Annotated in this window: 40 protein-coding genes and 1 pseudogene (1 of these 41 running past the window's edge); 20 read left to right on the top strand and 21 right to left on the bottom strand. The window is 65.3% G+C overall.

What is annotated here, in order from left to right; translation table 11 throughout:
* Positions 1-111: 111 nt before the first annotated feature.
* Complete coding sequence (locus BFL43_RS10745) at positions 112-1,308, bottom strand: cysteine desulfurase-like protein (protein WP_084892547.1); 1,197 nt, start codon at positions 1,306-1,308, stop codon at positions 112-114.
* 89 nt (positions 1,309-1,397) lie between these two features.
* Here BFL43_RS10745 and BFL43_RS10750 point away from each other — a divergent pair, with 89 nt between their 5' ends.
* The 6 genes from BFL43_RS10750 (at position 1,398) to BFL43_RS10775 (ending at position 6,814) form a co-directional block, all read left to right on the top strand.
* Entirely contained in the window at positions 1,398-1,934 is a 537-nt protein-coding gene (locus tag BFL43_RS10750; protein WP_084892548.1) for a bacterial proteasome activator family protein, read from the top strand.
* A 31-nt stretch (positions 1,935-1,965) separates the two neighbouring features.
* A complete protein-coding gene (locus BFL43_RS10755; protein WP_084892549.1) occupies positions 1,966-2,829 on the top strand; it encodes an ABC transporter permease in 864 nt (287 codons plus the stop codon).
* A 4-nt stretch (positions 2,830-2,833) separates the two neighbouring features.
* Entirely contained in the window at positions 2,834-3,631 is a 798-nt protein-coding gene (locus BFL43_RS10760; RefSeq protein ID WP_084836451.1) for an ABC transporter ATP-binding protein, read from the top strand.
* 16 nt (positions 3,632-3,647) lie between these two features.
* Positions 3,648-4,550, top strand: coding sequence for a glycosyltransferase family 2 protein (locus BFL43_RS10765; RefSeq protein ID WP_084892595.1), 903 nt, complete (start codon positions 3,648-3,650; stop codon positions 4,548-4,550).
* A gap of 44 nt (positions 4,551-4,594) precedes the next feature.
* Positions 4,595-5,830 (top strand): M23 family metallopeptidase, encoded by a 1,236-nt coding sequence (locus BFL43_RS10770; RefSeq protein WP_084892550.1) that lies wholly within the window; start codon positions 4,595-4,597, stop codon positions 5,828-5,830.
* A gap of 105 nt (positions 5,831-5,935) precedes the next feature.
* Positions 5,936-6,814, top strand: a complete 879-nt coding sequence (locus tag BFL43_RS10775) for an LLM class flavin-dependent oxidoreductase (protein ID WP_084892551.1) — start codon at positions 5,936-5,938, stop codon at positions 6,812-6,814.
* A gap of 69 nt (positions 6,815-6,883) precedes the next feature.
* Here the strand turns inward: BFL43_RS10775 and BFL43_RS10780 are convergent, their stop codons facing one another.
* Together BFL43_RS10780 and BFL43_RS10785 are read right to left on the bottom strand one after the other, a co-directional pair.
* Entirely contained in the window at positions 6,884-7,537 is a 654-nt protein-coding gene (locus tag BFL43_RS10780) for a response regulator transcription factor (RefSeq protein WP_084892552.1), read from the bottom strand.
* Positions 7,538-7,582: 45 nt separating this feature from the next.
* Positions 7,583-8,794 (bottom strand): histidine kinase, encoded by a 1,212-nt coding sequence (locus BFL43_RS10785; RefSeq protein WP_240498193.1) that lies wholly within the window; start codon positions 8,792-8,794, stop codon positions 7,583-7,585.
* A 174-nt stretch (positions 8,795-8,968) separates the two neighbouring features.
* Between BFL43_RS10785 and BFL43_RS10790 the strand changes: the two genes are divergently transcribed.
* Entirely contained in the window at positions 8,969-9,619 is a 651-nt protein-coding gene (locus BFL43_RS10790) for a DUF4352 domain-containing protein (RefSeq protein WP_084892597.1), read from the top strand.
* A 103-nt stretch (positions 9,620-9,722) separates the two neighbouring features.
* On the opposite strand, the gene BFL43_RS10795 is transcribed toward BFL43_RS10790, so the two are convergent.
* Positions 9,723-10,154 carry a GtrA family protein gene (locus BFL43_RS10795; protein WP_084836412.1) on the bottom strand — a complete coding sequence of 144 codons (432 nt, stop codon included), beginning with the start codon at positions 10,152-10,154 and terminating at the stop codon, positions 9,723-9,725.
* Between the two features lie 129 nt (positions 10,155-10,283).
* Here BFL43_RS10795 and BFL43_RS10800 point away from each other — a divergent pair, with 129 nt between their 5' ends.
* The 4 genes from BFL43_RS10800 to BFL43_RS10815 all read left to right on the top strand — a co-directional run bounded on the left by BFL43_RS10800 (position 10,284) and on the right by BFL43_RS10815 (position 15,570).
* The gene (locus BFL43_RS10800) at positions 10,284-11,477 is read left to right on the top strand and encodes a lipase family protein (protein WP_240498194.1); all 1,194 of its coding nucleotides are present in this window, start codon (positions 10,284-10,286) and stop codon (positions 11,475-11,477) included.
* Between the two features lie 408 nt (positions 11,478-11,885).
* Positions 11,886-13,466: an MFS transporter gene (locus BFL43_RS10805; protein ID WP_346425960.1), complete on the top strand. Its 1,581-nt coding sequence runs from the start codon at positions 11,886-11,888 to the stop codon at positions 13,464-13,466.
* Positions 13,432-14,241 (top strand): GNAT family N-acyltransferase, encoded by an 810-nt coding sequence (locus tag BFL43_RS10810; RefSeq protein ID WP_084892553.1) that lies wholly within the window; start codon positions 13,432-13,434, stop codon positions 14,239-14,241. Before BFL43_RS10805 ends, BFL43_RS10810 begins: the two co-directional genes overlap by 35 nt.
* Positions 14,242-14,292: 51 nt before the next feature.
* Positions 14,293-15,570 carry a SidA/IucD/PvdA family monooxygenase gene (locus BFL43_RS10815; protein ID WP_084892554.1) on the top strand — a complete coding sequence of 426 codons (1,278 nt, stop codon included), beginning with the start codon at positions 14,293-14,295 and terminating at the stop codon, positions 15,568-15,570.
* On the opposite strand, the gene BFL43_RS10820 is transcribed toward BFL43_RS10815, so the two are convergent.
* From BFL43_RS10820 to BFL43_RS10830, 3 genes are read right to left on the bottom strand one after another with little or no spacing between them, the layout of a single operon-like run.
* A complete protein-coding gene (locus tag BFL43_RS10820) occupies positions 15,560-16,333 on the bottom strand; it encodes a class I SAM-dependent methyltransferase (RefSeq protein WP_084892555.1) in 774 nt (257 codons plus the stop codon). The genes BFL43_RS10815 and BFL43_RS10820 overlap by 11 nt on opposite strands.
* Positions 16,330-17,379 (bottom strand): methylenetetrahydrofolate reductase, encoded by a 1,050-nt coding sequence (locus BFL43_RS10825; protein ID WP_084892556.1) that lies wholly within the window; start codon positions 17,377-17,379, stop codon positions 16,330-16,332. The genes BFL43_RS10820 and BFL43_RS10825 overlap by 4 nt, the downstream gene beginning before the upstream one ends.
* A gap of 3 nt (positions 17,380-17,382) precedes the next feature.
* Entirely contained in the window at positions 17,383-18,765 is a 1,383-nt protein-coding gene (locus BFL43_RS10830; protein WP_084892557.1) for a wax ester/triacylglycerol synthase family O-acyltransferase, read from the bottom strand.
* 145 nt (positions 18,766-18,910) lie between these two features.
* Between BFL43_RS10830 and BFL43_RS10835 the strand changes: the two genes are divergently transcribed.
* Entirely contained in the window at positions 18,911-19,873 is a 963-nt protein-coding gene (locus tag BFL43_RS10835) for an LLM class F420-dependent oxidoreductase (RefSeq protein WP_084892558.1), read from the top strand.
* A gap of 99 nt (positions 19,874-19,972) precedes the next feature.
* Here the strand turns inward: BFL43_RS10835 and BFL43_RS10840 are convergent, their stop codons facing one another.
* Complete coding sequence (locus BFL43_RS10840) at positions 19,973-20,410, bottom strand: DUF4259 domain-containing protein (protein WP_168176603.1); 438 nt, start codon at positions 20,408-20,410, stop codon at positions 19,973-19,975.
* Between the two features lie 159 nt (positions 20,411-20,569).
* Between BFL43_RS10840 and BFL43_RS10845 the strand changes: the two genes are divergently transcribed.
* The gene (locus BFL43_RS10845; RefSeq protein ID WP_084892600.1) at positions 20,570-22,105 is read left to right on the top strand and encodes an NAD(P)/FAD-dependent oxidoreductase; all 1,536 of its coding nucleotides are present in this window, start codon (positions 20,570-20,572) and stop codon (positions 22,103-22,105) included.
* On the opposite strand, the pseudogene BFL43_RS10850 reads toward BFL43_RS10845, so the two are convergent.
* Positions 22,056-22,897, bottom strand: a pseudogene (locus tag BFL43_RS10850) (SDR family oxidoreductase). The gene BFL43_RS10845 and the pseudogene BFL43_RS10850 overlap by 50 nt on opposite strands.
* Positions 22,898-23,021: 124 nt before the next feature.
* On the opposite strand from BFL43_RS10850, the gene BFL43_RS10855 reads away from it, so the two are divergent.
* From BFL43_RS10855 to BFL43_RS10865, 3 genes are read left to right on the top strand one after another with little or no spacing between them, the layout of a single operon-like run.
* Positions 23,022-24,443, top strand: a complete 1,422-nt coding sequence (locus BFL43_RS10855) for an FAD-binding oxidoreductase (RefSeq protein WP_084892560.1) — start codon at positions 23,022-23,024, stop codon at positions 24,441-24,443.
* A gap of 49 nt (positions 24,444-24,492) precedes the next feature.
* Complete coding sequence (locus tag BFL43_RS10860) at positions 24,493-25,254, top strand: decaprenylphospho-beta-D-erythro-pentofuranosid-2-ulose 2-reductase (RefSeq protein ID WP_084892561.1); 762 nt, start codon at positions 24,493-24,495, stop codon at positions 25,252-25,254.
* A 3-nt stretch (positions 25,255-25,257) separates the two neighbouring features.
* Positions 25,258-27,144, top strand: a complete 1,887-nt coding sequence (locus tag BFL43_RS10865) for a galactan 5-O-arabinofuranosyltransferase (RefSeq protein ID WP_084892562.1) — start codon at positions 25,258-25,260, stop codon at positions 27,142-27,144.
* Between the two features lie 83 nt (positions 27,145-27,227).
* Here the strand turns inward: BFL43_RS10865 and BFL43_RS10870 are convergent, their stop codons facing one another.
* The 3 genes from BFL43_RS10870 to aroQ form a co-directional block, all read right to left on the bottom strand.
* The gene (locus tag BFL43_RS10870) at positions 27,228-28,811 is read right to left on the bottom strand and encodes a hypothetical protein (protein ID WP_084892563.1); all 1,584 of its coding nucleotides are present in this window, start codon (positions 28,809-28,811) and stop codon (positions 27,228-27,230) included.
* Entirely contained in the window at positions 28,808-29,749 is a 942-nt protein-coding gene (locus tag BFL43_RS10875; RefSeq protein ID WP_084892564.1) for a phosphatase PAP2 family protein, read from the bottom strand. The genes BFL43_RS10870 and BFL43_RS10875 overlap by 4 nt, the downstream gene beginning before the upstream one ends.
* Positions 29,750-30,055: 306 nt before the next feature.
* Positions 30,056-30,514, bottom strand: a complete 459-nt coding sequence (gene aroQ, locus BFL43_RS10880; protein ID WP_084892565.1) for a type II 3-dehydroquinate dehydratase — start codon at positions 30,512-30,514, stop codon at positions 30,056-30,058.
* Between the two features lie 149 nt (positions 30,515-30,663).
* Between aroQ and BFL43_RS10885 the strand changes: the two genes are divergently transcribed.
* The 4 genes from BFL43_RS10885 (at position 30,664) to BFL43_RS10900 (ending at position 41,270) form a co-directional block, all read left to right on the top strand.
* A complete protein-coding gene (locus tag BFL43_RS10885) occupies positions 30,664-33,912 on the top strand; it encodes an arabinosyltransferase domain-containing protein (protein WP_240498198.1) in 3,249 nt (1,082 codons plus the stop codon).
* A gap of 109 nt (positions 33,913-34,021) precedes the next feature.
* Positions 34,022-37,411: an arabinosyltransferase domain-containing protein gene (locus BFL43_RS10890; RefSeq protein ID WP_240498197.1), complete on the top strand. Its 3,390-nt coding sequence runs from the start codon at positions 34,022-34,024 to the stop codon at positions 37,409-37,411.
* Positions 37,404-40,700, top strand: a complete 3,297-nt coding sequence (locus BFL43_RS10895; protein ID WP_084892568.1) for an arabinosyltransferase domain-containing protein — start codon at positions 37,404-37,406, stop codon at positions 40,698-40,700. Before BFL43_RS10890 ends, BFL43_RS10895 begins: the two co-directional genes overlap by 8 nt.
* 69 nt (positions 40,701-40,769) lie before the next feature.
* Positions 40,770-41,270, top strand: coding sequence for a hypothetical protein (locus tag BFL43_RS10900; protein ID WP_084892569.1), 501 nt, complete (start codon positions 40,770-40,772; stop codon positions 41,268-41,270).
* A 94-nt stretch (positions 41,271-41,364) separates the two neighbouring features.
* Here BFL43_RS10900 and BFL43_RS10905 read toward each other — a convergent pair whose 3' ends face one another.
* From BFL43_RS10905 to zomB, 9 genes are all read right to left on the bottom strand, one after another.
* Positions 41,365-42,915, bottom strand: a complete 1,551-nt coding sequence (locus BFL43_RS10905) for an acyl-CoA carboxylase subunit beta (RefSeq protein WP_084892570.1) — start codon at positions 42,913-42,915, stop codon at positions 41,365-41,367.
* A complete protein-coding gene (gene pks13, locus BFL43_RS10910) occupies positions 42,912-48,083 on the bottom strand; it encodes a polyketide synthase Pks13 (RefSeq protein ID WP_240498199.1) in 5,172 nt (1,723 codons plus the stop codon). Before pks13 ends, BFL43_RS10905 begins: the two co-directional genes overlap by 4 nt.
* 174 nt (positions 48,084-48,257) lie before the next feature.
* Positions 48,258-50,156: a long-chain-fatty-acid--AMP ligase FadD32 gene (fadD32, locus tag BFL43_RS10915; protein ID WP_084892572.1), complete on the bottom strand. Its 1,899-nt coding sequence runs from the start codon at positions 50,154-50,156 to the stop codon at positions 48,258-48,260.
* Positions 50,157-50,398: 242 nt separating this feature from the next.
* Positions 50,399-51,394, bottom strand: a complete 996-nt coding sequence (locus tag BFL43_RS10920; protein ID WP_084892573.1) for an LLM class F420-dependent oxidoreductase — start codon at positions 51,392-51,394, stop codon at positions 50,399-50,401.
* Positions 51,395-51,527: 133 nt separating this feature from the next.
* On the bottom strand, positions 51,528-52,505 hold the full coding sequence (locus BFL43_RS10925) for a cutinase family protein (RefSeq protein ID WP_084892574.1): 978 nt from the start codon (positions 52,503-52,505) through the stop codon (positions 51,528-51,530).
* A 9-nt stretch (positions 52,506-52,514) separates the two neighbouring features.
* On the bottom strand, positions 52,515-53,045 hold the full coding sequence (locus tag BFL43_RS10930; RefSeq protein ID WP_084892575.1) for a DUF732 domain-containing protein: 531 nt from the start codon (positions 53,043-53,045) through the stop codon (positions 52,515-52,517).
* Positions 53,046-53,154: 109 nt separating this feature from the next.
* On the bottom strand, positions 53,155-55,008 hold the full coding sequence (locus BFL43_RS10935; protein WP_084892576.1) for an alpha/beta hydrolase-fold protein: 1,854 nt from the start codon (positions 55,006-55,008) through the stop codon (positions 53,155-53,157).
* A 158-nt stretch (positions 55,009-55,166) separates the two neighbouring features.
* Positions 55,167-56,135 (bottom strand): alpha/beta hydrolase family protein, encoded by a 969-nt coding sequence (locus BFL43_RS10940; protein ID WP_084892577.1) that lies wholly within the window; start codon positions 56,133-56,135, stop codon positions 55,167-55,169.
* A 417-nt stretch (positions 56,136-56,552) separates the two neighbouring features.
* Positions 56,553-57,671: the 3' portion of a flagellar motor control protein ZomB gene (gene zomB / locus BFL43_RS10945; RefSeq protein WP_084892578.1), read on the bottom strand. 945 nt of this gene lie beyond the right edge of the window; only the last 1,119 of its 2,064 coding nucleotides appear in the window; the start codon falls outside the window, past its right edge — the gene reads right to left on this strand; the stop codon is at positions 56,553-56,555.

Genomic DNA, 57,671 nt, shown 5'->3' on the forward strand with positions numbered 1-57,671 from the left:
CACAAACCGGCTAGACAAGCCGACGCCGAACCGGCCAACTACGTTCAAATTGCAACAGCCCGTTATGCCCTCGGCGGTACCGCGACGGGACGAAAGTGGTGAGAAATCGGTCTAGCCGAGTGAACCCAGGGTCCGGACGAGCTGGTCGACCTCATACGGCGTCGTGTACGGACCGAGGCCGATCGTGACGGCACCACCGACGTCGCCGACCCCGATGCCGGTGAGGACCCGGCTGTTGACGTCGGCGAGAGCACAGATCCCGTTGTCGGCCAGCCGTCGCACCACCTTGTCCGCTGTCACACCCGAAACCGTGAAGCTGACCGCCGGGATCCGGGCCTCGGCTTCACCGACGACGGATACCAGGTTCAGCTGACGAAGCGAGTGCAGCAGGTACTGGAGCAAGCGCTGCGAATAGTCGGCCAGACCCGTCATCGACTGGACCAGGCGCTCACGCCGGGTGCCGGTGGCGGATTCGTCCAGACCTGCCAGATGCTCGATCGAGGCCACCAACCCGGCCAGCAATGCGTGCTGATGTCCGTCGACCTCGAGCTTTTCCGGTCCTTCGGCGTCCGGTTTGAGTGACATCGATCTCACCCGCGTCAGCAGTTCGGGGTTCCGGAACACCAATGCCGCGGTCGACGGGCCGCCCCACCGAGACGCGCTCACCACCAGCACATCGGCGCCGAGTTCCTCGATGTCCAGCGACAGGTAGGCGGCTGCGCTCGTCGCGTCCACCACCAAGAGGCCGTCGACGGCGTGGACCGTCGCTGCCGCGGTCGCGACGTCGACGACGGTGCCGATGGTCGACGACGCCAGCGGCATCGCCACGACGCTGGTCGAGCGGCTCACCAACCCCTCGTACTGCCAGACCGGGAGTTCCCCGTTCTCGATGTCGACCTCGGCCCAGCGAACCTTCGCCCCGAACCGATCGGCGGCACGCAGCCACGGCAGCACGTTCGCCTCGTCGTCGAGTCGACTGACCACCACCTCGGACCCCAGCCACACGCGGGTGTTCAAACACTCCGCGAGCACGTTGAGCAGGTGTCCACGCGATGGTCCGAGCACTACGCCGCGGGGGTCCGCGTTCACCAGGTCCGCGACTGCCTGCCGGGCCGCATCGATGATTCCCGCCGACTGCTTCGCCGCCGGGTAGATGCCGCCGGGCTCGGAGACCAGCCCACGAAAGGCCTTGGACACGGTGGTGGCCACCGAATCCGGGATCTGCATGCCCGCCTGCGGATCGAGGTGGATCCAACCATCGCCGAGGGACGGGAACAGACCCCGAACCCGTGCGACGTCATAAGCCATGGCAGCCACCTTAGACCGTCACTCCGACCTCGCACCCAGGTTGTGGGGCTGCCGCAGATCGGAAACCGCCGCATCTGGACAATGGAGGCATGGTCGACGATATTTTCAGCCAAGGTTCCCTCTCCGCCGGCGACGAGGGCATCGTTGTCGTCCCGTCCGCGGAGGCCGAACAGGCCCGCAGCGACGAACAGCAGGGCGTCGCCGACATGGTCGAGCAGCCCGCGAAGGTCATGCGGATCGGGACCATGATCAAGCAGCTGCTGGAAGAAGTGCGGGCAGCTCCGCTCGACGAGGCGAGCCGCGTCCGACTCAAGGAGATCCACCGCTCCTCGATCCGCGAGCTCGAGGACGGCCTCGCCCCCGAGCTGCGCGAGGAACTCGAACGGCTCGCGCTGCCGTTCACCGACGACGTCACGCCCACCGACGCCGAACTCCGGATCGCCCAGGCCCAGCTCGTCGGCTGGCTCGAAGGCTTGTTCCACGGCATCCAGACCGCACTGTTCGCCCAGCAGATGGCGGCCCGCGCGCAGCTCGAGCAGATGCGTCAGGGACAGCTCCCGACGGGTCAACTCGGCGGTGGTCAGCCCGGGCAGCACGGGGTCCCCGGCACCGGGCAGTATCTCTGACACCTCGGTCGTCGCGGTAGGGTCGTCTCTCGTGTCAACAGCTGTCGATCCCGAGCCGGTGCGTCCGCCACCGGCCGAGTCCGATTCACGGACTTTTCGCAGGGCCTTCGGCGATCTGTCGTCGGGTTTCCGACAGTCGGAACTCTGGCTGCTCCTCGGCTGGCAGGACATCAAGCAGCGCTACCGCCGGTCGCTGCTCGGGCCCCTGTGGATCACCATCGCCACTGCGGTCACGGCCGTCGCGATGGGCTTGCTCTACTCCCAGCTGTTCGGCAACGAGATCAGCAGCTTCCTGCCGTACGTCATGCTCGGCTTCATCTTCTGGGGTTTCATCTCCGGGTCGATCCTCGAAGGTGCCGAGCTGTTCACCACCAACGAGGGTCTGATCAAGCAGATCCCCGCCCCGCTGAGCGTGCATGTGTACCGCCTCACCTGGCGGCAGTTGATCATCTTCGCCCACAACATCCCGCTGTACGCGGTACTGCTGATCATCTTCCCGCAGCCGGTGACCTGGACCGTTGTGCTGGTGCTACCCGGCATCGCGCTTCTGGTCCTGAACGCGGTATGGGTCTCGATCGTGTTCGGCATCCTGTCCACCAGATTCCGCGACATCGGTCAATTGCTGGCCACTGCAGTGCAACTCGTCTTCTTCATGACGCCGATCATCTGGAGTGCCACCGATCTCGAGAAGAACGTCGGGGCCGACTCCAGCCGCGTCAAGTTGGTCCAGATCAACCCGATGTACCACTACCTCGAGATCACCCGTGGTCCGTTGCTCGGCGAATCGGTGGCGCTCTATCACTGGTTGATCGTCATCGCGTGCACCATCGCCGGCTGGGTCCTGGCGTTGATGATTCTGCGTAATTACCGTGCTCGCGTTGCGTATTGGGTGTGAGGTCATGAGTTCAGTTCGAGTCGATACCTGGGATGCCTGCGTCGATTTCCCCATCTTCGACGCCAAAACCCGGTCCATCAAGAAGTCGGTGCTCGGCCGCGCCGGGGGTGTGATCGGCGCCAACGAGTCCAATGTCGTGGTGGTCGAGGCGCTCAAACAGGTCAACCTGCATCTCGAACACGGCGACCGGATCGGCCTGGTGGGCCACAACGGGGCCGGCAAGTCGACGCTGCTGCGCCTGCTCTCGGGCATCTACGAACCGACCCGGGGTTCGTGCTCCATCCGCGGTCGCGTGGCACCCGTGTTCGACCTCGGGGTCGGCATGGACCCGGAGATCTCCGGCTACGAGAACATCGTCATCCGCGGCATGTTCCTCGGTATGAGCCGGCGCGAGATGCTCAAGAAGATGGACGACATCGCCGAGTTCACCGAACTCGGTGACTACCTGGCGATGCCGCTGCGCACCTACTCGACCGGTATGCGGGTCCGTGTGGCACTCGGTGTGGTGACCTCGATCGATCCCGAGATCCTGATTCTCGATGAGGGGATCGGTGCCGTCGACGCCGAGTTCATGAAGAAGGCCCGGGTCCGGCTGGAGGAGCTGGTGAAGCGGTCGGGCATCCTGGTGTTCGCCAGCCACTCGAACGAGTTCCTGGCACAGCTGTGCGACCGGGCCCTGTGGATCGATCACGGCACCATTCGCATGGACGGCGGTATCGAGGAAGTCGTGAACGCGTACGAGGGACCCGACGCCGCACGCCACGTGCGCGAGGTCATGGCCGAGGTCAAACGGGATGGCTGACGCCGGGTCGAAAGGGATGGCTGACGGTCACGTCGTCGCCGTGGTCGTGACCCACAAACGACTCGAACTCCTTCGCCAATCCCTGGCCATCCTCACCTCACAGGGGCGGCCGGTCGATCATCTGGTGGTGGTCGACAACGACAACGACCCTGCGGTTGCCACATTGGTTGCGGAGCAGTCGGTTCCCGTCACGTACATCGGTTCGAAGCACAACCTCGGCGGCGCGGGAGGTTTTGCGCTCGGCATGCTGCACGCGCTCGCGCTGGGCGCGGACTGGGTGTGGTGCGCCGACGACGACGGCAGGCCCGAGGGACCAGAGGTTCTCGGGATCTTGCTCGAATGCGCCGTCTCGCACGGCCTTTCCGAGGTCTCCCCCGTCGTCTGCAACATCAACGATCCCAACACCCTCGCCTTCCCGTTGCGGCGAGGCCTGGTCTGGCGCCGTAAGCGTTCGGAACTCTTCGAAGATGGCGAGGCCTCCGAGCTGCTGCCCGGAATCGCTTCGTTGATGAACGGTGCGCTGTTCTCCGCGGCCGCCATCGATGCGGTCGGCGTCCCGGACCTGCGTCTGTTCGTCCGTGGCGACGAGGTCGAGATGCACCGACGACTGGTCCGTTCCGGGCTGGATTTCGGCACCTGCCTGACGACGGCATACCTGCACCCTGACGGCGCGGACGAATTCCGGCCCATCCTGGGCGGCCGGATGCACACCCAGTACCCGGACAACGAGACCAAACGGTTCTTCACCTACCGCAATCGCGGGTACCTGATGAGTCGTCCCGGCATGCGAAAGTTGCTGCCCCAGGAATACGCCCGGTTCGGCTGGTATTTCCTTGTCCAGCAACGCGATGTGGCCGGATTCCGTGACTGGCTCAGACTGCAATCGCTCGGCAGACGCGAGCGATTCGGAAGACCTTGATCAAAACAGGTCCATGACCTGCAGCGACGCGTTAGATTCGGTCGATGAGACCGACCGTCAAACTCTTGGGTATCGCGTGTGTGGCCACTCTGGCGCTTGCTTCTTGCTCTGATTCCGAGTCCGACAGCACTTCCGCGTCCTCGTCCACCGGCTCCCCGCCGATGACCGAGACGACACCCGCGAAGATCACAGCGGTGGTCGTGTCGACCCTCGCGGACCCGATCCCGGTACTCGGTACCGATAACCGGGTCCATATGGCGTACGAGCTCACGGTGACCAACACCCTGTCCCAACCGACGACGATCACCGGAGTGACCGCGTCGGCCGGGGACGAGGTGCTCGTCGAGCTCCAGGGCGATGAGGTCGGGCAATGGATGCGCCCGTTCGGCGCGACCGAGCTGAGCACCACACTCACGCCGGGCCAGGGCTCTCGCATCTGGATCGACGCCTCCGTCCCCGCGGAGGCGGAAACCCCGACCCAGATCGAGAATGAGATCAGTGTCGAGGTCGCTCAGGAAGATCTGCCGCTGGTGACCAAGACGATGACCGTGTCCTCGCTCACCCCGGTCCAGGACAAGACGCCGGTGACGATCGCCCCACCACTGGACGGAGCGGGCTGGCTGGACGGCAACGGATGCTGCGGTATGACCGCCCACCGGACGGCCGTCAGCCCCCTGAACGGGGAATATCATGCGCCAGAACGCTTTGCGATCGACTTCGTGAAGCTCGATGCCGAGGGTCGGCTCTTCACCGGCGACGTCACCCAGACCTCGAGCTACGCCTATTTCGGAACCGACATCTACGCCGTCGCCGACGGCAAGGTCGTTGCGGTCGTAGACGGTCTGAATGAGCAGGTCCCGAGTGTCACGCCCACTGGATTGTCCGTAGACCAATACGCCGGGAATCACATCGTCCAAGACATCGGCAATGGTCACTATGTCTTGTACGCCCATATGCAACCGGGCAGTATGTCGGCGATCAAGGTGGGTCAGGACCTCAAGACGGGAGACAAGATCGGCCTGCTCGGTAATACCGGCAACACCGACGCGCCTCATCTCCACCTCCACGTCATGGACGGCCCGGACCCGCTGGCGTCCAACGGTTTGCCGTTTCTCATCGACTCCTTCACCCTCGACAACGTGGTCGCGGGCGATGACGCGATCGCGGCGCTGATCACGACCGGCAACCCGCCCGCCTACGGACCACCGGTGTCCGATCCGGAGCGTAAAGACGAGATGCCGATGACCTACGACGTGATGACCTTCTCCGCGGGCAAGTGAACGATATGCTCCCCTCCCGAAACTAGAACGTGTTCTACTGGGTGGAGACGAAGCGCAGCGGAGCTCGACCATGGACGCGCGCGGGACGAATCTAGGAGGATCTGCATGCGGTTCACCTTCGCCGAGGCGATGACCGATCCGAGTTACTACCTGCCGCTGGCCAAGGCGGCAGAAGCGGCCGGGTACGAGGGATTCACGATCCCCGACTCCATCGCGTACCCCGAGGAATCCGACTCGACGTATCCGTACACCGAGGACGGCAACCGAGAGTTCCTCGAGGACAAGGCGTTCATCGAGACGTTCGTGATGGCGGCCGCCATGGGTGCGGTCACCGAGAAGATCCGGTTCAACCCGTTCGTCCTCAAGCTGCCGATCCGCCCGCCGGCCCTCGTCGCCAAACAGGCGATGTCCGTGGCCACGCTGACGAACAACCGTTTCGCCCTCGGGGTCGGCACCAGCCCGTGGGCCGAGGACTACGACATCATGGGCGTCGACTACAAACGGCGCGGCAAGCGGATGAACGAGTGCATGGACATCATCCGTGGATTGAGCACCGGCGAGTATTTCGAGTTCCACGGCGAGTTCTACGACATCCCGAAGATCAAGATGACACCTGCACCGACCAAGCCGATCCCCCTGCTCGTCGGCGGGCACGCCGACCTCGCATTGAAGCGAGCCGTGATCCGCGGCGACGGCTGGATGCACGGCGGTGGGCAGCCCGAAGAGCTCGACGCCCTGCTCGACAAGATCCAGGACATCCGTAAGGGCGAGGGAAAGCTCAACGACCCCTTCGAGATCCACGTCATCTCCTATGACGCTTACACACCCGACGGTTGTAAGCGACTGGAAGACAAAGGGATCACCGATGTCATCGTCGGTTTTCGGATCCCCTACATCATCGGCAACGACACCGAGCCGTTGCAGAAGAAGATCGACAACCTCAACATGTTCGCCGACTCGGTGATCAGCAAGGTCAACGGCTGACACCCGATCTTGGTGGATTCTGGTGAGCATTTCCCCAGGTGGGCCTCGCCAGAACCCACCAAAATCGGGCTAGCTGACCAGGCCTGCGCGGAACGCGATGAGCGCCGCCTGCACGCGATTCTGGGTACCGAGTTTGGTGAAGACCGCAGAGATGTGGGTCTTGACGGTGGTCTCGCTGAGAAAAAGTTCGGCGGCGATGTTCGCGTTGGACATCCCACAGGCCACGGCCCGTAGGACGTCGAGTTCGCGCGGACTGAGCATGGACAGATCTGCCCGCGGGGCAGGCATGTGCGGCGACCCGGTCGCGACGATCCGGCGCAGCGATTCCTGACTGAACAGTGTGTTGCCGGCGGCCACGGCCCGCACCGACTGCTGAAAGGTCTCCGGCGGCTCGTCCTTGCTGAGGAAACTGTACGCGCCGGCCGAGACTGCTTGCACCACAAGATCGTCGACATCCATCGCGGTCATCGCGATCACCCTGGGCGGCGCCGGGAAGGTCATCAGCTGGCGGGTCGCCTCGAGGCCGCCGGTTCGTTTCATCTTCAGATCCATCAGCACCACGTGCGGCCGATGGACGTGGACGGCGCCGACGACTTGATCACCGTCGTCGACGTCAGCGACGACGGTGATGTCATCGGTCGCGGCGAAGATGTCCGAGACCCCGCGCCGGACAAAAGGATCGTCGTCGGCGATCAGCACGGTGATCACGCTGGCTCCGGTCATGGTGGGAACAGACTAGTCCGCCCCTCCGACACCGACTGCGCGGTTTCAGGCGTACCAGGGCAGCCAGCAATCCAGGACGAACTCGTTGCCCAGAACGCCACCCTGGAACGTGCCACCGATGTTGTGGGCCTGCTCCGCGAGGCCGGGCAGGCCGGCGCGCGACCCGCCGGGAACCGAGGGCGGCCGGGAGCTCAGTGTGTTGCGGACGTTGATCCGGATGCCGTGGACGTCGGCGCCGGTGATCGCGATCCGGACGGTCTGATCATTCGCGTATTTCTGTGCGTTGGTGAGCGATTCCTGCACCACCCGATAGGTCACGTGGCCTGCCACGGTGCCCACCGATCCGGGTGCCAGATCGGTGAACAGGGTGGCGTGCAGTCCGGCGGCGCGGGCTGATTGCACCAGCTCCGCGACACCGTCGATCCCCTGGTGTCCACTGCGCCCGGCCGACGACGAACCGCGCAGCACTCCGACGATGTTCTTGAGTTCGTCGAGCGCATCGTGGGCGGTCGATCGGATCATCGACGCGTTGGTGACGATCTTTTCCGGATTGTCCGTACCACCCACCTGAACCGCGCCCGCCAGCAACGAGATACGGCTCAGGCTCGCCGCCAGCGTGTCGTGCATGTCCCGGGCGATGCGGGTCCGCTCTTCGGTCCTGATCATCTCGTCGCGCATCACGTCGGTCTGCTTGGTCGCCCGATCGCGGCTCAATTCGGCGCGGGCGAGCTGTATCTGGGTGTGTCGCAGGAGCGCAACCGTGACGACGATCCCGACCACCACGGCCGCGACGATCCACGGTATCCACAACGGGATGTCCCAACTCGGCTTGGGCATCCCGTCTTCGGCCCGGGGTGATCCGATCGTGAGCAGCGAGTTGTCCCGGGTGCGGTGGGCGTCGTACGTCAGCGAGACCGCCGAGGCGAGGTAGACCGCGATCGTGCCGGCCACCAGGCGCACACCGCGTTCTGACTGGGCAAGTGCGTAGAGCGCGATCAGCGCGGCAGTCGCGTCGGTCGCGAAGAACAACGGCGCACACACGCAGGCCGCCACGACCACCGCCGGCGCGCGGTGCCGCCAGACGAGCGTCGCCGCGGCCCCGAGGTTGAGCAGGAAACCGACCCACGAGTTCCAGTCCGGGATCGTCTCCGACGCCTGGGTCAACGACACCGCCAGGAGCGAGCCGAACACGCTCAAGCTCACCGCTCCGGTGGTCCAGAGGCGGCGGCGGACGATCTCCCCGGAAGTTGCGGTCACGGTTGGAGGCTACGGGGTGACTCCGACGGTCCGTGATCGGTCGAAAGGTCCGACTCGCTGCAACTTCCGGCCCAAAGGATGACCCGGCCCGACCGTTCGGCCGAGGCGCCCGGGTATCGGTCTGCGATGTGCTGTTTCTCGACCCCGAACACCTCGCAAACAGGAGGATCCGCCATGACAAACCCAGGACAGCCCGGAGACCATCAGCCCTACAACCAGCCGTATGGCGCCGGACCCTACCCGCCGCCGCCGAAGAAGAAGCGCAAGGTCTGGCCGTGGATCGTCATCGGAGTCCCGGTACTTCTCATCGGAGCCTGCACCGCGATCGTCGCCCCCAGCGTGGGCGGGGACAGCGACACCAACGTCACCAAGGCATCGCAGACATCGCAGGCCGGAAGCGCTGCCCCCGAGGCCACCGGACCCGAGTTCCCCGGCAAACTCGACGACGACACCGTGGCACTCGGCGGCGACACCATCACCCGCGACGACCTCGAATACACCGTCGCGCCACTGACTCCCGTCAACACCACGTTCGGCAATTACCTCTGCAGCACGGTCACCATCAAGAACGTCGGCGACAAGCAGAACGACTTCAACAGCTACATCGACTGGAGCCTGCAGGACGCGACGGGGACCATCCGCGATGCGACCTTCGCCCCGGAACGGGAGCCGCTGAACTCCGGCGAGATCGCCCCCGGCGGGCAGACCGCAGGCGATGTCTGCTTCGACTCGCGGCAAGGCTCACCGGCGGGGACCTACGTCGTCCTGTTCGAGGACACGTTCTCCCTTTCATCCGACCGACTCGCGTGGGTCAACACCCTCTGACAGCCCAAAAGTGGTGGGTTCTGGCGACCCGACACACTGGTCGAGCTTCGCCTCCGGCTTCGTCTCCGCCAGGTCGCCCTCGCCAGAACCCACCAAAATCGGACTACCGGATCTTGAAGATGACCGCCCGCTGGACCACGAAGTTGATGACCGTCGCGGTTCCCTGGGCGATCACAAAGGCGAGCAGGCTCCAGTGGATCTGCTCGTCCCAGAGCCGAGACAGGCCCGTGTAGATGCCGACCTGCACCGCAAACGTCACCAGGTAGAGCAATGCGACAGCGAAGAAGCGGGCAGCGCTCGGCTCCGCACGGAACGTCCAGCGCCGGTTGATGAGGTAGGCCATCGTGGTTCCGCAGACGAAACCGACCGCCTTGGCGGCCCACTCGGGGGCGCCGAAGACGTACTGCAGCAGCAGCGTGAGACCGAAGTCGAGAATGCCTGAACCGGCGCCGGTGATGACGAACCGGATGAGCTGGGTCTTCAGGTCGACGTCGGTGGAGGCCTCTTGATCGTCGAGCGGCAATTCGATCGGCATCGGCGCATGGGCCGATCCGAACTGCTCATGCGTTCGGCGTTGCTCCACCGGCTCATCTGACACCCCGACACCCTAGCTTCTACACTCGGATGCCTCACGTACGGTGCTTCGATCGCCTACCGTCGAGATGTGGGTGCCCGGCTTCTCGTTCTCGCACTGGCGATGTTGCTGCTGACGGTGCCTGTCACAGCCCTGGCCGCGCCCGCACCCAACGTCGACGATCAGCCGCGGTGGTCCGGGCTCGATGCCCGGCAGTACAACGGACCGATCCCCGATGTGCCCGGCACCTTGATCCGATCGGTGCCACTGGATCCCGAGTTGGTGCAGGCCCCGGTCGGGGACGCTTTCCGGATCCTGTATTCGACGCCGAATCAACACTCCGATCGCGCGACCAGTACCGCTTTCGTCTACGTCCCCCTGGGTCAGGCTCCGCCAGGGGGCTGGCCGGTCATCGCGTGGGCCCACGGCACCGTCGGACTCGGCGACGACTGCACACCATCGGCGAACCGACTCGGATCGCGCGTGTTGACGCTGATCGAGCACTGGCTGACCCAGGGCTATGCGATCGTGGGCACCGACTACTCGGGCCAGGGAACACCCGGGTTGATGAGCTACCTGAACTCACAGGTGCAGGCGAGTTCGGTCATCGACTCGGTCAAGGCCGTCCATCAGATGGGGCTGCCGCTGTCGCCGAAGTACGCGATCACCGGTCAGTCCCAGGGTGCCGGAGCGGCGCTGAACGCGGGCAGGCGTGCCACCGAACTCGATGCCGGATCTGGCCTCGACTACCGCGGCGTCATAGGAACGGGGACCCCCGCGAACATCGAATGGCTCGTGCAGTTCGGCGGACCCGGGTTTCCGCCGGTGATACTCCCCGCCGGTCTGACCACCTACGCGATGTACATCGTGGCCGGCCTGCGGGACGCACGGAGAGATCTCGACGTCGACGGGCTGCTCACCCCGCTCGGCCGCCAACTCGTCGACACCGCAGAGACGATGTGCATGACCCCGTTCAAGAACCTCATGGCCGGCCGCGACCTGCGGGAGGCGTTCGTGAAGCCGGTGTCATCGCTGCCCGATGCCTACGGCGTCCTCCGCCGGCACATGGAGACGCCCGCGACCGGTTACGACCGGCCGGTCTTCCTGGGTCACGGGCTGCTCGACATCGATGTGCCCATCCCGTTCCCCGCATCTTTGATCGCCGAGATGACGGTCAACCGCGAACCGGTGGAAGTCCACGTCTACCCGGAAGACGACCACTTCACGACGATGGCGAGGTCTGTCGTCGACGCCACCCGTTTCATGAACACGATCATGCGTTGAATTCCTGGGAAATACCGAAAGAATCAACTTTTATTGTGTGGGTTTCGATCCTTCCGTATCGGAAGTCGTTTGTCATCGTCCCAGTTCACACGGGTGGGCAGTGAAGTCGTACAAATGACCGGTAAGTAATTAACGCCGACTTCTGCCGGCGACCCATCTGAAATCTCGAGGGTTTCGAATGCCTCGGGACCGGATATTTCTAGCACCACAAAGCACGCACCGTGCGAGAAGATGCCAAATCAAGTGGGGGGTGGCCGAATTGACCGATTTCATCGAGATCTGCGACCGTACGCTTGATGACCGAGCGGCTAATCCCGCGGGAACGAGCGGCCGGTGAGTCACCGCGCCGCAGAACACACCACACCCGTCACCGCGCTGGGCGCCCGAGCTCCACACGCCCGCACCACCTTGATCGTGGTGTGCCTCGGCGTTTTCATGTTGCTCCTCGACATGACGATCGTCTCGGCGGCGCTCGCCGACATCCAGTCCGACTTGTCGGCAGACCTCAGTGGTCTGCAATGGGTGGTGGACGGTTACGCCCTACCCATGGCGGCGTTCCTGCTCACCGCAGCGACTCTCGGAGATCGCCTGGGCCGCAAGCGAATGTACGTCAGTGGTCTGACGCTCTTCGTGGCCGCCTCCATCGGTTGCGCGCTGGCCGGCAACATCACCACCCTGGACGCGGTTCGCGTGGTGCAGGGCCTCGGCGGTGCGATCATGCTGGGTGTCTCGCTGCCGATGATCGCGGCCGTCTACCCCGCAGGAAAGAGACGCTCCACCGCGATCGCCATCTACGGGGCGGTGATGGGCGCGGGCAGCGCCGCCGGACCTCTGCTCGGCGGCGCACTCGTGGACGCGTTCGGCTGGCCGTCGATCTTCTTCGTGAACATCCCGATCGGCGCGATTGCGCTGGTGGTCGCGCTCCTGCGGGTCGAGGAATCACTCGGCGACACGACCCGCCGGGTGGACATCCTGGGCACCGTCACCCTGAGCATCACCTTGGTGACCGCCGTGTACGCAATCATCGAAGGGAACGCCAAAGGCTGGACCTCGCCGCTGATCCTCGGACTGTTTGCCCTCGCCGCGCTCTTCGCCATCGCGTTCGTGCTGTGGGAACTGCGGGTGAGTGATCCGCTGATGGACCTGTCAGTGGTGCGCAGGCCGGGATTCGCGGGGGTCTCACTCGCGGCGTTCATCACGTCCGGCACCCTGATCGCCGCAACCAATTACCTGGCCCTGTATTTCATGAACACGTTGGAGTTCACCCCGTTCGAGGCCGGGGTCCGGGCACTGCCGCTGACGATCGCGTGTGTGGTCGGGGCGCCGGTGGGGATGATCATCACGCGCAAGCTGCCGATGCACCAGGTGGTGCCGCTCTCGACCGCGCTCATCGCGGCGGGACTATGGGCCATGACGGGCATCTCCGCCGAGACCGGGTGGACGCACTTCATCACGGGGATGGTCGTCGCCGGCCTGGGTGTCGGGATGATGAGCGCCATCGCTTCGGACGCAGCCCTGACGTTCGTCCGCGAAGCCGATGCCGGGATGGCGACCGGTGTCGTCAGCACGGCGAGGCAGATCGGCACCGTCATCGGGATCGCGGGGATGGGAGCCTTGTTCACCCACTTCGCAACCGCAAGTGCGCGGGACGATCTGGGGTCACTGACGGTCGGGGGCGTCCCGGTCGACGTCCCGCCCGCAGAGTCGGCCGCCATCACCGACGGTCTGGGTTCCGGCGCCGGCCTACAGATCCTCTCGTTCATCCCGGACCAGTACACCGCCGCACTGCCCGAGATCACCCGACTGGTCCGCGACTCATCCGCGGCAGGACTACAGGCGGCAGTGCTCGCGGCAGCGACCGCCGCGACGGTGTTCACCTTCATCGTCTACGGCCTCATCCGTGCCGATCGCCACCGATCCACAACCGCAGCAGTCCCAGAAGGAGAGGAACTCCATGACGATCACCCCGCTCATTCCCGCAGCCACTGAGAACGGGTACTCCATCAGTCTGACCACCGACCCCTTCGACATCGAACAGGCGGAACGGTTGCGCTACAAGCTGTTCGCCGACGAGATGGGTGCCACCCTGCCCAACGCGGTGCGCGGTGAACACACCGGCGAGATGATCGACATCGATCATCTCGACGTTCACTGCGATCACATGGTGGCCCGCGCGGAGTCCACGGGCGAGGTGGTCGGCACCTTCCGCCTGCTACCCCCGCAGGGCGCCAAGGCAGCAGGCGGCTACTTCACCGACACGATCTTCGAGTTCGGCGAAGGCCTTGATGCGGCGCGTCCGACGCTGTTCGAATTGGGACGCGCTGCAGTGCATTCCGAGCACCGCAGCGGCGCCGTGATGGGCCTGCTCTGGGCCGGCGTCCTCAAATACCAGGAAATCAACGGCTACGAGTACGCCATCGGCTGCGCGTCGGTCCGGATGGAAGACGGCGGTCCCCGCGGATCACTGGTCCGCAGGGTCCGGGACTTCGCGTTCGACCTCAACATGGCCGATCCCGAGCTGCGTGTGATACCGAAAAATCCCGTCGACGTCGACGGTCGGGGCCTCGACGACATCGCCAATCCGGGACGTGGCGTCAAGATCCCGCCGATGGTGCAGGGGTGCATGCGAATCGGCGGCGCCGTGTGTGGTCCGCCCTCCTACGATTCGGACTTCGACATGGCCGACTTCGTCATCCTGATGACCCGGTCGAGACTCAATCACCGCTATCTGCAACGAATGACCGAGGCAGCACTGGCCCGCTGACCGACAGGTATCGCACACCCACCCGCGTTCCTCTCCGAAGGGCTGAACAGCATGTCGCTTGACACTTCACCCGTAGACCTCGTCGGGATCGGTTTCGGCCCCAGCAATCTTGCCCTGGCCATCACCGTCGCCGAGCACAACGAGACCCACCCCGCGGAACCCCTTCGCGCGCACTTCTACGACAACAAGGACTCATTCGCGTGGCATCCTGACATGCTGCTCCCGGGCGCGCAGATGCAGGTCTCTTTCCTCAAAGACCTTGTCACCCTACGAAACCCACAAAGCCGCTTCACCTTCATCAACTACCTGTGCACGCGGGGCCGGCTGGTCGACTTCATCAACCACCAGACGTTCTTCCCATCGCGCGCAGAGTTCTCCGACTACCTGGGCTGGGCGGCCGGGCAGGTCGAGGACAAGGTCACCTACAAAACCTCGGTGACCCGGGTCGAAGCCGTCGGCGACGAGTTCCTCGTGCACACCAGAGACGAGTCAGGATCCGAGCGCACCGTCCGCGCGCGCAACGTGGTGGTGGGTGGCGGGATCAGTGCTGTTCTGCCCGAACAGGTCTCACCGTCGGTTCGGCAGTGGCACAGCCATGGTCTGCTGGGGAAGCTCAAAGAGCTCCCCGAACTGACCCATCAACGATTCGTGGTCGTCGGCGCGGGGCAGAGCGCCGCAGAGATCACCTCGTACCTGCACGACGCCTACCCCGAGGCCGAGGTGCATGCGGTCTTCGGCAAGTACGGGTACACACCCGCTGACGACAGCCCCTACGCGAACCGGGTATTCGACCCCGAGGCGGTCGACGACTTCCACGAGGCCTCCATCGAGGTCCGTGAGCGGTTGCTGGACTATCACCGGAGCACCAATTACTCCGCCGTCGACTCCGAGGTCATCGCCGAGTTGTATGCCCGCGAATACCAGGAGAAGGTGCAGGGTGACCGCCGGTTGTTCATCCACGGTGCCTCGCGGCTGGATTCGGAGAAGACCGAAGAGACCAGCGACGGCGTCCGGGTCACGATCAACCATCTCCCGACCACCACCACCCAGACCATCACTGCGGATGCGGTGGTGTACGCCACGGGATTTCGTTCGATCGACCTGCGTGAGCTGCTGGCCGAACCCGAGCAGGAATACTGCTTCGACGACTCTGGACTACCCCAGGTCGCGCGGGACTATCGCATCCGGCGGCCCACTGACCACGAGGGCAACGTCTATTTGAACGGCGGTGTGGAGCACTCGCACGGACTCACCGCGACGCTGCTGTCGAACCTGGCGATCCGATCTGCCGACATCGTCGAATCGATCGTCGGCGATCTCAGGGTGTGAGCGACAGCAACATCCCGAGGACCAGTCCGTCGCCGATCAGGTGACCCATCGTCGATTGCTGGGTGTCGGCGACCTGCCACCTCCGGTCGTCGCGGTGCTCCCGGGCAACCAGGTCGTCGACCGCCTGTGCCTGCTGCTGCCAGACCTGCGGCGGCCCGTCGAAGTCGGGTAGATCGGCGATCTCGCCGACATGCAGGCCCGCGCGGCGTACCAGGTCGATGAGTTCACCCCGCGTAGGAAACTCGTTGCCATCGGGCTGTTCCGGTAGATCGGCCACCGTCTTGATGTAGACCAACAGACCGACCGCTCCACCGGGCCGGGTCACCCGCCGCATCTCCTCGAGCATCCGGAGTTGATCTGCACTCGAACACAGCACTCCCAGCGACCACACCGCGTCGACCCCGCCGTCGGCCAACGGCAGATCGGTTCCCGAGGCCGCAACCGTCGCCCGACCGAACAACTGCGTCGCCGCGCGGCAGGCGCCGAGCATCGGTTCGACGAGCAGCACACTCGTTCCGCGGGTGAGCGCGGCGTACTCGGCGGCGCCACCCATTCCCGCACCCACGTCGACCAGTTCTGTCGTCTCGCCGAGGTTCATCATGTCGGCCAGCCAGGTCAGCGCCGCCGGATTGCCACTGCCCCGGCAGGCCGCCGGAATGGCGTGTGAGGCACCGAGCGACTCGATGGCCTCCACCGTCCATCGCGGCATGGTGTCGAACTCGTCGTCCATCGCGTCAGGACCCTCGATACCCGAATCGCTCATCGCGCGCTCATCCTCTCTCGAATCCGCTCCGCGACTTCTGCTTTGACGTGCGCCGCCGGTATCTCCCCGCTGCCCGAGGCGAGTCCGGAGAGGTTGACCCCGGCGACGCCCGGAACCGAGAGCAGGTCGGCCGCCTCCTGTACCGCGGTCTCGATACCCATGGAGCGTGGATCGTCGGAAGTGACCACGCGCGCGATTTCCGTGGGGTCCAGATGCAGACCCGGAAACGCTGCCAGCACCCGGGCAGACCGTTCGTCCGTGTACACCGCAACGCCCGCGATGATGGGTATCGTGACGCCCGCCGCCCGCGCAGTCGACACGAACTCCCTCAGTGCGGCAACTGTTCCCACATGATTGAGCACCGCGAGACCGGCCCCGGCGCGCTGCTTCTGCAGCAGTCGTCCCGGCCGGATCGCGGTCGGTTCCGCCTGGGGGGCCTCCGGCACCCCGACGGACAATCCCGCTTGCGCGGCAAGGGCCGTCAGCCTGGTCCCGTCCAAATCGAACACCTGCGTGACATCGGGTCGCACACCCTGGGCGCGTCCGTCGCCTGTCACGCAGAAGACACCATCGGCACCGGCCTGTCGCAGACCCATCAGCTCCTGCTCGAGGACCACCCTGTTGCGGTCTCGGCAGGTCAGGGTGATCCACGGGCGGCCCCCGACGCCTGCGATCATCTGGGCCATGACCGTCGGCGGGAAGTCAGGTCGATTCTGATGCTCACCGACCAGCACGGAATCGCTCGATGCGCCGACGATCTTCGCGACCTCCTCGAGGTTGCCGCGGTCGAACGCGGCCACCGACAGATCGGTGAGGATCACCGGACCGGCCTCGGCGGCCCGCAGCAATTCACCGGCTGAATTCCTGCCGGGTTGCCCGCCTTGCCATTGCACCGGTTGCGTGTTGTGCCCGAATGGACACGGCCGCGCATCGATCTCGCAGGAGCGATCATCGCGGATCCCACCGCACGGCCCGAACACCATCCGTTTCGGACAATCCGGATCGGGTCGAGCTGGATACTCGACGAACAGCCGGGGGCCGGTCATCTACTAAGCGCCGGTGTCGCAGAGCTTCTCGAGCTCCTCCAGAGCCGTGTCGAGGTGGGTCAGCAGTCGCTGCAGGCTCGGTACCTCGGCACGAGCACCGGTGAGCCCGAAGTTCACCTTGTCGCCGTTCGTGGCCACTGTGATGTTCAGCGCCTGACCGTCCAGCGCGATCGACGCGGGGTACACGCCGTCGAGTTTGGCGCCGTTCCAGTACATGTCCTTCTGCGGACCAGGAACATTCGAGATGATGACGTTGAACGGTGGTGGGGTGTAGCGGACAAAACCGGGGACTGTCGACAGTGCCAGCGGTGCTGCGACCATGGCGCCGAAGCCTAGCGCCTGCAACGGGCTGAGTTCACGGATGACCTGTTTGCTCGATCGCGTCGAATCGACGAGAGTTGCGAGTCTGCGTTCGGGGTCGGGCTGATCTGTGGCCAGATTCGCCAGGATCGCGGTCACGGCGTTGCCCTCTGACGAATCGCTGTCCTTGGCGTGCATCGACACCGGCATCATCGCGATCAACGGCTGCTCCGGCAGCGCGTTCTGATCGATGAGGTAAGAGCGCAGCGCACCTGCGCACATCGCCATCACCACGTCGTTCATCGTGATGTCGAGTCCCGCGGCGACCGCCTTCAATCGCGTCGCCGACCACTGCTCGGCAGCAAACCGACGGGCCCCGCCGATCGGCACGTTGAACATGGTGCGCGGCGCCTGCAGCGGCAATTTCAGATTGTGATCACGCACGGCCCGGATCCCGACCCGGGCGGTGGCGGGCGCGAAACCGGCAAGCTCGCCGGCGATCTTCCAGCCCTCCGAGAGGATGCTCCGCGACGCCTCGTCGGTTGCGGACTCCAGCCTGGGTCGCCTGAGGAACAGCTCCGGATCCCAAGGGGCGCGGCCGGATCGAGCCGCAGCGTCCGGAGACAGGGTCTTCTCGAGCAGCTTCAGCGCGGACACCCCGTCGACCAGCGAGTGGTGGATCTTGGTGTACAGCGCGATGCGCCCGTCGGCCAGACCCTCGATCAGATGGAGCTCCCACATCGGCCGATGCCGATCCAGCATCGCGCCGTGGTTCGCGGAGACATAGCGGAGGAGTTCCCTGACCCTGCCGGGACGCGGAAGCACCGTGCGTCGCACGTGATACTCGAAGTCGACGTCGGAGTCGTAGCTCCACCGCACGGTGCCCATCAACCCCACGGGCGAGGCGGGGCGTTTACGGAAGAGCTTGTGCACCTCGGTCTGAGCCTGGAATGCCTCGAACATCTGCTCACCGAGATCATCCGAACCCTCCGCCGGTTCGAACAGCTGTAAACCCCCGACGTGCATCGGATGCTCTCGCGATTCGGCCAGCAAGAACATCGATTCGGTGATCGGCATATACGGCATGCGCACTCCTGTGGGGTTCTCGTCGGTGCAGGGATGCCCGTGTCTCGAAGCAATGTGACACACGTTACAAGCTTTGCCTCGCGGTGGCCGGGTGGCATCGGATTCACATGGTTTGGGTGGGCACCGACGGGGAACTCCTCTCGACATGCGCTTCGGATACACATTGATGACGGAACAGAGCGGACCCAAGGATCTCGTCCGGTATGCCACGGCTGCCGAGAAGTCCGGCTTCGACTTCGAGGTCATGAGTGATCACTACTCGCCGTGGCTGGTCTCCCAGGGTCATGCCCCGTACGCCTGGAGCGTGTTGGGCGCAGTTGCCCACGCCACCGAGCGCGTCGAACTCGCCACATACGTGACCGCGCCGACCATCCGGTATCACCCCGCAGTGGTCGCCCAGAAGGCCGCGACGATACAACTCCTCGCGGACGGTCGCTTCATTCTCGGTCTCGGGTCGGGAGAGAACCTGAACGAGCACACCGTGGGCCAGGGGTGGCCGTCGGTCGATGAACGTCACGACATGTTCGTCGAGGCTGTCGAGGTCATCCGGGCTCTGCATTCCGGGGACCTGGTCACCTACAGCGGCAACCACTTTCGCGTCGACTCATCACGCATCTGGGATCTACCAGACGGAGGGATCCCCATCGGCATCGCGGTGTCGGGCGAAAAGTCCGTCAAGCAACTCGCACCGTTGGGCGATCATCTGATCGCCACCGATCCGAAGGGTTCACTGGTCTCGCAGTGGGATGACCATCACGAGGGTCCCTCGCGCAAGATCGGCCAGATCCCCATCTGCTGGGGCACCGACAAGAAGACGGCGGTCGCCCGCGCGCACGATCAGTTCCGCTGGTTCGCCGGAGGCTGGTCGGTCAACGCCGACCTGCCGACGACCGCGTCATTCGCCGGGGCAACGCAGTTCGTCCGCCCTGAGGACGTGGAGTCTTCGATCGCCTGCGGGCCGGATCTCGACGAACTGGCCGAGAGCGTCAGACCTTTTCTCGATGCGGGCTTCACCGACGTCGCGCTGGTTCAAATCGGCGGCGACAGTCAGGACGAATTCCTGGCCAAAGCCGCCGAACCGCTACTCGAAAAATTGCGCGGTCTGTGATCCGAGATACGCCTTCCGCACTACGAAGGCGTATATCACGAAACTATCTCAGGCTCCGACGTCAGATACCCGGCAGGTCAAACTTTCGAGCTGGCGGGATCAAGCACTGAGCGCGACGTACTCCGGCAGTACCGTCCGCAGCTCGAGTTCGTCGATGATGGCATCGATCACCGCTACCGCGTCGTCGAGTGAACCTGCTCGGTTCCACAGACCCGACCACTCCGACTTCGCACCCTTGATTCGGTTCAATGCGCGAACTGCGAGGTCAGGCAGGTCATCGGACGCCCGGAACTGCTCGATCAGGTGACGGTCCGGACCGTAGTCGGGGGCCAGCAGAGGCCCACCCGGCAGACTCGACGCGACCGTTGTCGCAGCAGCGACAGCCGCGAATTCCTCGGCGGTGTGATCACGGTCCAAAACGACTCGCAGTGCGTTCCGCACCACGTTCACGCGCTCGACAGATGAGGATGCGTCGAACTTCGCCGCCCACTGGGCAGCGTCATCGTTGTCGAAAGCCCCGATTCCCCAGGTACTCATTCGGCAATCCTCCAAATCGGCACAATGCATTCCACAAATACGATACGCCACCGCAATCAATGAACGTGACGTTCGTAAATAAACGCGAATAGAACAAGAATGAACATCGCGGCATTGGTAGCCCAACATTGCCGCAGCGATGACGGCATCATGATCACCATGCAGTCCTATGACGACATCGTGATCGGCGCGGGCCACAACGGGCTCACCGCCGCGGCCTATCTGGCGCGGGCGGGACGCAGGGTGCTGGTGCTGGAGCGGTCCGATCACCTCGGGGGTGCGACGGTGTCGGCGAGGCCGTTCCCCGGTATGGACGCCCGGCTGTCGCGGTACTCGTACCTGGTGTCCCTGATGCCACGGCAGATCATCACCGATCTCGGCCTCGACATCACGCTGATCCGGCGACGGTATTCGTCGTACACCCCACTCCCGGGAGATCCCACCCGCGGTTTGCTCGTCGACACCGCCGATGACTCCGTGACCGCAGCATCCTTTCGCGCCGCGACCGGGTCTGATGCGGACTTCACTGCTTGGCAGAGGTTTTACGGTTCGATGACGACGATCGCCGAAGGCGTCTTCCCGACCATGCTGAGGCCGCTTGTCGGTGCCGACGAGATGGCGTCCATCGCCGGAGGTGATCGCGGCGCCAGGGATCTGTGGAGGCGGCTGACGTCGCAGCCGGCAGGAGAGATCCTCGCCGACACCTTCTCCGACGACATCGTGCGCGGAATCGTGGCCACCGACGGCCTGATCGGAACGTTCGCGGACATGCACGAGACGTCGCTGCGTCAGAATATCTGCCTGCTCTACCACCTGATCGGCGGAGGCACCGGAGACTGGGACGTGCCGGTCGGCGGGATGGGCGCGGTGTCCGAGGCGCTCGCCGCCGCGGCAGTGGCAGCAGGCGCCGAGATCCGCACCGGGGTCGAGGTCACGGACATCGACCCGGACTCCGGCCGCGTCGGGTGGCGGGACGGGTTCGCAGCCGCCGAATACATTCTGGGTGCTTGCGCCCCAGCCGTTCTCGATGGACTACTCGACGAGCCGCTGGGCACGAGCGCCGCGCCGGAAGGGGCCCAGCTCAAGATCAATGTGCTGCTGCGCAGGCTCCCCCGACTACGCGACACCGCGACGCCACCGGATGTCGCCTTCTCGGGCACGTTCCACATCCACGAAGGCTTCGCCGCACTCGCGCAGGCGTATCAGGAAGCCGCACGCGGGCAGATCCCGTCGCTGCCACCCAGCGAGATCTACTGCCACACCCTCTCCGACCCCAGCATTCTCGGCCCAGAACTCACCGGTATGCACACGCTCACCCTTTTCGGCCTGCACATGCCGCCCGGCGTCTTCAGCCGACAGGGCGCCAAGGACGAAGCAGTCGCGGCGACCCTCGCGGCACTCGATTCCGTGCTCGCCGAACCCATCGCGGATGTCATCGCGACCGATTCGACGGGCGCCCCCTGCATCGAGGCGAAATCACCGCTCGAACTCCAGGACGCCGTGGGACTGCCCGGTGGAAACATCTTCCATCGGCCACTGCAGTGGCCTTGGGCCGAGACCGCAGCCGAGGTCGGCACCTGGGGTGTCGAGACCCGGCATCGGAGGCTGCTGATCGCAGGCGCCGGAGCACGGCGAGGCGGCGGGGTCAGCGGCATTCCCGGCCACAACGCCGCATCGGCCGTGCTCGCGGTCTGATCGCCTGTAAGTGCGGCTGTGCGAGCTTCTTGTTGACCACCCGGGTCAGCCAGGCAGGCGAGAACCGCGCGCCCAGCGACATCGCCCGCGTCTGATTGCCGACGGCGTAGTGGACCCGGTGGATGAGCTTGTCGACCCTGTTCTCCTCGACCGCGGCCACGATCGCGTCGGCCACATCCTGCGGCCCGAGCTTGATGCCGAGTGAGTTTGTGGTGCCGGTGGAGACGTTCGCCGTCATCGCGGTCTGGACGAACAGCGGCCACATCGCCACGACCCGGATGCCCTGCGGGCCCCACTCGATGTCGAGGGCCTCGGTCAGCCCGCGCACGTAGAACTTGGTGGCGCTGTAACTGGCCAGCTCGGCCTGGCCGTAGATCGCCGAGGCGGATGCGATGTTGACGACCACCGAGCCCGGCGTGGCCTTGAGGTGGCGATACGCGCTATGGCAACCGTTTGTGACGCCCTTGATGTTGATGTCGATCTGTTTGTGCTGGGCCGCCAGCGGGATCTCTTCGAAGGCGCCGGCCAGCAGGATGCCCGCGTTGTTGATCAACACATCGAGCCGACCGCCGTTGGCCGCGGCGAACTCGTCCAGACGGGCGGTGAACTCTTCGGCATCGGTGACGTCGAGATGGCCGGTGACGATCTGGGTACCCAGACCCTTCACCTCGTCGGCCAGGGTCGCCAGTCCCGCCTCGTCGATGTCGTAGGCGCCGATGGAGTAGCCCCTGCGCGCGAAGGTCAGGTCGGTGTGGCGGCCGCTCCGGTGATGAACACAGATCGTGAGGTCATAAGGGGATTCTTACACCGCTCGTTGTCATATCGCGAGCAGCCAGGTCCAGCTCCGCTTCGCTTCGTCTCCCATAAGGGTCGAGCTCCGCTTCGCTTCGTCTCCGGAGCGGTAGGCTCTGCTCCGATGTCTACCGCTGAATTGCCCATTGAAACCCGCAAGCTCGTCGGCTGGAGCCGCACGACGCCGATCGAGGGTCACGTGCTGGCGACACCCGATGTCGAGGTGATCGCCAAGGCGCTCGCGCAGGTCGCGGACGCAAACGCCGACAAGCCGTCTTACCTTCGCCGTGGCGTCATTGCCCGCGGGCTGGGACGCTCCTACAACGAGTCCGCGCAGAACATCGGTGGTCTGACCATCGACATGACGATGCTCAAGCGGATCCACTCGATCGACGACGCCACCGGGGTCGTCGATCTGGACGCCGGTGTCTCCCTCGACGAACTCATGGCCGTCGCTCTACCCTTCGGGCTGTGGGTGCCGGTGCTCCCGGGTACCCGGCAGGTCACCATCGGCGGTGCCATCGCCCACGACATCCACGGCAAGAATCATCACAGCGCCGGCACATTCGGACAGCATGTGCTCGAGATCACGCTGCTGGTGGCCGACGGGCGCATCCTCACACTCACCCCAGGGGGCAGCTCCGACGACCCCGCAGGCGAGCTCTTCTGGGCGACGGTCGCCGGGATCGGCCTGACCGGCATCATCCTGCGCGCCAAAGTGCAGATGAAGCGGACCGAGAGCGCCTACTTCATCGCCGACACCGCCACCACGAATAGCCTCGACGAGACCATCGCGCTACACCTCGAAGACGGCTTCGAAGACGGCTACGAGTACGCCTCGGGCTGGTTCGACTCGATCAGCAAGCCGCCGAAGCTGGGCCGAGGATCGTTCAGCCGCGGCAACCTCGCCCGTCTCGACGAACTGCCCGCCAAGCTCCAGAAGGAGCCGCTGAAGTTCAACGGCAAACCGCTGGTGACGTTCCCGGACATCTTCCCCAACGGGCTGGCCAACAAGTTCGACTTCTCGATCGTCGGTGAGGCCTACTATCGGATGGGGTCGAACAAGACCGGTCAGGTAAAGAATTTGGCGCAGTTCTACCACATCCTCGACATCTTCGGAGAGTGGAATCGGGCGTACGGACGGACCGGCGGTTTCACCCAGTACCAATTCATCGTGCCCACCGGCAACGAGGATGAGTTCAAGAAGATCATCGCCGATGTCCAGGCGTCGGGCCACGTGAGCTTCCTCAACGTCATCAAGCTCTTCGGCGAGGGAAACCAAGCGCCACTGAGCTTCCCGTTCCGGGGCTGGAACGTGTGTCTCGACTTCCCCGTCAAGCGCGGCCTCGGCGAGTACCTCAACGAGCTCGACCGCAGGGTGATGGCGATGGGTGGACGCCTCTACACCGCGAAGGATTCCCGCACCTCCGCGCAGAACTTCCACGCGATGTACCCACAGATCGACTCGTGGATCGCCACCCGCCGCAAGATCGACCCTACCGGAGTCTTCATCTCCGACATGGCGCGCCGGCTCGAACTCGACTGAGTTCCGCCCGGCAGTCATCCACGAATTCTTCTCAACGACAGGAACATTCATGATCAACGCCGTAGGCGTACCCAAGTCGATCCTCGTTCTCGGCGGTAGCTCGGAGATCGGGCTCGCGATCACGTCGGAGTACCTCAAGAAGGGCCCGATGCGGGTGGTCCTGGCCACCGTGCCCGGCGACCCCGCCGGGGACGCTGCGGTCGAGTCGATCAAGGCGGCAGGCGCTTCCACCGTCGAGCGCATCGACTTCGATGCCCTCGCACCCGACACCCACCCGGCGGTGATCGCCCAGGCGTTCGCCGGCGGTGACATCGACGTCGCGATCGTGGCCTTCGGTGTCCAGGGCGTCGACGAAGAGGTGTGGCAAGACCAGCGCAAGGCCGTGTTCACCGCCAACATCAACTACACCGCAGCGGTCTCCGTCGGGGTGCTCCTCGGCGAGAAGATGCGCGAGCAGGGCCACGGCCAGATCATCGCGATGAGCTCGGTGGCCGGCGAGCGTGTGCGACGCAGCAACTTTGTCTACGGGTCGTCCAAGGCCGGCCTCGACGGTTTCTACCTCGGGCTCGGGGAGGCGCTGCGCGAGTACAACATCCGCGTCCTCGTCATCCGGCCGGGCATGGTGCGCACCCGGCTGTCGGCGCATGTGAAAGAAGCGCCGCTGACGGTCAACAAAGAAGACGTGGCCAAGCTCGCCGTGGCGTCGGCCGACAAGGGCAGAGAGCTCGTCTGGGCTCCGGGTCCCTTCCGGTTCGTGATGATCATCCTCCGCCACATCCCGCGGCCGATCTTCCGCAAACTGCCCATCTGATCCATGCCGAAACATCTGTCAGCGATCGGGAACCTGCTCGGCGCAGCCGTGGTTGCGCTCGTCGTGGCGGGAGCCGGCCTGGCAGTGATCGCCAGGGTCGAGTGGCCCGCGTTCAACTCGTCCAACGTCGAGACGGCGCTGACCACCACCGGACAAGTGGTGGCCATCGCGCTGCTTCTCGTCGCGGTGGTGCTCTCCCGGGTCGGTAAGGCCGCGTGCGCGATCAAACCACTCTCGTGGGTGGGCATCTCGGCGTTCGCCGCGGTGACGCTGGCGATGCCGCTCGGCGCGACCAAGCTGTACCTGTTCGGCATCTCCGTCGATCAGCAGTTCCGGACCGAGTACCTGACCCGGCTCACCAGCAGTCCACATCTGGCCGACATGACGTATGCCGACCTGCCGCCGTATTACCCGGCCGGCTGGTTCTGGCTGGGTGGCCGCTACGCAAGCCTCACCGGACAACCCGGGTGGGAAGCGTTCAAACCGTGGGCGATCATCTCGATCGCCGTCGCCGCCGCCATCGCGATGGCGCTGTGGCAGCGCATGATCCGCACCGATCGGGCGATCGCAGTCACTCTGGCGTCCACGGTCCTGACGCTGATGTACGTCAGCCCGGAGCCATACGCGGCTGTCCTGGTCATCCTCGGCGCACCGATGCTGATCACCATCCTGCACGGACTGCGGTCGGGAAGTAGGCCCGCAATCGTTGCCGGGGGCCTGTTCCTCGGGTTGAGCGCCACGTTCTACACGCTCTACACCGGCCTGTACGCACTGACCGCGGTGTTGATGGCGGTGTACCTGGCCGCATCAGCCTGGTTCGCGCTGTCCAACAAGACAACTCATCCGTCCACCGTCCGCTCGCGACGATGGCGGGCCGTCCTGATCCACGGCGCCCGACTGGCGGCCATGGCAGTGATCGCCGGCCTGGTGGCCTTGATCGTGTGGGCGCCCTACCTGTGGGCGCGACTGCAGAACAAACCGGCATCCGGCGGCACCGCCGAACACTATCTACCGAGCTCGGGGGCCGTGCTCCCGACACCGATGCTGCACTGGTCCCTGATCGGCGCACTGACCATGGTCGGCCTGATCTGGATCGTGTTGCGATTCCGGACCCGTACGGTCGCACTGACTTTCGGTATCACCGTCTTCTCCATCTACCTGTTCTGTCTGCTGTCGATGGCCCTGACCGCGATGGGCACCACGCTGCTCTCGTTCCGGATGGAACCGGTGCTGGTAGTGGCCCTAGGGGTCGCTGGCGTGTACGGCTTCGCCGAACTCGCTGCCGTCGCCGTCCGTCGATTCGGCGATGTCCGCACGGTCGTCGGCGTACTGGCCGCCGGTGCGGCAATCGCGGTGGCACAGAGCATCCCTGGTCATCTCGCCTCCGAGATCACCGTCGCCTACACCGACACCGACGGTTACGGCGTGCGCGCCGATCAGCGTCCACCCGGCGCGCAGGCCTACTTTCCGGAGATCAGCGCCGCCATCGGCGAGCAGACCGGTGGCCGCCCCCAGGACGACGTCGTGGTAATCACCGCAGACTACGGTTTCCTCTCGATCTACCCATACCTCGGCTTCCAGGGCCTCACGTCGCATTATGCAAATCCGTTGGCGGAGTTCGACAAACGGGCGGCGACCATCGAGACCTGGTCGCAGGCACAAACCGCCGACAGCCTCATCGAACAGCTCGAAGCAGCACCCTGGCGGCCACCGTCGGTATTCCTGTTCCGGTACAGCCCAGAGGGTTACGACCTGAGACTGGCCGAGGACGTCTACCCGAACGACCCCAACGTCCGCCGGTACACGGTGACGTTCAACCAGAACGTCTTCGACGACCCGCGTTTCACGGTCACCACCATCGGCCCCTTCGTCCTCGTCGTGAGAAAGTAGCGCCGCCGCCCCACAGATGCACATCGTTGAGTCATGAGCACACGTTGCAACGTGTGCTTATGACTCAAGCGTGTGCTTTTGTCCTAACTGGGCGCACAATCCGGCGGCTGGGCTCCGACCACACCGCGGACGGAGAGCAGGCCTTCGAGGACGTATTGGCCGGGTAGCGCGGCCTGCAAGGTGATCCAGTCGTCGGGTGTGGTCTGGATGCAGGCGTAGAGATTCTCGTCGATGGTGCTGCGGGCAACCAGGTATTTGTTGTGGCGCAATTGAACTGGATGGATGTTGGTGTCGGGGACGTCGAGGACCATCTTCGCGGGCGACGATTCCACGACGGTGAGGGGTGCGGGCACGATCGGCTGCGGATCGTCGACCTTGTAGAGCTCCCACTTGTCGTTGCCCCAGATCCGTTGCAGATAAGGCAGACCGGACTCGACCAGCGCTGCTTCGGCCTTCATCTGGCGGAGCGGATCGGCCGATACCGCAACGAAGGCCACCGCGTTCTCCGACAGCCAGAGTCGGTACGACTCGGGTGTGAGCGCATTCTCGTCGTAGAAGATCGGGTTGAACCGTGAGTCCGACTGATTTTCCCAACCGCGCGCCAGATTGATGGTCATGCCCAATTTGTGTGAGCCGGCATGTGTTTGGGCGTCCACGAGTTCCACACGATGGTTCTCGATGTTCGACTGCGCCACCAACTGGGAGCGCAAGGGGATGTAGGAGGTGTCACTCTCGCCGGAGTCGGCACCGACCACCTGATCCGCGGTGGCCACGAACGTGGCATAGATGAGCGCGGGCGCCAGCGCGATCGCCAAGAACTTGAGCGACTTCGGCGAGTAGTACAGGCACAGACACGGCAGCACCAGAGCGAAGAACCGGCTCAGGTTGGACCCAATGCCGGTGGGGACCAGGAACATGATGATCGCGACCGCGCTCGCGAGGGGCACGATCCAGCGCGCCGGTGGAACCGTCAGTGCCAAGCCGGTGCCGACGGCGATGGCCGCCACCCAGAACAGGGTCGTCGCCGGAAACCCCTGCGAGCCCGGATTGCCGAACATCAGGAACGGAACGGCAACACCCAGCGCCGCACCCCCGAGAACCCACCACGCCCGCCGTGCCGCGTCGTCACGCCCGGCCGCGAACGGGAGCACCGCCAACCCGACGAACGCGGGCGCGAGTGGACTCGCCAGCCCGGCGACGAGCAGTCCGATCACCGTCAGCGATCGGTAGCCCTTCTTGAACGCGACGATTGCTGCCAGTGCAATGGCTGCGCCGACCGCAAAGGCCACCCGGCCGGAGAGCATGTTCAGCACCGCGGCCACCGTGATCGCCCAGACGAGCACGGTGGGGTGCGTCGCACCCTTGGACAGGGGAAAGGCCAGCAACGCGATCGCGGCTGTCGCCAGGCACAGCAACAACAGCGACCCGGTGACGGTCGACAGAGCCGGAACAATCAGGGAGTAGCTACCCGGCGAGACACCGCCGTACCAGCCGAACCAGTAGCCGAGGCCGACGCCGGACCGAGCGGCTTCCTCCCGCGCGATCGCCGCCTGCAGGTCACCGACCGTGGGATGAGTGAGAAACAGCGCCACGATGGCGATCAGCGCGACCCCAAGCGGAAGCAGGCCCCGCCAGCGGATCGCCGGCAGGGCCACCGAGAGGCTCATCCGATCGGGACTCCCGCCCCGGCCGGCGCATCCGCGGATCTACCGCGCCACCACCGCACGAGGGTGGGGGCGTAGACGATCGCGGCGGCGACGGCGAGCAGCGCCACTCCGGCGAAGACATCCAAGATGAAGTGGTTGCCCGAGCCCATGACCACGAAGTACGTGGTGAACGGGTAGATCAGGCCCAGAATGCGCAGCCATTGCCATTTCGCGAGGAAGAACAGCACCAATCCGCACCAGGTCGCCCAGGCGCAGTGCAGGGACGGCATCGCCGCGAACTGGTTGGAGATCGCATCGCTACCCGGTGCGCCGGATTCCGGCCACCAGCCCCACGACGAGGTCTGCGCCATCACGTCGACGAAGCCCTCGCCCGGCAGCAACCGTGGCGGCGCGGTGGGCATGAAGTAGAAACCGAACAGGGCGAGTCCGGTGCACAGCACCAAGGTCCCGCTGACCTTGCGGTAATAGTCTTTGCGTCGGAAGAGCAGCCAGATGAGGACGGCCGGCGTGACGAGGAAGTGCAGCGTCGCATATTGCAGGGCGACGATGTTCGCGAGCCACGATGTCGTGTGGACCAGCTCGTTCAGTGGCCGCTCGAGCGCGAAGTGCCAGGCGTCTTCGATGCGGAGGATCTCGTATGCGTTGCGGTAGGCCTGGTCAGCGACCTCGCCGACGCTGTTGCGGATGACCGAGTACACAGCGTAGAGAGCTCCGAGGAGAAGCACCTCCACCCACCAGCGCGGGCGGGCCAGATACCGGTTTACCCGGGTGACCACCGCACGGAATCCGGTTTGTTTGAGCTCGGACTCGAAGGCTTCGAGTTCTCGGGGGTCGAGGTCCGGCGCGACCAGGTCTATCTCGCCCGAATCAGCTCGGCCCTGCGGCGACGCGGGGCTCTCGGGCGGGCCAAAGGTGCGGCGGCTATCACGGGGCGCCATACAAGACCTCCCGCATATACCCTCCAACTGCTGACCGACTCTTACGCCCCGATCCGCCTGGGGGATCGAATGCGAAACTACCGCGCGCAGATAACGGCCCCGACACATCACGTTCACCAACCGACGCCTGAGTGGACGCATTGGTTCTGCAGGAGCATAACCGAGGGCGGCGCCATTCCCTTCCCGCATTTCACTCAGCGGGCCGGTGAACTGGGCCGACGTCAGGTCAATCGAGGGCGTTTGGTCCGATATGACTTGCGCCGGAGATGTAAGCTGTGACGCTGATCACATGTTACGTCGAATGATCTAATCTCCGGGCTCCGACGCGATCAGATCGACGAGATGGCGGATCGCGAACTCGTACCCCCGGATACCGAAACCGGCGATCACCCCAGCCGCGATGCCGGAGACATAGGAGTGACGACGGAACTCCTCACGGGCATGCACGTTGCTGATGTGCACCTCGATGATGGGGACCTCCGGGACCGACAGGGCGTCGCGGAGGGCGATCGAGGTGTGCGTCCACGCCCCTGGATTGATGACGATGCCGGCGACGGTTCCGCGCCCGGCGTGGATCCACTCGAGCATCTCGCCCTCGTGATTGGTCTGCCTCGCATCGATCGTCCACCCGAGCCCGCCTGCGACCTCGGTGGCCAGCGTGACGGCATCCTCGAGCGTGGCTGTCCCGTACACCTCCGGCTGACGGACGCCGAGCGTATTCAGGTTCGGTCCGTTCAGCAGCAGGATGGGCGGCTTCGAGGTCATCGTGCAACTGTATGGCGCCGCGCGCGACCGCGGACCATCGCCACACGCGGCGGGCGATAGCATCTTGCCTTGTGCCTGCTGACGCCGTTGACAACGCGACTGGAACGACCCGGTCGCCATCCGGGGGTGACCGGGTCCGATTTGCGAAGATCGCCGCGATCGTCACCGGCCTGATCGGCCTCTTCCTCGCCTTGGCGACACCACTGCTGCCCGTCAGCCAGACCACCGCCGAATTGAACTGGCCGCAGCAGGACAAGCTGCAGTCGGTCCTGTCGCCGCTCGTCTCCTATGTGCCCGTGGATCTCGAGATCTCGGTGCCCTGCTCGGCGGTCAGGCAGTTGACGGCTCCGGGACAGACCGTGCTGGTCTCGACCCTGCCGAAGGAGGCCGACAAGGCGGTCGCCCGCGGTCTGTTCGTCCGTAAATCCGGTCAGGCGACGGATGCGCTCGACCGGCAGTCCGTGGAGGTCGTGGTCCGCAACACCCCGGTCGCCATGGCCACCCTCGCGCAGATGGAGGATCAGGACTGCCAAGAAATCGTCGTCACGGCCACCGCGACGTCGGTGCGCGCCGAGTTCGTGGGCCTGACCAACGCCGAGGGCGAACCCGTGGTCGGGGAGATCACCGATGGTGACCAGCGGCCCCAACTCACCGGGATCTACACAGATCTGACCGGAGATGCCGCATCCGTACCGGGCCTGGAGGCCCACGCCACGATCGACGACCGCTACAGCACCGCCCCGACCGTGCTGAAATGGCTCGCCATCGCCGTCGGCGTGCTGTGCACCATCATCTCGCTCGGTGCGCTCGCGGTCCTCGATGGCACGGACGGCCGCAAGCACCGCCGTTTCCTACCCGCGCGCTGGTGGAAGTTCAACGCTCGCGACGCCGTCGTCATCGGAGCCCTGCTGATCTGGCACATCGTCGGCCCCAACACCTCCGACGACGGCTACATCCTGACGATGTCGCGGGTGGCCGAGCACGCCGACTACACGGCCAACTACTACCGCTGGTACGGCGCCCCGGAAGCACCCTTCGGCTGGTACTACCAGGTGTTCGGCTGGCTGGCACACGTCACCACGGCAAGTCCGTGGATGCGACTGCCCGCCCTGGCCTGCGGAATCCTGGTGTGGCTGATCATCTCTCACGAGGTACTCCCCCGGCTCGGTCGCGCGGCGACCGTCAACCGCATCGTGCCGTGGACGGCCGCGTTCGTGTTCCTGGCCTCCTGGTTCCCGTTCAACAACGGTCTGCGTCCCGAGCCGATCATCTGCCTCGGCGCGCTGCTGACGTGGTGCTCGGTGGAGCGGGCGATCGCCACCGGCAGAACGTTGCCCGCCGCGGTGGCCTGCACCATCGGCGCGTTCAGCCTGGCGGCCGGCCCCACCGGACTGATGGCCGTCGCAGCGCTCATCGCCGGCGCCCGGCCGATGGTGATGGCGCTGATCAAACGGGCCAGAGCCATCGGCGCAGACGCGAAGAGTTACCTCGCGATGCTCGCGCCGGTACTGGCCGCCGGCACCTTTGTGATCTTCGTCGTGTTCTCCGATCTGACCCTCGCCGCATTCATCCAGTCGACGCGTATGAAGTCCGCGCTCGGACCCTCGCTGCACTGGTACAACGAGATCGACCGCTACTCAGCTCTTTTCGAGTTCTCCGCCAACGGGTCGGTGTCCCGGCGGTTCGCCGTCCTCGCGATGCTGGTGGGCCTGGTCGTCTCGGGCGCGATGCTGATCCGCAAGAGTCGCATCCCCGGAACCGCTCTGGGCCCGTCCCGACGCATCGTCGGCATCACGTTTGCGTCACTGATCTTCATGATGTTCACCCCGACCAAGTGGACCCACCAGTTCGGTGTCTTCGCGGGCCTCGCCGCGGCGCTGGCGGCCATCGCGGCGATCGCGGTCAGCGCCGAGGCGATGCACGCCCGGCGCAACCGGATGCTGTTCATCGCGCTGGTCCTGTTCATCACCGGACTCGCCTTCACCGCGCCGAACGCCTTCTTCTATTACTCCAACTGGGGCATGCCGTGGGGTGCCCTACCGGTTCGTTTCGGGGTCGCGCTGGGCAGCACGCTGTTGTACCTCTGCGTGGCCGCGCTGCTCGTGGCGTTCTGGTTCCACTTCCGAGAACCCTTCACGCCCGACACCCCCGCCGACACAGGTACCCCTTCGCAGCGTCGTTGGTTCAGCACCCTCGCCACCGCACCGCTGGCCGTCGCGGGCGCGTTCCTCGTCGTGTTCCAGATCGGCACGGCTGTCGGTGCCGGCGTGAAACAGAGCGGATCGTTCTCGATCCCCACCTCCAACGTGGCCGCTCTGCAGGGTGACACCTGCGGCATGGCCGAGAAGGTCCTCGTCGAGCCGAACCCGTCCGCCGACATCCTCACGCCCGTCGACGGCAACATCGCAGGCGGCCTCATCGGACCGGCCGACCCGGGCGCCGACGCCACGGCCACCTCCGGTTTCACACCGAACGGACTGCCCCTGACCCTCGACTCGACGGCCAGCGCCGGCAGTCTCGGCGTGCTCGGCGGCAATGTCGCGATCTCTCCCGACGTCCTCAACTCCAACGCGGGCGGCACCGGCGGCGGCGAGACCGACCAGGCCGGGATCAACGGGAGCACCGCGAAGCTGCCCTTTGGCCTCGACCCCGCCCTGACCCCCGTACTCGGCAGTTACTCCCAGGACAACCAGTTCCCCGCCTACCTGACCTCGTCCTGGTACCGGCTGCCGCCGAAGGCCGCGGACACCCCGTTGGTGACGATGGCCGTGGCCGGCCAGTTCGACATCGAGAACGTCACGATGGAGTACTCAACCGATTCGGGGTCCGCGAACGAGGACTTCCAGGTGGCCGGCGAGGTCGACCTGATCGACCCGGGCCCGCGTCCGTCGTGGCGCGACCTGCGGACCTACCGCAGCTCGTTCCCTGCCGACACCACGGCGATCCGCATCGTCGCCAAGGACGAGAACCTCGCCCAGGACAGTTTCATCGGCCTCACCCCTCCCCGATCGCCGCGACTGCAGACCCTGCAGTCCATGGTCGGCAGCACCGACCCGGTCCAGATCGACTGGACCAGCGGTCTGGCGTTCCCATGTCAGCGCCCGTTCGACCACCTGAACGGAGTCGCGGAGATCCCGCAATGGCGGATCGCGCCCGGCGCCGACCTGTCCGCCGCCGTCGGTGCCTGGCAGGACGCGTTCGGTGGTGGGCCACTCGGCTGGATCGAGGTCGCCCTCGAGAAAACGACCGTGCCCTCCTACCTCGAAGGTGACATCGGCCGGGACTGGGGCTCACTGGTGAGCTACGAGCCCTACGGCGAGCCCGCGGAGGTGGCGGAGCTCGACCTCGGCAAGGCGACCCGTTCCGGTCTGTGGAGTCCGGCACCGATCCGGTACTGAGTCGGACGCGGCCGCTCACCTGGCCTGCGACAGTGAGCAGAGCGTGCGATCTCCTCGCATGCTCGGGGCAGGTAAGAACTCTCAGGTCGGTGCAATACCATCGTTGCTCGTGCCTGTGTCCTCTCACATCCCCCGTGCGGGGACTGTCCGTTGGGCCGCAATTTTCGCGGGTCTGGTGGGAATCGTCTTGTGTGCGATCACCCCGTTGTTGCCCGTCAATCAGTCGACCTCGACGATCAACTGGCCGCAGGGGCAAGCCCTGTCGGGTGACACCGCATCGGTCACCGCTCCGCTCATCGCCCAGACCCCCAAGACGTTCGATGCAACGATTCCCTGCACGCTGATCGACACCCTCGGCGACGAAGGTGGGCTGGTCCTGGCGACCATGCCGCAGGCAGCCCAGAGCTTCAACCAGAACGCTCTGGTCGTCAATGCCTCCCCGTCCGCGGTCTCGGTGATCTTCCGCAACGAACTCGCCGTCAGCGCGCCACGCACCGAGGTGGGATCGCCGCAGTGCCGCGAGCTCCACATCTGGTCAGGCCCCGGCGGGGTCGGCGCCGAGTTCGTCGGGCTGGGACCGGCGACAACGCTCGGCATCGATCAGCGCCCGCAGTTCGACGGCATCTTCACATCGCTGTCGTCCGCCGACGTCAATGCGGCTGCGCAGCAGGGCCTCTCGGTGACCACCGTTGTCGACACCAGGTTTGCGAACTCGCCATCCGTCATCAAACTCCTCGCCATGATCGTCGGCGTCATCGCGGTGCTCACGTCCTTGGTGAGCCTCGCCCTCCTCGACAGGATCGGTGGGTACCACCGCCTCGTCGGTGAACGCTCCTGGAAGCGGATCCTGCGACCACGGGTCAGCGACCTCGCCGTCACCGCAGTCCTGCTGATCTGGCACTTCCTCGGTGCCGCATCGCCCGACGACGGCTACATACTCAACATGGGCCGCGCGTCTGACGGCGCGGGATATCTGGCGAACTACTACCGCTTCTACGGCATCGCCGAGGCACCGTTCGACTGGTACTACTCGTTCCTGGCCATGTGGTCGCAGGTGTCCGCGTCGGGACTGTGGATGCACATCCCGTCCCTGCTGGCGGGACTCGCGTCCTGGTTCATCCTGTCGCGGGTGCTGCTGCCGCGGCTCGGTGCCGGTGTCCGGCGCAGCCCTTGGGCCGTCTGGGCGGCCGCCGCCGTGTTCACAGCCTTCTGGATCCCGTTCGCGAGCGGGCTGCGCAGTGAATCGATCATCATCCTGGGATCGCTCCTGACCTGGTGGGCTGTCGAGCACGCCATCGCGACTCGACGCCTGCTGCCTGCAGCGCTGGCCGCGCTCGTGGCCGGGTTCACTCTCGCCCTGGCCCCGCAGGGCGTCATCGCGGTCGCGGTGCTGATCGTGGGCGCCCGGCCGATGCTCCGGATACTGCTCGAACGCAGCCGCGAGGATCACCACGGCGATCCGTCACCGACCACCGAACCCCGCATCCGATACTTCCGGCTCGCGTCCCTGATGGCTCCCTCCGTGGCCGCCGCGTCCCTCGTGGTGTTGGTGGTCTTCCGCGACCAGACCCTCTCCACCGTGTTCGACGCGGTGCGCACCCGCTACATCGTCGGACCGACCATCTCGTGGTGGCAGGAGTACCTGCGGTACTACTTCCTCACCGTCACCACCGACGACGGTGCCCTGACCCGACGCGTCCCGGTCCTGCTGCTCCTCGCCTCGGTGTTCGTGACCCTCGCGGTCATGTTGCGGCGCAGCAAGATCCGCGCGATCGATCCGGGGCCGGTGTGGCGGGTGCTCGGCGCCACCCTGGTCACGCTTCTGCTGATGATGTTCACCCCCACGAAGTGGACGATCCACTTCGGCATCTTCGCCGGATTCGCCGCCGCGCTCGCAGCAACGGCCACCATCGCAGTCGCCCAATCGGCGGCCCGCTCGACGCGGAATCTGTCGGTGTTCGTGGCGGGCCTGATGTTCGCCCTCGCCGCCGCCATGTCCGGCGAGAACGCCTGGCCCTGGGCATTCGACTTCGGGATCTCCTGGTTCGACAAGGCTCCGGTGATCGCGGGGCGTGAGGTGTCGACGCTCTTCCTCATCCTCGCTGTGATCGCCGGTGCTGTCGCGGTGTGGCAGCACCTACGTCTGGACTACGTCAAGAACAAGGGACTTGCGCACAGCCGCAACGACTCCGGGCCGGACACCGACGCCGAGACCGACAGCGGTTCCGATCGCGCCGCCCGTTCCGATCGGCGGCGCCTGTTCGTCGCGTCCTCGCCGATCGCGTTGATCGCCGGCTTCATGGTGATCTGCATGCTCGCGGTCTTCGCCAAGGCCGCGCTGGCCCGCTACCCGGCGTACACCGTGCTGGGTGCCAATCTCGACACCCTGCGCGGCAACAGCTGCGCAATGGCCGATGCCGTTCTCGTGGAACCGGATCCGAACCAGGGCACGCTGACCCCGGCGGGTGGGGCCACCGCGTCGCAGGCCCTCGCAGGCGACGACCCGGTCGGGTTCACCCCCGACGGCGTCGCGCCCGATCTGACCCCCGAGGCCGGATCGGCCCGTCCCGGACAGATGAACGTCTCGGCCAGCTTCAACAAGCCGTTCGTGGTTTCCGGTGCGGGCGCAGGGATCACCGGAGGCAGCGGCCCCGAAACCGTCAACGGGTCCACGGTCGCATTGCCGTTCGGTCTGGATCCCGAGACCACCCCGGTGCTGGGCAGTTACGGCTACGACAGCGGTGAGGCGAACCTCGAGACCGGCTGGTACGAGCTGCCCGCGCGCGACGCCTCACCGCTCCTGGTGTTCAGTGTCGCCGGACCGGTGTTCACCCTCAACGACGAAGGTGTGTCGACGTTCGGTCAGCAGCTCCAGGTGCAGTTCGGTGCGAGCGGACCCGACGGTTCCTTCACCGAGCTCGGGCCGTTGATCCGGCCGATCGACCCGGGTCCGGACAAGCCGAACCGGCCGTGGCGCAACCTGCGGGTCCCGATGGACCAGGTACCCGCAGGCGCGACCGCCATGCGGATCATCGCCAAGGACAACAACGTCAACCCGAAGCAGTGGCTGGCGATCACCCCGCCGCGGGCTCCGCAACTCCAGACGCTCCAGGAAGTGGTCGGATCGCAGGCGCCGACCCTGATCGACTTCAGCGTCGGAAGCCAGTTCCCGTGTCAGCGCCCGTTCGCCATCACCGACGGCGTCGCCGAGATCCCGCAATGGCGGATCCTGCCGGACCGCACCACCGCGGCATCGCAGTCCAAGACCTGGCAGGCAGCCGAGGACGGCGGCGTGCTCGCGGTGAGCGAGTCGGTGACCAGCGCGAACACCGTCGCCACCTACCTGAAGGACGACTGGTTCAGGGACTGGGGCTCACTGGAACGACTGACCCCGCTGGTGCCCGATGCACCGTCCGCGACGATCACCACAGGCACCGAGAGCAAGTGGGGATGGGCCCGTACCGGCTCCCTGAGAGTGGTGCCGCAGAGCAATGAGTGAAAAGGCAAGCACCATCAGTAAAAACCGATCCGTGCGCGGATTCGCCGGTCCCGGCTACCGAAACGTGAAGATCGTCGCGGTCGTCGCGGGTCTGATCGGATTTCTCCTGGCCTGTCTCAGCCCGCTGATGCCGGTGAAACAGACCACGGCAGAACTCAATTGGCCGCAGGACAATTCGGTCACCAACGTCGCCGCGCCGCTGGTGTCGTTCGTGCCCACCGACCTGCGGGTGTCCGTGCCGTGTGCGACCGCGGCCGACCTACCCGCCGGAGGGGGCGTGCTGCTCTCGACCCTGCCCACCGGCGGCGCCGAGGCCACCTCACGCGGGTTGTTCATCCGGGCCACCGCCGACAGCATCACCGTCACCGGTCGTGACGTCGTGCTGCTCACCGCCGACCGCGCGAGCGCACAGTCGAATCCGAACTGCCGCATCATCTTCAACGCCGACGGCAAAGGTGCCTCCGGCGAGATAGTCGACGGCGGCTCCGAAGGCCAACTCTCCTTCGACGTACCCGACCCCAATCTGCGGCCGCAGATCGTGGGTGTCTTCACCGAACTACCCGAGGACACCTCGCCGGCGGGGCTCGAGTTCAACGCCACCATCGACACCCGCTTCGTCACCACCCCGATGACCCTGAAGTTCCTGTCCATGGTCATCGGGATCGCGATGACCGTGCTGTCGCTGGTGGCTCTGGCGCTGCTCGACGCCCGCGACGGACGCGGCCACCACCGCTTCCTGCCCGCTCGTTGGTGGACCATCCGCATCTCGGACGTCGTGGTGTTCGGAGTGCTCGCGTTCTGGTGGTTGATGGGGTCCAACACCTCTGACGACGGCTACAACTTCACGGTCGGCCGCATTGCGGGCGAGGCCGGGTACGTCGACAACTACTACCGCTACTTCGGTGTGCCACAGGATCCGTTCGGCTGGCACTACCAGGTGATCTCGGCCATGGCGAACGTCAGTCTGTCGGCCCCGTGGATGCGATTGCCCGCGTTCTTGCTCGGCCTGCTCGGGTGGTGGCTCATCTCTCGCGAGGTCATCCCACGTCTCGGCCGGACGGTGCGGCATTCGACCCCGGCGCTGTGGTCGGCAGCCTTTGTCTTCCTCGCCATCTGGATGCCCTACAACAACGGTCTGCGGCCCGAGCCCGCCCTGGCGGTCGGGGCCCTGCTCACCTGGGTCTCGGTGGACCGGTCGATCGCCACCGGACGACTGTTGCCGCTGGCTCTCGCGACGACCATCGCGGCGTTCACCCTGGCGCTGGCGCCCGGCGGACTGATGGCTGTGGCCCTGCTCCTCGCCGGCATCCGTCCCCTGCTTCGCCGGATCATGACCCGTAGACACCGTGATGGCCTGCTGCCGTTGCTGATGCCGATCCTGGCCGCCGGAACTGCCGTGTTGTACAACATCTTCGCCGACCAGACGCTCTCGACGATCCTCACCTCGTCGCAGGTCGCCTCCGAGGTCGGGCCGACGCTCGAGTGGTGGCAGGAGCCGGTCCGCTACTACTACCTCATGCTGCCGACCGCCGACGGCACGCTGTCCCGGCGCTTCGGCATCCTCATGGCATTCCTGTGCCTGATGGTCGTGCTGCTCATGCTGCTGCGCCGCCGCAAGCCCATGGGCATCGCCAAGGGGCCCACCTGGCGCCTGGTCGCCGGCGTGTTCGGCTTCATGTTCTTCCTCGCCTTCACCCCCACGAAGTGGACGCACCACCTCGGCGTCTACGCCGGCATCGGCGCAGCCCTTGCCGCCGCAGCCGGCGCAATGATGGCACCTGCGCTGTTGCGACGCAGGCGCAATCGCACCTTCTTCGCCGCCGCTGTCCTCTATGTCGTGGCCCTGTCCTTCGCAGGCACCAACGGCTGGTGGTTCGTGGCCAGCTATGGGATCCCGTGGTGGGACCAGCCGCCACAGATCGCGGGCATCCGGGTCACCTGGATCGTGCTGGTGATCGCCGTGGCCACCACCCTGGTCGGTCTGTGGCAGCACTTCCGCGACGACTATGTCGACGCCGATCAACGCACAGAGGGATCAAAGCGCCTGCACCGCTTGGCGTTCTCCCCGATGCCGGTGCTGTCGGGCCTGATGGTGCTGTTCATGATGGCATCGTTCGCGAAGGCCGCGTACGTGCAGAAGGACAGCTGGTCGTGGCTGAACTCCAACGTCGATGCCCTGCGCGGTGACATCTGTGCACTCGCCAATGACGTTCTCGTGGAACCAGACCCGAACACGGGCTTGCTGCGGCCGGCAACGGTCGCGGGGCAGACCGACCTGACCCCGGGCGAAGCGCTGACAGGCACCGACATGACCGGGTTCACCCCCAATGGCGTGCCGAACGACCTCTCCGTCGACGCCACCGAGTCCAGCGACACCGCCGCGGCCCAGAACACCGCGCAGACCGGCGCTGGTTCCGATGACGACTCGACCGATGCCGACGAGGCCGGTACCGGCGGCGGGCAGGGCTCGCTCGGCGTCAACGGTTCGACCGTGCGGTTGCCGTTCGGTCTGGATCCCGCCGACACACCCGTCCTCGGCAGCTTCGGCTCGACCGGTGGCGACCTGACGTCGTCCTGGTATCAAATGCCGGAGCCGGCGCCGGGAGCTCCGCTGATGACCCTGTCAGCGGCGGGCCGGGTCACCGCGGTCGACGGCGAGGGCGTGGTGCAGCCCGGACAGGAACTGATCGCCGAGTTCGGTCGTCCGGGACCCGGGAACACCGTGATACCGATGGGTCAGATGACGCCCATCGACATCGGTGACCCGCCGATCTGGCGTAACCTGCGGTTCCCGCTCTCCGATGCCCCCGCGGGCGCATCGGTCGTGCGGATCATCGCCAAGGACACCTCGCTTGCCCCCGATCAGTGGCTGGCGGTGACCCCTCCACGCATCACCACCTTGCGCACCCTCAATGACCTTGTCGGCACGAATGATCCGGTGCTGGTCGACTGGTTGCCCGCCATGGTCTTCCCATGTCAACAGCCGATGGCGGTCAAGTACGGCGTCACGGAGGTTCCCAAGTGGCGCATCCTGCCCGACGCCCAGGCCACCAGGCAGAACAGCCAGACCTGGATGTCGGGTGATGCGGGTGGTCCGCTCGGGATCACCCAGGCCATGCTGCGGCCCACTATCATTCCGTCCTACCTACGGAACGACTGGGGACGCGACTGGGGCTCTCTGCAGCAGTTCACCGAGATCGCAACCGCGAAGCCCGCGCAGATCGAACTGGGTTCGAGCACACATTCGGGACTGTGGTCCCCGGCGCCCATGCGGGCCGTCGGTTACTGAACTCGGCCGTTCGTCTCCGCCGGCGTGCCACACTGAGGCGGGATCGGGAGATGCGGGAGGGTTTGGGTGATGGCCGAGCGGTTGTGGAGGGCCGTCTGGCTACAGGCAGCGCTGGTCGGTTTCGGCATCGGCATAATGGCCGTCGTCGCCTGGTATTTCATCGCGCCGGACGTGGACGGGCTGGAATCGACGATCCACGTGCCGCGCGGTCAGGACCTCAACCTCAAGGTGCCACTGCTGATCTGGCTGACGCCGCCGATCTTCGCGCTGTGCGGCGGTGTGTTCGGGTGGGCGACCCTTCGGTTCACCTCGCACCTGAACCCTGCCACCCGCAGCGAGTTCCTGAGCATCATGACCGTCGCCGGGTGCACGCTGGGCGGCACCGCGGTGCTGGCCACCGTCTGGCTTGTTCCGCACAACGCCGAACTCATCGACGGTGACGACGGCTACCTACCCAACATCGGCTTCACCTGGGCCTACCTGTTCCCGATCATGGGTTTCGCGATCGGTGTGATGTTCGCAGGCAACATCCGTCATCCCGACGAGGACGCAGAACTCGAGACGAGCTGAGCCTGGTGACAACAAAACCACCCGTTCTGGTCAAACCCAGGGCTCTCGAACCCCTGGATTTGCCTGCAACAGGTGGGTTTGTGGATGAGTGCTGCTAGATCGGCATCAGCAGGTGCTTACGCGGCGACCGGATGACGTGCTTGTCCTTCAACTGCGCCAGTGCCTTTCGCAGCGCCAGGCGGGTCTCGGACGGTTCGATCACCGCATCGATGTAGCCGCGTTCGGCCGCCAGGTACGGGGTGGCCATCGCCGTGTTGTAGAAGTCGATGAAATCCTGCCGGATCTTGTCGGCTTCTTCTGGCGTCGCGTTCTCGGTCTGTCGCCGGGTGAGCACGGCCGCAGCCGACTCGGCTCCCATCACCGCGATCTTGGCCGTCGGCCACGCGAAATTCAGGTCGGCACCGAGTTGCTTGCTGCCCATCACCGCATACGCGCCGCCGTACGCCTTGCGCAGCACCACCGTGATCTTCGGGACGTCGGCCTCGACGTATGCGTAGAGGAAACGTCCGGAGCGCCTGATCGTGCCCTTCCGCTCCTCCTCGAGTCCGGGCAGGATGCCCGGGGTGTCCACCAGGAAGATGAGCGGGATGTTGTAGGCATTGCACAGCCGGACGAACCGGCTGGCCTTCTCCGACGAATCCGTGTCCAGCACACCGGACATGACATTCGGCTGGTTGGCCACGATCCCGACCGACGCCCCGTCGATCCGGGAGAATCCGGTCAGGATGTTCGACGCGTAGAGCTCACCGATCTCGTGGAACGACCCGTCGTCGAAGATCCGGACGATGATGTCGCGCATGTCGTAGCCGGCGTTGTCGTTGTCGGGCATGAAGGTGTTGAGCGAGAGATCGGTCTCGGTGATCTCTGGTTCGAGCCCGGGGTTGATGATCGGCGGCCGCTCGTGGACGGTCGACGGCATGTATTCGAGATAGTCGCGAACCCAGTTGAACGCGGCCTGCTCGTCGTCGGCGAGGTGGTGCAGGTTGCCCCAGCGCGCCTGGTTGAACGACCCACCCAGCTCCTCGGGGGTGACGTCCTCGCCGGTCACCTGCTTGAGCACGTCGGGTCCGGTCACGAACATGAAGCTCTGGTCTTTGACGCCGACCAGGACATCGGTGTTCGCCGGACCGTACACCGCTCCGCCCGCACACTTTCCGAGGATCACCGACACCTGCGGAGCCAGACCGGAGATCAGGTCGCTACGACGACCCATCTCGGCGTACCAGGCCAATGAGGTGACAGCGTCCTGGATGCGGGCGCCCGCCGAGTCGTTGATGCCGACGACCGGGCAACCCACCTTGCCGGCCCACTCCATGATGGCCGCGACCTTACGCCCGAACATTTCACCGACCGTGCCGCCGAAGACCGCTTGGTCGTGCGAAAACGCCGCCACGGGACGGCCGTTCACCAAACCGTGGCCGGTGACCACGCCGTCGCCATACCCGGTGTCGGCGGCGCCGGGCATCTTGGCCAGCTGTCCGATCTCCACGAAGGTACCGGGATCGAACAGCATGTTCAGGCGGTCACGCGGCGACCCGATGCCTTTTGCAGCGCGCTTCGCGATGGCCTTGTCGCCACCGGGTTCTTTTGCGGACTCGAGCTTTTCGCGGAGCTCTTTGAGCTTCCCGGCGGTCGTGTCAGTCAATCTTTGGTCACTTTCCCTGCGAGTTCGTCGAGCCGTACGGTCAGATCGGCACCGATGATTCCGATGTATGGCTCGTCGACGATGCCGAGGTGATCGCCTCCGACGTGGACGATCTCGAGATCCTCGACGACTTCACCCCATCGGCCGTCCTCATCGATCTCCGCCCACGCCGGCTCCAATTCGATCGCGCCGTCGTGCATCTTCTCGGCCCGATAGAGGATGACCTTGCCGTCGAACCTGGACGGCTCGACGGTGGTCAGGGCCCGGTTGTCGAGGAAGCTGGTGCGCTGGTGCTCGATGATCCCGCCGGGGATCTTGGCGTCACTCATCGCGAGCATCTCCATGATGATCCGGAACTGTCCCTCGTCATCGGCCTCCACCAGGCGTTCCATCGGCAGCGGCGCATCGTCGAGACCGTAGGTGCGCTTGGCGAACTCGTAGTAACGCTCGAGCCGGGCCCGCTTGGCCTCCGGGGTATCGACGATGGGCTCGCGAGGGCGCACCACATCGATCAGACCGACGAACGACACCTCGTCACCTGCCTCGGTCAGCAACTGTGCCGCGCCGTACGCGAGGGCGCCACCGAGCGACCATCCGACCAAGATGTACGGGCCTTCCGGCTGCACCTCTTTGAGTTTCGGGTAGTACTGCTTGACGCGTTCTTCGATGGTGCCTTCGACACGGTCGAACCCGATGACGGGCACATCGGCCGGCAGTCGTTTGAGCAGGGCCTCGTACGCGGCGGTCGAACCACCGGCCGGGTGGAACACGAGTACCGGCGTCCGATCCGAGTTCTCCGGTGTCCGGAGGTAGCGGACGAATCCATCGACGAGGCCGCCCTCAAGATGCTCGCGCACGTAGTTCGACATCGTCTCGACGTTGTCGGCGTCGATGACGTCCTCGATGTCGAGTTCGCCACCGGCACGCTCGGAGAGCCTGGCGGTCAGCTTCTCGGCCATCTCGTCGTCGAGTACCGGAAGCGGGTTGAAGATGCCACCCGCAGACTTACCGGTCACCACCGCCCACACGCCGAAGGTCAGGCGCTCGGCGGCATCACGGGGCGGGACGTCGGCGCCTGCCGCGGCCGCAACGGCGGCCTGATTCTGCAGATTCGCCGGTGCCACAGTGGCTTCGGGCTTGACCACCGGTTCGGCCTCGACCACAGGTTCAGCCACGACCACAGGGATGGGGTCTGCCGCGACCGCGGGCTCCGAATGCGCTTCGGTTTCGGCGATCGCCTGTGCCTGTGCCTCGGGCTCACCCGCGTCGTTGGTGTCACCGGATTCGATCAGCTGAGCCAGCGCCGCGGTGTCGAGTTCACCCTTGCCCTCGGCCTCGGCAGCGAGTGCCTGCACCTCATCACGATGTTCCACGGCGTAGGTGACGAACTTGACGACGTCCTGCAGGTTCGCATCGCGCATGGCCTGAAGTTGCAGCTGCGGGATGTCGAACTCCCACTCGGCACGGTTCTTGATGCGCATCGCCATCAGAGAGTCGAGGCCCAGCTCGATCAACGGGATCTCGCGCGGCAGGTCCTCGGGTTCGTAACCCATCGACTCCGCGACAATATTTGCCAGCCGATCGTCAACGCTCTCACCTGATTTCGGGTCCCAGCGGGCACCGATCTCCTCGGACACCTCGGGGTCGGTGGTCACGGAGTTGTCGACGAAACCGGACTTCTCCGCACTGACCTGGGTCGCAGCGGAGTCGGGAACAGCCGGAGCCGCCACAGCCGCATCGGAGGTGACCACGGCGTCGAGCAACAGCTGGAACGAATCACCCAGGGCGGCATGCACCTGCAGGGCACCGCCGCCGGGGTGGGGTGCGAGCGTGGTCGTCAACGTCGTGGCACCGAGTGCCTCGCCATGCGGCTGGACCGCGGTGACCTGCACGTCGGACAGCACCTGCCCTGCCGCAGCTTTCACCAGTTCGGTCAGGTCGGTGGCCGCGGACGCCGCCACCTGCCACACGTGGCGTCCGTCGGGCAGCGACACATGCGATCCGGGAATCCGGCCCTCGCCGGAACCACCCGAGATCGACGCGGTGAGCCAGTACGGCTTGCGCTCGAAGCGGGTCCGCGGAACGTGGGCGAAATCGCCCTGCCCGAACAGCGATCCGACATCGACGGCATGCCCGTGGACATAGAGCTTCATCAGCGCGTTGATCACGCCGTAGCTCTCGTCTTCCTTACGGCGCAGCGTCTCGATGAGTTCGGCGTCGTGGATACCCGCCGAGAACGTCACCGCCGCAACAGAGATCAGCACGGCCGGGTTGGGAGAGAGTTCCAGGAAGGTGGTGTGCCCGTTCTCCACGGACTTCGACACCGCCTGAGAGAACCAGACGCTGTGCCGCAACCCCTTGGTCCAGTACTCCACCGCGTGCACAGGTGCGTGGCCCGGACGGTAGAACGCCTCGCGGTCGACCGAGCTGTAGAAACCGATCTTCGGCGGCAGCGGCTCGATCCCGGTGAGCTCGTAGGCGAGTTCACCGAGCAGCGGATCGGTCTGCGACGTGTGGCTGGCACCCTTGGTCGCGAGCTTACGACCGAGTTTGCCTTCACTCTCTGCGCGCGCCACGATCGCGTCGACCTGCGGCTCGGGTCCACCGATGACCGTGTGGGTCGGTGCCGCGTAGACGCAGATCTCGAGGTCGGGGTAGTCGACGAGGACGTCGGTGATGTCGTCCGCGCTGTATTCGACCAGCGCCATGAGCCGGATGTCGTCGCCGGTCAGCGTCGCCTCGGCCTCACCCATCAGGCGGGACCGCTGGCAGATGACCCGCACCGCATCCTCGAGCGAGAGCCCACCGGTGATGTATGCGCCGGCGGCTTCGCCCATCGAATGCCCGACCACCACACCGGCATCCGCGCCGTGGTGGCGCAGCAACTCGGCGAGTCCGATCTGGATGGTGAAGATACCGACCTGCGACGTCTCGATCTCGTAGGTGATCGAATCGTCGAGGATCTTTTCCACCATGGAGTAGCCGAGTTCGTTCTCGACGAGCGCGTCCACCTTGTCGACCGCGGCGGCGAACACCGGGTTCTCGGTGTAGAGCTGTTTCGCCATCTTGCGGTGCTGTGACCCGAAGCCCGACAGCAACCACACCGCGGACGCGGAATCCGGTGAGTCACAGGTGTAGACGTGCGGGTTGTTCTTGTTGTCCGCCACCGCACGCAGGCCCTTGAGCGCCTCCTCGTGCGTGCGGGCCATCACGACCGAGCGGGTCCGGCCGTGGTTGCGGTGCGCCAGGGTGCGGCCGATGTCGACGAGCGGGGTCGCCTTCGCCTCGTCGGTTTCGAGCCAGTCGGCGAGGTCGGCGGCCGACTTGCGACGCCGCGAGGGCAGGAACCCCGAGACCACCAGCGGGACAACCGAACCCTCGGCCTTGCACGGTGCGAAGCCCTCGGTCGGATCAACCTCGGCGGCGGGCTCGTCGGCCACGGTGGCGGTGGCGAGTTGTCCGAGCGCGGCGCGCTCGGCGTCGGTCAGGTATTCCTCGTCGTCATCATCGTCGACGAATGCCTCGACCGTGGCCTGAGCGGCCGGGGCCGGGTTCTGGGCGACCGGTTCGGCGAGGTCTTCGGGCGTGACCTCGCGCACCACCACGTGCGCGTTGGTGCCACCGAAGCCGAAGCCCGAGACGCCGGCGACGGCATGACCGGAGTAGCGCGGCCAGTCGGTGGCCTCTCCGATGACCTGCAGGCGCAGGGCGTCGAACTGGATGTACGGGTTGGGTCCGGCGTAGTTCAGCGACGGCGGGAGCTTGTTCTCCCCCAGTGCCAGTACCACTTTGATGAGGCCCGCGGCGCCGGCGGCGGCTTCGAGGTGACCGAAGTTGGTCTTGGCCGATCCCAGCAGGGTCGGCTTGTCTGCGTCGCGACCCTTGCCCAGCACGCGTCCCAGGGCGTCGGCTTCGATCGGATCACCCAGGATGGTGCCGGTGCCGTGCGCCTCGATGTAGTCGACATCTCGCGGATCAATCGCGGCGTCGGTGTACGCCGACCGCAGCACCTGCACCTGCGCTTCGGGATTGGGTGCTGGCAGGCCGTTGGACCGGCCGTCGGAGTTGACCGCCGAACCTGCCACCACCGCGAGCACCTTGTCGCCGTCGCGCCGGGCGTCGGACAGTCGCTTGAGCACGACGAGTCCGCCGCCTTCGGCACGGATCATGCCGTCCGCGTCGGACGAGAAGGCTTTGATGCGCCCGTCTTTCGACTGCACGCCCACCGAGTCGAAGCCCAGTGTCGCCGCCGGGGTGATGAGCATGTTGACGCCGCCGGCAAGGGCGACATCGGATTCGCCGGAGCGCAGGCTGCGGACGGCCTGATGGACCGCGACCAGCGATGACGAGCACGCGGTGTCGAGGGCGACCGAGGGACCGCGGAAGTCGAAGTAGTACGAAACCCGGCCCGCGACGATGGACGTGGACGTACCGGTGAGGGCGTACGCGGCGGTTTCGCCTGCCCCCTCGCGATCGGAGACCGCCAGCATCTGGTAGTCGTTGGTCGAACTGCCGATGAAGACACCGACCTGACCGCCCTTGAGATCGCTGGCGGGGATGTGCGCGTGTTCGAGCGCTTCCCAGGTCAGTTCGAGCGCAAGACGCTGCTGCGGGTCGACCATCTCGACCTCACGCGGCGACATCTGGAAGAAGTCGGCGTCGAAACCCTTGACGTCGTCGAGATAGCCGCCGTGCAGATTGGCATCGGCCAGCACCTTGGCGATGCGCGGTTCCGCCTTGAACTCGGTCCATCGGTCGTCCGGTAGATCGCTGATGCCCTCTCGCCCGTTGATCAGCAGATCCCAGGTCGACTCCGGGGTGTGGCCCGCCTTCGGGAACCGGGTTGCCACACCGACGATCGCGATGTCGTCCTCGTCCCCGCGCACACGCTGATAGCGGGCGGAGTCCTCGTCGTCATCGCGACCTTCGTCGGGATCACCTTCGATGATGCGCTTGGCCAGCGACGCGATGGTCGGGTGCTGATAGGCGACGGTGGCGGTGAGGATCACCCCGGTCTTGTCCTCGATGTCGCCGGACATCGCCACGGCGTCGCGCGAGGACAACCCGAACTCTTCGAGAGGGCGGTCATCAGAGACCTGGTCGACCGGTAGCCCGGTGGTGTCGGAGACCCACTGCCGCAGCCACTCACGTAGCTCGGTGACGGTCATGTCCCCGGCGGTCTCACCGTCGGAACCGTGCTCCGATGCAGTCGGTTCACCGACGGGCGTCGCCTCGACACCGTTGTCGTCAGTCCCGGGACCGAACGTCGAGCCCGGCAACTTGTCTTCCGAGTCCAGGTTCTTCTCGCTCGAGCTGTTCAGTTCAGGCATCGCCAGTCCAGACTATTGATTCTCGTTCGGCGCATCGGGGAACGCGGTCTGCTGGTATCCACCACGCAGCGTTCCGTCGATGTACGCCGCCTTGCACGCCCGCCGGGCGATCTTGCCGCTGGAGGTTCGCGGGATCGATCCGGCCGGGACCATCAGTACGTCGCGCGCCATCACGCCGTGTCGCTGCGCCACCGACGCGCGCACCGTGTCGGCGACCTCTTGCGGATCGACCTTCTTGCCGGGTCCGCGTTCGGCCACGATGACCAGTTGCTCCGAGGCGTCGTCGGCATCGAACTTCAGACCGCTGGCCGAGTTCTCGAACACGACCTCGGGAAGCTCGTTGGACGGGACCGCGAACGCGGCGACGAAGCCCGGCCGCAGCGCGGGGCTCGCCTCCTGCGCGGAGAACTCGAGATCTTGTGGGTAGTGGTTGCGGCCGTCGACGATCACCAGGTCCTTGACGCGGCCGGTGATGTAGAGCTCACCGTCGAGCCAGACGCCGTAGTCGCCGGTCTTCATCCACTTGCTGTTCTTCGGTGCGCCGAGACTGTGGCTGCCCTCGTCGAGCGGGGTGACGAGACTGTTGTTGAACGTCTCCTCGGTCTCTTCCGGACGTCTCCAGTAGCCGTGGCCGATGTTCATGCCGTTCAGCCAGATCTCGCCGACGCGACCGTCGGGGCGCTCGGCACCGGTCTCGGAGTCCGCGATGACGGCCCACTGGCTCACCGAGACCTGCCCGCACGAGACCTGCGCGACCGCACCGGGAGCATCCTGGTCGACGATCTTGAACGTGCCCGCGTTCAGTTCTTCGCGGTCGACGTAGACGATCTTCGCCTCGTTGTCGCGCTTGGTCGACGAGACGAACAGCGTCGCCTCTGCCATGCCGTACGACGGTTTGATCGACGTCTTCGGCAGACCATAGGGACCGAACGCGTCGTTGAACTTCTTCATCGAACTGACCGTGACCGGCTCGCTGCCGTTGATCAGACCGATGACGTTGCTCAGGTCGAGGTCCTCACCTTCCTTGGGGAGGCCACGCACAGCCGCGTGTTCGAACGCGAAGTTCGGTGCTGCCGCGAACGTTTCCGTCCCGCCGGCCTGCGCCGCGAGTTCCTTGATCCATCGGCCGGGCCGACGTACGAAGGCCTGCGGGCTCATGATGGTGATGTATTTGCCACCGAGTGCGGGCAGGATGACGGTCAGCAGTCCCATGTCGTGGAACATCGGCAGCCAGGTGACCCCGCGCGAGTTGTGGTCGAACTCGATCGCGTCGATCATCTGCAGCGCATTGGCCGCCACCGACTCGAACGTGATGATCACGCCGGCGGGGACGCGGGTCGAACCCGAGGTGTACTGCAGGTATGCGGTGTCGTGGAGCTTCGGCGTCGGGCGGACCCAGGTCTCTCCGACCGAATCCGGGACGGCGTCGACGGCGATGACGCGAGGGCGTTCTTTCGCAGGCAGCGGCTTGAAGAAGTCGCGCACGGCCTCCGCCGACTTCGTCGACGTCAGGATCGCGCTCGGCTTGCAGTCGGCGAGCACCGCCGTCAGTCGATCGGTGTGGCCGGGTTCGTCCGGGGAGAACAGTGGTACGGCGATGTTGCCCGCGTACAGCGAGGCGAAGAAGCCGATGACGTATTCGAGCGACTGCGGGGCCAAGATCGCCACCCGGTCGCCCGGTTCGGTGACCTGCTGCAGCCGGGCGGCGATGGCACGTAGCCGCTTGCCGAACTGTGACCACGTCAGGTCGATGGCCTCGCCGTCACGTTCGCGGCTGTAGTCCATGAACCGGTAAGCCAGGGTGTCGGCCTGCTCCGCGACGTTGCGCTCGACGTAGTCGACCAGGGTTGCGTCTTCGGTGAAGAACAGATTGCCGTCCTCATCCAAAAACTGGTCAAACTCGTTGTTCATTCGCACTCCTGATAGCGACTCCGACACCTGCCGAAATACGTGTGGTCACCGGTTCTGTAGACGCCTCGACCTCTCAGCGTTCCTTATTCTTCTTATCAAGCCAAACAAGACTCGCAGCCGCGTACAGGCCCGAGCCAAATCGCCAACATACTACCGGTCAGTAACTCTCTTTTTGCCAGGTGGTCACCGGCGAGGGGATCAGCGCCGAAGGTCAACCTACGCCACCATGGCGAAGATTATGGCTACTCACCCTTGAGCAGCGGGATGACCGGTGCGAACGCATCCATCTGGGTCGGGAAAATTCCCACGTACGACATCGTTGTCCTGCGCCGGACCTCGCGGATCTGATCGGCGATCTGCTCGAACGATCCGAACGCCAGGTACGGCGACTGCAGGATGTCCTCGACGGAGAGCTTGACGTCCATCGCGATGTTCGGCGGGTAGCCCCGGTCGAGAGCGGCCAGGGCCATCTCGGCGGTCGCCTCCCGGTCGTCGGTGACGACGATGGTCGCGATCGTCCAGTTCAGCTCGATCTCGGCGAACCGGTCACCGGCGGCCTGCCGAATGCGATCGACCCGCTCGATGGTCTTCTCCATCGTCATGTCCGACAACCGCAGCTTGCCCTCGGCCGTGGTGCCCGTGGCCACAGAGATGATGTCGGCATGCTTGGCGGCCAGCGCCAGCATCTTGGGCCCGCCGCCGCCCACCGCGATCGGCGGCCGCGGTCCCTGCCGCGGTCGTGGACTGCCGACGAGGCCCTTGATGGTGTAGAACTCACCGTCGAAGTTGACCTCTTCGCCGCGCAGCAGTCCATCGAGGATGGTGAGCGATTCGTCGAGCCGCCGGATCCGGGCACCCGGGGACTCGAACTCGATCCCGGCCTTGTCGAACTCTTCCTTCATCCAGCCCGCGCCGATGCCGAGCTCGAGGCGGCCCTTGGACAGCACATCGATGGTCGTGGCCTCTTTGGCCAGCAGTGCCGGATGGCGGTATCCGTTCGCCAGGACCGAGGTGGCCAGCCGGATCTTGTCCGTGGCCTGGCTCAGCGCGCCTAGCGCGGCGAGCGGGCCGACCTGATTGCCGAGGTGGTCGGGCACCGCGAAGGTGTCGAAACCGTACTCTTCGGCGGTCTGCGCGAGTTTGACGAACTTGCGGGCACCACCCTCGTCACGGTTGCCTTCGCCACCCGCGCCGAACCGGAACTTGCGCAGGCCCGACTCGGCATTCGCTGACGTCATCTCAGGTCTCCTGTTTCACAAAGTCACCCGGCACCATTGCAGGCCGGATCGGGCCCAGTCCGCCCGATGTCCCGGTCAGCCAGGGGTTGGCGGGGACAACGTTACTTCCGGACCCGAGCCCGGCAAAATGCGATCATTCGTGCTTCGGGAACGGTGCCTGGTCGATGACACCTCGGGCCCAGTCGGTCATCCAGACGGTGGCCGGCTCTCCGTTGTCACTCCAGTAACGCGTGGTGTTGTACATCGCGTGTACCGGATTGTTGATCGCGCCCATGAGTTTCGTCAGACCCTCGACCGGATTCGCGATCGTCGGCGCATCGCAGATCAAATCGCCTGGCGCACAAAGTGAATAGGCGCGGTCGGTCAGTTCGCCGAATCCACCCGGCCGCGGTCCCGTGAGGTCGATTCCCGGAATCGGCAGGATGTCGAGGGCGATTTCTGCCCCGACCCCCGGGGGGTTCGGCCCGGCGTTACCGACCTGATTCGGCTGCCGCCGACCGTCGGCGATCAATCCGACCCCGAGGACCAGATCCTGCGACACCGGACCCCTGCCGTTACCGATCTCACCTGCGATGTCGCCGGCGATGACCGCGCCCTGCGAGAACCCTGTCAGTACGAAACCGGTCAGCGGACACCTCTGGTTGACCTCGGCGATCTTCGCCCGCGTCGCATTGGTCCCCTCGGCGCGCGAGGTGTTGTAGTCGACCTGCCGATCGGCCAAGTTCGTCGGGTTCTTGAACTGCGCCACGTACGGGACCGTGTAGACGTCGGCACGGGAGGTGTCGAATTCGTTCGCCAGCGGCGCGGAGACCTTGAGCATCAACGAGTTCGGGTTCGACGTCGGGTTGTAGGGGTCGTCGTCGCTCGCCGACTCCCACGTGCCGGGTACCACGATCACCTGGACGTCGGGGCAGTCCGCCGGCTGGGCGGTCGGCCGCGGGGCCGAACTCGTGGTGGAAGAACCGCTCGGACCGGTGGGTCCGGCCGGTTCCGGCTTGAACAGATTGATGATCAAGATCACCACGAGGATGATCGCGATGATGCTCAGGATCCCCAGACCGAGGATCGCCAGCAGCAGCAATCGGCCCTTACTTCTCTTTTTGGCGCTCATCTCGGGGCGTCAGCAGTACTTCGACTCGGCGGCCTTGATCACCTTGTCGGCGTCGGCATTGGCTTTGGCCTCATCGGTAGTTCCCGATCCCACCAGCGGCACCACGAAGATCTTGATGTCGTCGGTGCTCGTGCCCTGCTCCTTGCCGTTGCAGACGGCCTGGGCTGCGCTCAGCGCGATCGCGTTGTCGGGATCGTTGGGAACGCTCACGCCCTGCTTCTTCAGCTCTGCGAGGTACGCCTCGGTTTTGTTGTCCGCCTCGACACCTTCGGGGACGTCGGCCGGGGCAGGCCCTGTTGCGGGCAGGCCCTCGGTGTCGTCGGGCTGGCCGTCGCTGCTGGCCTCGGTCGAGGTCGCGGCGCTGCTCGACGGGGCAGCTTCGCTGCTCGTGGCACTTGTGCTGCTCGGCGCGCTCGTCCTGGAGCTCACCGCGTCGGTGGGCGCGGATGCCGTCGAGTCGTCACCGCAGCCGGTGGCCAGCGCCGCCGTCATCAGCAGCGCTGCGCCGGCGGTGAGAACCCGGATGGTGGAGCTTGTCATGTCACGTCCTTTTCTCACGTCGTCAGGAGAAGGTTGGCAGGGTGGAGCCACCCGGCCCCGAACCCGCAGTTCTCGAATCCCAGCAAGGCTACCGAAGCGACCTGAGGATTTACTTGACGACGGCGACGCCGTTCACGACCTCGATCACACCGCGTTCGAAGAGGACCCGGGTCCCGCCGGTGATCTCCTGCGCGTCACTGATCGGGTAGCCCAGCTTGCCGTTCTCGTACCCGGCCTTGCCCCAGGCGTCGAAGATCGGGCCGGGCGCGATGGCGTAAGCACCCTTCGCCGAGGTCCAGTAGATGTTCCCGCCGTCGAAGGCCGTGAGCTTGCCGCCCCGGGCCAGGCCGACCTCGTTGGTCTTCGGGAATCCGAGCCAGCCGCCCTCGTATCCAAGGGCTGCGTACTTCTCGAAGATCTTGCCCTGCACCGAATGTGCGCCGTTCGTCGGATTCCAGTAGTACGAGCCGACCTGGAAGTCCTGCACGCGTCCCTTGTCGCCGGGAGTGTTGTGCTCGTCGCCGGTCGGGTACTTCAGCGGGCCACGTTCGTATCCGCTCTTGCCCCAATCCGCGAGGATCGCGCCACCGACCGGGTGCGCACCCGTCGTCCGGGTCCAGTAGATGTTGCCGTTCTGGAACTTGTTAAAGCGGCCGACCTTGTCGGGGGTGGCGAGCTCACCGCTGGTCGGGAATCCGAGCCAACCGCCGGGACCACCCGCGGCGACGTACGCGCCGCCGATGCCGCCACCGACAACCTGTGCTCCGGTCTTGGCCGACCAGATGATGCGTCCGTTGCGGAAGTCCTGCGCGCGACCACCCGGCACGTCGTACTCAGGGGTGAGGCACTCGCCGAGCGACTTGTTCGCCTTGTAGACGGGCGCGATCGCGCCGCTCGTGGCACAGGCCGGCTTGTCTGCCGCGAGCCCCAGGGCCCCGGCCGCCTGCGGCCACGCCTGCTCCATCTCGAACTGCCAGTACGGCCACGTGTGCGTGCCCGAGGCGCGATAGACGGCCTGCGCTCGTACCCCGAGTTGGTTCAGCCTGCTCGCGAACTGCTGCGAGGTCACCCGGGAGAGGACCTCGAGGCCGACGCCCGCGTAGTTGGTGGCGAGACCTGGAATGGTGGACGCGGTGTCGTACTGACCGACCAGGCCGTTGCCCGAGGACACGTAGAGACTCGTCCCGCGCAGCTTGTCTGCGAGGACGTAGGGATCGTGTTCTTTCCACGCCGGTGCGGTCGGCGGACCGAACATCTTCGCCGAGTCATATCCGCCCGCGTCGTTCTGCGCGAACTGGATCGCCTGCGGCATCCCGAACGAGCTCAGCTGCAGAATGCCCGAGAAGGACGCGGCGAACTTGAAGAAACCGGGATTGCGGGCTGCGAGCATCATCGCTGCGCTGCCGCCCATCGACAGTCCCTCAACACCGCGCACGTCGGTCGATCGCCACTGGCTCTCCATCAGGGGCGGCAGTTCCTTGGTCAGGAACGTCTCCCACTGATAGTTCTTACCGTTGTCGGGTTCGGCCCAGTCCGTGTAGAAACTCGACTCGCCGCCGACGGGCAGGACGACGTTGACGTTCTTGTCCTTGTAGAAGTCCTCGATGTTGGTGTTGAGGATCCAGCCGTTCTGGTCGTCCTGCGCGCGCAGACCGTCGAGCATGTACATCTGCGGGAACTTGTTCGCCGGGCGATAGTTCCAATCACGTGCCAGCAGCACCTGCACCTGGACGTTGGTGCCCATCGCGGGCGAGTAGACCCACATCGCGACCCGACGGTCGGAGTACCAGAAGGTGTTGGTGATCTTGACCCCCGGCACGGCGGCCGGGGCGCTGACCGCGGGGGCCTGTGGGGCGGGCACCACCGGCGCGGCCATGGCGGGCGTCGTCACGCCGAGCACCGTGCACACCGATACCGCGCCGGCCATCAGTCCGAGCGCACCGCGCACAAATTGCTTCCGCATGTAGATCTACTCCTCCAAGTCACACCCAGCCGACTCTCTGGGGACCGAACCAAAAACAGAACGCTCTACGTGTTGTCTACACGTAGAGCGTTCTGTTTTGAGGTTGCCACACCTGTGACAGGTGTGAATTTTGTGACTAGAGGGTCACGGGGGACGATTCAGCGGAACCAGCCCTGATCCGCGGCACGCCACATCATGTCCTGCCAGTAGCCCCACTTGTGAGTGCCGGCGAACGGGTAGTCGGTGGTCAACTGGACACGGTTGACGAAGGCCTGCACCTCGAAGGCGCGGGTCTGTGCCAGCGAGAGCATCTCGAGCGGCACACCTTGGACAATGCTGACCGCGTTCTCGTTCTGGTTGTAACCGCCGGGGATACCGCTGCCGGATGCAACGCGAACCTTCAGACCGTGCATCTTGGTGATTTGCACGAACGGATCGTTGTCGTACCAGCGGGTGGTCCACGGCGGACCCCACATGCTGTCAGAGTTCCACGGCCCGCCGTCGGCGTCGAGCAGAGCGACGCGGATGGCCGACTTCATACCCGGAGCCGAGAGGTTCAGGTAGCCCGACATCGAGAAGGCGTGTGAGTACCACTGCTTGTTGTTGGCTGCGACCACGAGCGCAGCGTTGCCGCCCATCGAGATTCCGGCGATCGCCAGTTTTCCGCTGGGGATAAGCCCCTTGCTCTTGAGAGCCTTGGGGAGCCTGTCAGCGATGACGCAGTTCCACTTGTAGGTGTATCCCTGGTCGTTAAAGTTGCTCGGGGCGTTCCAGTCGCTATAGAAGCTCGCGGCTCCACCGACCGGCATCACGACGTTGATGTTCCGCTTGACCAGATCTTGCACGTTGGTCTCGTGCTCCCAGCCACTGACGTCGTTGGTGGCGCGCAGTCCATCGAGCAGGACAACCGTTTTGTACGCATTCCTCGTGGTCCAAGAGCGAACCTTCACGTCCCTCGGCATACCGCATCCGTTGACGTAAAACGTCTCGGTTGCCCTTTGGCCCCAAGCGTTGGCGGTGCCGGTGCCGGCAACCACTCCGATTCCGGCAATGGTCGCCAGTGCGGCGACGGAAGCGACGAGTCGCTTACCGAACCCCACTCGCCCAAACGGTGTGCGTACGCGCATCGAATACAACTCTCTCTCTATCCAGCGGCAACGGCCCGGACTGCAGTTCAGCGAAATAACTCTGGCCACGAGGACACCAAGATCCTCAGGTGTCACACAGCTTCACGAACAGCGTGCCGCCCTTTGGCAACGACCGGAGCCTATTAGATAGCTTCCGGTCTGACAAACCCTGTGATCGGTCACACTGTCCGATTAGACGACCTCGTGACCTGCCCAAATCGTTCTTCCCCATACGTATCGCGCCTGCAAAACGCCGCGTTACACATTCGAGACCTTGCGTGTTGCCTGCCCCGCCCAGGGTCGAGCGGACCTGCAGCGCGGCGTGAAGTTATCAGCTTTTTCTCAGGAAACCATGCGCGTGTGCTCAGGTGACTGAGCGTGACGCTCACACCGAATCCTGTTGTCACGTTACAGGTGCTAGTTCGGATAGACCGGCGCAGGAATGGGCAATTTGCACCGCTCCAACTCGTACTCGGGCACCCGGTCGATGCGATAGGACGTGAACCCCGCTGCTTGCCGCAGGTTGTGCTTGAAACGCGCGAACGTCCAGGGAGCCGAATACGACGCGATCAAGTCTTCCGTCGGCTTACAGGTCAGGGCGACCTGCGCCTGGCGCACCCCGTCGGCACTGACGAAGGGCGGAAGCACCGGGTACCGCGGGTAGGCACCCGACTCCGCGACCACCCATTCGGCGTCGAGATCTTTGTCGTGACCGATCCGGCCGTCAGGGAGCCGATCCGAATGAGCCGCGATCGGGTACGCCAACCCCATCTGGTCGATGACCCGCACATCGAGCGAGGCATTCATGCTCGTCATCCCGAGGTTCAGATAGAAGACAGTGATCTGCTTGTCCACGCCCGGCGGAGGCGGTACCGGCAGCGGATCGAAGTACCACTCGTCGTAGTTCGGGGAGGGCAACAACACCCCACCCGTGTTCTCATGCTTGTTGATCGACGCGACCATCGCCCGGATCCGCGGGTAGTTCAGGTAGTCCTCGGCGGTGATCGGGTGCTCGATGCCGATGTTCTGGATGTAGTAGCGACGCTCGTCGACGATGCCGCCGCGGCCGATCTCGGTGCCGTTCTTCATGCCGGCCACGTGTGAGGTCGAGATGGCCCACACGACGGTCGTGATCCACAGACCGGCCATGACCACGGTCCCCGCCCAGCCGATCACCTGTGGTCGCACATTCCGTGCGCCGTCGGTGTCGCTCCGGCGCTGCCCGAACCCGGCGGGAAGCGCAACAGGGATCACCATCACCGGCAGCATCAGCAGGAACAGCGGGACCAGAAGGACGCGGGCGTGCATGAAGTCGCCGCCCTGGCGTACCCAGTAGAACGACTCGAGGAAGCCGCAGACGAAGATCAACGTCACCACCGCGGCGGGACTCTGCAACCTGCGACTGATCGAACCCGCGCGCACGCGCCAGGTCACGGGAGCGTCGTCCTTGTGCTTGACGAGGTCAACGTGGCCGTCAGCGGACGTATCCAGCGCATTGCGACGCAGGTACCAGGTGAGTCCGGCCGCGATCACCGC

The sequence above is a fragment of the Williamsia sp. 1135 genome, assembly GCF_002095395.1.
In the GTDB taxonomy this organism is placed as follows: Bacteria; Actinomycetota; Actinomycetes; order Mycobacteriales; family Mycobacteriaceae; genus Williamsia.

Excerpts from the sequence above, each read along its gene's own strand:
- BFL43_RS10760 (WP_084836451.1), top strand. The coding sequence starts at position 2,834 with ATGAGTTCAGTTCGAGTCGATACCTGGGATGCCTGCGTCGATTTCCCC.
- BFL43_RS10790 (WP_084892597.1), top strand. The coding sequence starts at position 8,969 with ATGACAAACCCAGGACAGCCCGGAGACCATCAGCCCTACAACCAGCCG.
- pks13 (WP_240498199.1), bottom strand. The coding sequence starts at position 48,083 with ATGACCGTCACCGAGCTACGTGAGTGGCTGCGGCAGTGGGTCTCCGAC.
- BFL43_RS10810 (WP_084892553.1), top strand. The coding sequence starts at position 13,432 with ATGACGATCACCCCGCTCATTCCCGCAGCCACTGAGAACGGGTACTCC.
- BFL43_RS10865 (WP_084892562.1), top strand. The coding sequence starts at position 25,258 with ATGCCGAAACATCTGTCAGCGATCGGGAACCTGCTCGGCGCAGCCGTG.
- BFL43_RS10920 (WP_084892573.1), bottom strand. The coding sequence starts at position 51,394 with ATGACGTCAGCGAATGCCGAGTCGGGCCTGCGCAAGTTCCGGTTCGGC.
- BFL43_RS10835 (WP_084892558.1), top strand. The coding sequence starts at position 18,911 with ATGCGCTTCGGATACACATTGATGACGGAACAGAGCGGACCCAAGGAT.
- BFL43_RS10770 (WP_084892550.1), top strand. The coding sequence starts at position 4,595 with ATGAGACCGACCGTCAAACTCTTGGGTATCGCGTGTGTGGCCACTCTG.
- BFL43_RS10900 (WP_084892569.1), top strand. The coding sequence starts at position 40,770 with ATGGCCGAGCGGTTGTGGAGGGCCGTCTGGCTACAGGCAGCGCTGGTC.
- BFL43_RS10925 (WP_084892574.1), bottom strand. The coding sequence starts at position 52,505 with ATGAGCGCCAAAAAGAGAAGTAAGGGCCGATTGCTGCTGCTGGCGATC.
- BFL43_RS10765 (WP_084892595.1), top strand. The coding sequence starts at position 3,648 with ATGGCTGACGGTCACGTCGTCGCCGTGGTCGTGACCCACAAACGACTC.
- BFL43_RS10860 (WP_084892561.1), top strand. The coding sequence starts at position 24,493 with ATGATCAACGCCGTAGGCGTACCCAAGTCGATCCTCGTTCTCGGCGGT.
- BFL43_RS10775 (WP_084892551.1), top strand. The coding sequence starts at position 5,936 with ATGCGGTTCACCTTCGCCGAGGCGATGACCGATCCGAGTTACTACCTG.
- BFL43_RS10750 (WP_084892548.1), top strand. The coding sequence starts at position 1,398 with ATGGTCGACGATATTTTCAGCCAAGGTTCCCTCTCCGCCGGCGACGAG.
- BFL43_RS10795 (WP_084836412.1), bottom strand. The coding sequence starts at position 10,154 with ATGCCGATCGAATTGCCGCTCGACGATCAAGAGGCCTCCACCGACGTC.
- BFL43_RS10930 (WP_084892575.1), bottom strand. The coding sequence starts at position 53,045 with ATGACAAGCTCCACCATCCGGGTTCTCACCGCCGGCGCAGCGCTGCTG.
- fadD32 (WP_084892572.1), bottom strand. The coding sequence starts at position 50,156 with ATGAACAACGAGTTTGACCAGTTTTTGGATGAGGACGGCAATCTGTTC.
- BFL43_RS10830 (WP_084892557.1), bottom strand. The coding sequence starts at position 18,765 with ATGCCGTATATGCCGATCACCGAATCGATGTTCTTGCTGGCCGAATCG.
- BFL43_RS10895 (WP_084892568.1), top strand. The coding sequence starts at position 37,404 with ATGAGTGAAAAGGCAAGCACCATCAGTAAAAACCGATCCGTGCGCGGA.
- BFL43_RS10820 (WP_084892555.1), bottom strand. The coding sequence starts at position 16,333 with ATGAGCGATTCGGGTATCGAGGGTCCTGACGCGATGGACGACGAGTTC.
- BFL43_RS10745 (WP_084892547.1), bottom strand. The coding sequence starts at position 1,308 with ATGGCTTATGACGTCGCACGGGTTCGGGGTCTGTTCCCGTCCCTCGGC.
- BFL43_RS10875 (WP_084892564.1), bottom strand. The coding sequence starts at position 29,749 with ATGGCGCCCCGTGATAGCCGCCGCACCTTTGGCCCGCCCGAGAGCCCC.
- BFL43_RS10825 (WP_084892556.1), bottom strand. The coding sequence starts at position 17,379 with ATGACCGGCCCCCGGCTGTTCGTCGAGTATCCAGCTCGACCCGATCCG.
- BFL43_RS10840 (WP_168176603.1), bottom strand. The coding sequence starts at position 20,410 with ATGAGTACCTGGGGAATCGGGGCTTTCGACAACGATGACGCTGCCCAG.
- BFL43_RS10870 (WP_084892563.1), bottom strand. The coding sequence starts at position 28,811 with ATGAGCCTCTCGGTGGCCCTGCCGGCGATCCGCTGGCGGGGCCTGCTT.
- BFL43_RS10855 (WP_084892560.1), top strand. The coding sequence starts at position 23,022 with ATGTCTACCGCTGAATTGCCCATTGAAACCCGCAAGCTCGTCGGCTGG.
- BFL43_RS10780 (WP_084892552.1), bottom strand. The coding sequence starts at position 7,537 with ATGACCGGAGCCAGCGTGATCACCGTGCTGATCGCCGACGACGATCCT.
- aroQ (WP_084892565.1), bottom strand. The coding sequence starts at position 30,514 with ATGACCTCGAAGCCGCCCATCCTGCTGCTGAACGGACCGAACCTGAAT.
- BFL43_RS10845 (WP_084892600.1), top strand. The coding sequence starts at position 20,570 with ATGCAGTCCTATGACGACATCGTGATCGGCGCGGGCCACAACGGGCTC.
- BFL43_RS10940 (WP_084892577.1), bottom strand. The coding sequence starts at position 56,135 with ATGCGCGTACGCACACCGTTTGGGCGAGTGGGGTTCGGTAAGCGACTC.
- BFL43_RS10815 (WP_084892554.1), top strand. The coding sequence starts at position 14,293 with ATGTCGCTTGACACTTCACCCGTAGACCTCGTCGGGATCGGTTTCGGC.
- BFL43_RS10935 (WP_084892576.1), bottom strand. The coding sequence starts at position 55,008 with ATGCGGAAGCAATTTGTGCGCGGTGCGCTCGGACTGATGGCCGGCGCG.